This window comes from Flavobacterium sp. KACC 22763 (assembly GCF_028736155.1).
Taxonomy (GTDB): Bacteria; Bacteroidota; Bacteroidia; order Flavobacteriales; family Flavobacteriaceae; genus Flavobacterium.
The window spans coordinates 4037008-4094678 of record NZ_CP117879.1 but is presented as its reverse complement, the minus strand read 5'-3'; the positions used below and the strand labels follow the sequence as shown (position 1 = coordinate 4094678).

Annotated in this window: 36 protein-coding genes (2 of these 36 only partly in view); 20 read left to right on the top strand and 16 right to left on the bottom strand. The window is 34.7% G+C overall.

Annotated features, from left to right (window positions below; genetic code table 11):
• The 5 genes from PQ463_RS17145 to panC form a co-directional block, all read right to left on the bottom strand.
• Positions 1-1252: the 5' portion of a transglycosylase domain-containing protein gene (locus PQ463_RS17145; RefSeq protein WP_274254720.1), read on the bottom strand. Its footprint begins 713 nt before the window's first position; only the first 1252 of its 1965 coding nucleotides appear in the window; its start codon is at positions 1250-1252; its stop codon lies off the left edge, out of view.
• A 20-nt stretch (positions 1253-1272) separates the two neighbouring features.
• Entirely contained in the window at positions 1273-2634 is a 1362-nt protein-coding gene (radA, locus tag PQ463_RS17140) for a DNA repair protein RadA (protein WP_274254719.1), read from the bottom strand.
• Positions 2634-3788: an alpha/beta hydrolase gene (locus PQ463_RS17135; protein ID WP_274254718.1), complete on the bottom strand. Its 1155-nt coding sequence runs from the start codon at positions 3786-3788 to the stop codon at positions 2634-2636. Before PQ463_RS17135 ends, radA begins: the two co-directional genes overlap by 1 nt.
• Positions 3789-3991: 203 nt before the next feature.
• Positions 3992-4342, bottom strand: a complete 351-nt coding sequence (gene panD / locus PQ463_RS17130; protein WP_008465481.1) for an aspartate 1-decarboxylase — start codon at positions 4340-4342, stop codon at positions 3992-3994.
• 14 nt (positions 4343-4356) lie between these two features.
• Positions 4357-5235 (bottom strand): pantoate--beta-alanine ligase, encoded by an 879-nt coding sequence (panC, locus tag PQ463_RS17125; protein ID WP_274254717.1) that lies wholly within the window; start codon positions 5233-5235, stop codon positions 4357-4359.
• 77 nt (positions 5236-5312) lie between these two features.
• Here panC and PQ463_RS17120 point away from each other — a divergent pair, with 77 nt between their 5' ends.
• The 7 genes from PQ463_RS17120 (at position 5313) to PQ463_RS17090 (ending at position 16428) form a co-directional block, all read left to right on the top strand.
• Positions 5313-6119 (top strand): glycogen/starch synthase, encoded by an 807-nt coding sequence (locus PQ463_RS17120; protein ID WP_111377618.1) that lies wholly within the window; start codon positions 5313-5315, stop codon positions 6117-6119.
• 21 nt (positions 6120-6140) lie between these two features.
• Positions 6141-7808 carry a BamH family beta-barrel-assembly machinery protein gene (bamH, locus tag PQ463_RS17115; protein ID WP_274254716.1) on the top strand — a complete coding sequence of 556 codons (1668 nt, stop codon included), beginning with the start codon at positions 6141-6143 and terminating at the stop codon, positions 7806-7808.
• A gap of 9 nt (positions 7809-7817) precedes the next feature.
• Positions 7818-9668 carry a glutamine--fructose-6-phosphate transaminase (isomerizing) gene (gene glmS, locus PQ463_RS17110; protein ID WP_111425297.1) on the top strand — a complete coding sequence of 617 codons (1851 nt, stop codon included), beginning with the start codon at positions 7818-7820 and terminating at the stop codon, positions 9666-9668.
• Between the two features lie 308 nt (positions 9669-9976).
• Entirely contained in the window at positions 9977-12766 is a 2790-nt protein-coding gene (locus PQ463_RS17105; RefSeq protein WP_274254715.1) for a TonB-dependent receptor, read from the top strand.
• Positions 12767-12848: 82 nt separating this feature from the next.
• Entirely contained in the window at positions 12849-14318 is a 1470-nt protein-coding gene (locus tag PQ463_RS17100; protein WP_274254714.1) for an SGNH/GDSL hydrolase family protein, read from the top strand.
• A gap of 235 nt (positions 14319-14553) precedes the next feature.
• Entirely contained in the window at positions 14554-16065 is a 1512-nt protein-coding gene (gene atpD, locus PQ463_RS17095; protein ID WP_111425289.1) for a F0F1 ATP synthase subunit beta, read from the top strand.
• Between the two features lie 81 nt (positions 16066-16146).
• The gene (locus PQ463_RS17090; protein WP_111368086.1) at positions 16147-16428 is read left to right on the top strand and encodes a FoF1 ATP synthase subunit delta/epsilon; all 282 of its coding nucleotides are present in this window, start codon (positions 16147-16149) and stop codon (positions 16426-16428) included.
• A 76-nt stretch (positions 16429-16504) separates the two neighbouring features.
• Here PQ463_RS17090 and PQ463_RS17085 read toward each other — a convergent pair whose 3' ends face one another.
• Positions 16505-17311: a DUF3667 domain-containing protein gene (locus tag PQ463_RS17085; RefSeq protein WP_274254713.1), complete on the bottom strand. Its 807-nt coding sequence runs from the start codon at positions 17309-17311 to the stop codon at positions 16505-16507.
• A gap of 303 nt (positions 17312-17614) precedes the next feature.
• Between PQ463_RS17085 and PQ463_RS17080 the strand changes: the two genes are divergently transcribed.
• Both PQ463_RS17080 and PQ463_RS17075 read left to right on the top strand, forming a co-directional pair.
• Positions 17615-18253: an NAD(P)-dependent oxidoreductase gene (locus PQ463_RS17080; RefSeq protein ID WP_274254712.1), complete on the top strand. Its 639-nt coding sequence runs from the start codon at positions 17615-17617 to the stop codon at positions 18251-18253.
• Positions 18254-18328: 75 nt separating this feature from the next.
• Complete coding sequence (locus tag PQ463_RS17075; protein WP_274254711.1) at positions 18329-19465, top strand: aminotransferase class I/II-fold pyridoxal phosphate-dependent enzyme; 1137 nt, start codon at positions 18329-18331, stop codon at positions 19463-19465.
• 45 nt (positions 19466-19510) lie between these two features.
• Here PQ463_RS17075 and PQ463_RS17070 read toward each other — a convergent pair whose 3' ends face one another.
• Both PQ463_RS17070 and PQ463_RS17065 read right to left on the bottom strand, forming a co-directional pair.
• Entirely contained in the window at positions 19511-23776 is a 4266-nt protein-coding gene (locus tag PQ463_RS17070) for a RemA C-terminal-like gliding motility protein (RefSeq protein WP_274254709.1), read from the bottom strand.
• 407 nt (positions 23777-24183) lie between these two features.
• A complete protein-coding gene (locus PQ463_RS17065) occupies positions 24184-24666 on the bottom strand; it encodes a regulatory protein RecX (protein WP_274254707.1) in 483 nt (160 codons plus the stop codon).
• A gap of 284 nt (positions 24667-24950) precedes the next feature.
• Here PQ463_RS17065 and PQ463_RS17060 point away from each other — a divergent pair, with 284 nt between their 5' ends.
• The 3 genes from PQ463_RS17060 (at position 24951) to PQ463_RS17050 (ending at position 39288) form a co-directional block, all read left to right on the top strand.
• Positions 24951-30014: a RemA C-terminal-like gliding motility protein gene (locus PQ463_RS17060; RefSeq protein WP_274254706.1), complete on the top strand. Its 5064-nt coding sequence runs from the start codon at positions 24951-24953 to the stop codon at positions 30012-30014.
• A 190-nt stretch (positions 30015-30204) separates the two neighbouring features.
• On the top strand, positions 30205-34017 hold the full coding sequence (locus tag PQ463_RS17055) for a RemA C-terminal-like gliding motility protein (protein ID WP_274254705.1): 3813 nt from the start codon (positions 30205-30207) through the stop codon (positions 34015-34017).
• 429 nt (positions 34018-34446) lie between these two features.
• A complete protein-coding gene (locus PQ463_RS17050) occupies positions 34447-39288 on the top strand; it encodes a RemA C-terminal-like gliding motility protein (RefSeq protein WP_274254704.1) in 4842 nt (1613 codons plus the stop codon).
• A gap of 42 nt (positions 39289-39330) precedes the next feature.
• Here the strand turns inward: PQ463_RS17050 and PQ463_RS17045 are convergent, their stop codons facing one another.
• The 3 genes from PQ463_RS17045 to PQ463_RS17035 form a co-directional block, all read right to left on the bottom strand.
• A complete protein-coding gene (locus PQ463_RS17045; protein ID WP_274254703.1) occupies positions 39331-40197 on the bottom strand; it encodes a cupin-like domain-containing protein in 867 nt (288 codons plus the stop codon).
• Between the two features lie 110 nt (positions 40198-40307).
• Complete coding sequence (locus tag PQ463_RS17040) at positions 40308-40745, bottom strand: hypothetical protein (RefSeq protein ID WP_111365494.1); 438 nt, start codon at positions 40743-40745, stop codon at positions 40308-40310.
• 98 nt (positions 40746-40843) lie between these two features.
• Positions 40844-41791, bottom strand: a complete 948-nt coding sequence (locus PQ463_RS17035; RefSeq protein WP_274254701.1) for a bifunctional riboflavin kinase/FAD synthetase — start codon at positions 41789-41791, stop codon at positions 40844-40846.
• 193 nt (positions 41792-41984) lie between these two features.
• Between PQ463_RS17035 and PQ463_RS17030 the strand changes: the two genes are divergently transcribed.
• Positions 41985-44654 (top strand): zinc-dependent metalloprotease, encoded by a 2670-nt coding sequence (locus PQ463_RS17030; protein ID WP_274254700.1) that lies wholly within the window; start codon positions 41985-41987, stop codon positions 44652-44654.
• Positions 44655-44671: 17 nt separating this feature from the next.
• Here PQ463_RS17030 and PQ463_RS17025 read toward each other — a convergent pair whose 3' ends face one another.
• The gene (locus tag PQ463_RS17025) at positions 44672-45247 is read right to left on the bottom strand and encodes a ComF family protein (protein WP_274254699.1); all 576 of its coding nucleotides are present in this window, start codon (positions 45245-45247) and stop codon (positions 44672-44674) included.
• 203 nt (positions 45248-45450) lie between these two features.
• Between PQ463_RS17025 and PQ463_RS17020 the strand changes: the two genes are divergently transcribed.
• From PQ463_RS17020 to PQ463_RS17000, 5 genes are all read left to right on the top strand, one after another.
• Complete coding sequence (locus PQ463_RS17020; RefSeq protein WP_274254698.1) at positions 45451-46992, top strand: glycine--tRNA ligase; 1542 nt, start codon at positions 45451-45453, stop codon at positions 46990-46992.
• 270 nt (positions 46993-47262) lie between these two features.
• A complete protein-coding gene (locus tag PQ463_RS17015; protein ID WP_274254697.1) occupies positions 47263-48081 on the top strand; it encodes a LytR/AlgR family response regulator transcription factor in 819 nt (272 codons plus the stop codon).
• A 176-nt stretch (positions 48082-48257) separates the two neighbouring features.
• The gene (locus PQ463_RS17010; RefSeq protein WP_274254695.1) at positions 48258-48518 is read left to right on the top strand and encodes a hypothetical protein; all 261 of its coding nucleotides are present in this window, start codon (positions 48258-48260) and stop codon (positions 48516-48518) included.
• A gap of 98 nt (positions 48519-48616) precedes the next feature.
• Positions 48617-50665: an ATP-binding protein gene (locus PQ463_RS17005; RefSeq protein ID WP_274254694.1), complete on the top strand. Its 2049-nt coding sequence runs from the start codon at positions 48617-48619 to the stop codon at positions 50663-50665.
• Positions 50655-51353 (top strand): response regulator, encoded by a 699-nt coding sequence (locus PQ463_RS17000; protein WP_274254693.1) that lies wholly within the window; start codon positions 50655-50657, stop codon positions 51351-51353. The genes PQ463_RS17005 and PQ463_RS17000 overlap by 11 nt, the downstream gene beginning before the upstream one ends.
• Positions 51354-51475: 122 nt before the next feature.
• Here the strand turns inward: PQ463_RS17000 and thiL are convergent, their stop codons facing one another.
• A complete protein-coding gene (thiL, locus tag PQ463_RS16995) occupies positions 51476-52522 on the bottom strand; it encodes a thiamine-phosphate kinase (RefSeq protein WP_274254692.1) in 1047 nt (348 codons plus the stop codon).
• Between the two features lie 514 nt (positions 52523-53036).
• Between thiL and PQ463_RS16990 the strand changes: the two genes are divergently transcribed.
• A complete protein-coding gene (locus PQ463_RS16990) occupies positions 53037-53516 on the top strand; it encodes a DinB family protein (RefSeq protein ID WP_274254691.1) in 480 nt (159 codons plus the stop codon).
• A gap of 47 nt (positions 53517-53563) precedes the next feature.
• Positions 53564-54061: a DinB family protein gene (locus tag PQ463_RS16985; RefSeq protein WP_274254690.1), complete on the top strand. Its 498-nt coding sequence runs from the start codon at positions 53564-53566 to the stop codon at positions 54059-54061.
• 38 nt (positions 54062-54099) lie between these two features.
• Here the strand turns inward: PQ463_RS16985 and PQ463_RS16980 are convergent, their stop codons facing one another.
• From PQ463_RS16980 to lepA, 3 genes are all read right to left on the bottom strand, one after another.
• On the bottom strand, positions 54100-55059 hold the full coding sequence (locus PQ463_RS16980; protein WP_274254689.1) for a helix-turn-helix transcriptional regulator: 960 nt from the start codon (positions 55057-55059) through the stop codon (positions 54100-54102).
• 147 nt (positions 55060-55206) lie between these two features.
• Complete coding sequence (locus PQ463_RS16975; RefSeq protein ID WP_274254688.1) at positions 55207-55827, bottom strand: outer membrane beta-barrel protein; 621 nt, start codon at positions 55825-55827, stop codon at positions 55207-55209.
• Positions 55828-56069: 242 nt separating this feature from the next.
• A protein-coding gene (lepA, locus tag PQ463_RS16970; protein WP_274254687.1) for a translation elongation factor 4 crosses the window boundary here: on the bottom strand, positions 56070-57671 show its 3' portion. Its footprint extends 195 nt past the window's final position; 1602 of the gene's 1797 nt are visible here — the last part of the coding sequence; its start codon lies off the right edge, out of view; its stop codon occupies positions 56070-56072.

Below are 57671 nucleotides of genomic sequence, written 5' to 3'. Positions count from 1 at the left end.
TGGCGCGATATACAAATTCACCGTTTAGTTTGTTTAAATCGGCTTCTCCATATTTAGTGATTCGTAAATCTTCTTTGTTGAGTTTACTATCAAAAACAAGTGTATTTGGTTTGTTTTTGTTGAATTTGAAATCTAGTTTGTAATCAAAATTTCCAGTGGCCTGCATTCCTTGAAAATGAGTGAATAAACCATCAGGAAGCGAAACGATAAAATCCTGCGCTTTCATTTTCGGGATATCAACTTTCAAAGTGTAAACTGTATCTTTTTCAGTGTCGTAAGAAATGTAAGGACGAACTTTGATTTTATTCAACTGCATTGTCGAACTGCTGTCAATAGAAATAAAACTATCGCCCAATAAAAAACGGTAATCAAAACGAGCATTTTTTATAACCACATCTTTGCTCGCGATTTTTGGGTGATTGATTGTAAGATTGGTAATCGAAGTATAGCCATCAATATGCAGTTCGCTTCCACTTTTATCAATGTTTTGAACATTCAATCGAATGGAATCAAAACTTGCTTTTAAGTTATAACGTTCGTCTAAATACGGAACGCGAATCGCGCCAGTATCTAAATTGAAAAAACGAATATCTGCTTTTTTATTTCTAGGATCAGCAAATCCTTTAATGTTCCAGCGTTGATCAAAATCTTTTGCTTGGACATGAAGATTGGTCTCGAGCTGTTTGTTGCTTAAAACTAATTTATCTACCGCGATATTGGTTTGTTTTCCGTTGTCGTCGATTTTGAATTTGAAGTTTTTCAAATCCATATCGGTTGGAACCAAATTCAGGACCTTTGAAATGATTCTGTATGCAAAAGTAGCATACTTACGTTTTTCGTTCGATTCTGTTTCTTCTTTGTCTCTTTTTAAAAAGGCATCAAAATTTCGTTTTTTGCCTTTTTTGACTAATTGAATATAGCCGATATCAACTTTTAAAGTTCCAAGCTGAACGTCTCCAATAAGTAAATTACTTAAACTGATGCTAGTTTCTACATTCTTTATTTTGACAAGCGTGTCAGCATTTATTGGAGCTAAAACAACATCTGTCAATTTTATAGTCGATAAACCATCAAATGAAGCCGATTCTACTGAAAAATTACTGTTATACCGAACAGCCATTTTATGGGTAACTTTTGCAATGGCTTGGTTTAAAAGTGAATTACGAAAATAATACAGTCCGATGCAAAGCACTAAAATTACTATTCCTAGTATTTTTAATGCCTTGTATATTTTTTGTTTTGGAAAATTCATAGGAGGGATGGTATTTGAAATCAGCCAAAAAGGATGTTTGCAACATCTTCAATTTTTGCAACAAGCTCAATCTTAATTCCTGTGTTTTTTAAAGCAATTTTATTGTATTTGGAAACAAATATGGTATCGAAACCTAATTTTTCAGCTTCTTGAATACGCTGATCCACGCGATTAACAGGACGAATTTCGCCAGAAAGTCCGACTTCGCCAGCAAAACAGAATCCTTTTCCAACCGGAATATCTTCATTAGAAGATAAAATTGCCGCAACAACGGCCAAGTCAATGGCGGGATCATCTACAGAAATTCCACCAGTAACATTTAGGAAAACGTCTTTTGCGCCTAAGCGGAATCCAGCTCTTTTTTCTAAAACAGCCAAAATCATGTTTAGCCTTTTTGCATTATAACCTGTTGTGCTTCGTTGTGGTGTTCCGTAAACTGCGGTGCTGACCAAAGATTGAATTTCAATCATCAGCGGGCGCATGCCTTCTAAAGTTGTGGCAATTGCAGTTCCTGAAAGCTCTTCGTCTTTATGAGAAATCAGAATTTCAGAAGGATTGTTAACTTCTCGTAATCCGCTTCCGAGCATTTCATAAATACCAAGTTCAGAAGTTGAACCAAAACGGTTTTTTAGCGAACGTAAAATTCGGTAAATGTGGTTTCTGTCTCCCTCAAACTGAAGAACGGTATCTACCATATGTTCCAAGATTTTTGGTCCTGCAATATTTCCGTCTTTGGTAATATGCCCAATTAAGATTACTGGAATATTGCTTTCTTTGGCAAATTTGATCAGTTCGGCAGTGGTTTCACGAATTTGAGAAATACTTCCTGCGGTTGATTCGATATAATCGGTATGCAAAGTCTGAATGGAGTCTATAATGACAACTTCAGGCTGAATGGTTTCGATTTGTTTGAAAATGTTCTGCGTTTTAGTTTCAGTTAGAATATAGCAGTTATCGCTATTTGGCGTAATTCTTTCCGCACGCATTTTGATCTGTTTCTGACTTTCTTCTCCAGAAACATACAATGTTTTATAAGGTAATTTTAATGATACTTGAAGTAAAAGTGTACTTTTTCCGATGCCGGGTTCACCGCCTAAAAGCGTTAAAGATCCAGGTACAAGTCCGCCACCCAAAACACGATTCAATTCATTGTCAGTAGTATCCATTCGGATTTCCTGGGTAGAATCAATTTCGTTAATTTTTAAAGGCTTTGGTGCTTTGCTTGTTGGAGTAGGTTCACTTTTCCAAGCCACTTTATCCTGTTTCTGAATGATTTCTTCGGCAATCGTATTCCATTCTTTGCACGCGTTGCATTGCCCTTGCCATTTGGCATATTGGGTTCCGCAGTTTTGGCAGAAAAAGGAAGTTTTAACTTTTGACATTATTTACTTTTTTTAGCAAGTGTGTTCATTTCGTCAATTTTCTCATACATCAAGTCTTTGTTCAAATCACCAATTGGCTCCATTTGCGAAGCGTTTTGGTATTTTTTCGAAGCATGTTTAGGATCACCTTGTTTTTCATACATTAATCCTAATTCATATTCTCCCAACATGGCTTTTGGGTAATTTACATTTCCTATTTCAGCCATTTTTCCTAGTTCGCTATAGGCATTTCTTTTTAAAATAAGATTTTCTACTACTTTAAAATCGCTCATTCGAACAGGAATTTGAACTCCTAAAGCTTCAGACATTGTAGCATATTTTTTTTCTAAATATTCTGCATAACCTTCTTGAAGAACCGCAATTTTGTCGTTGTATTCGGCAGAATTTATAGGTCTATATACTTCAAAAATCTGGTACAATGCACTTGGTATAGAATGCAATACTTCTGTGTAATGTGTTGCACCTTTGAAAACATCATATTTATAATTCACTAACGGATTATTAGCGATTTTAATATTGCTGTTTAATTTATCTATTGGTTCTTTAATTTTTTTAATATCACCTTCTCCAGCAGAAAGGTAATAGAAAATAGGGCTTTTTATTTTTGCGAATTTCTCTGCAATACGAACTTCCATTTTTGGGGCAAGCTCTGGGCTTAAACAGATGTAGGCATTAAAAAGCGGAATTTCTTTGTATAAATAAAAATTGGCAAAACTCGCTGTTACATCATGACCTGCAATAAGTCTGAAAGGCGAGGTGCGATATTTTTTTTCGATATAAGGAATTAATTCTGCTCCAATAAATTCGAAAAATTTTGCTCCTTTTTCAAAAGGAAGCCCTTCATTCTGATCAATTGTTGTATCATCGTAGCGTTCTTCATCTTTGTTTTGATGAATTCCGATGATGATCATCTCTGGAATATCATCCCAATAAGTGCCATAACTTATGGCTCCAGAAAACGGATCAAATAAGTAATCGCCATCCAATAAATAAAGAACAGGGTATTTTTTGTCTTTGTTTGCTTCATAAGAAGCAGGAAGTCCGATCGTAATTCTACGCTCTTCTCCTAGTTTTTCTGATTTAATGTTATCGAACGTTTTTTGGGCAAACGACGAGATTGAAATCAAAAGTGTCAGTAGGTAAACTTTTTTCATGATTTGTGGCATTTCAGTAAATTAAAAAGTATTGAAAATAGTGTAGCAATATACTATTTTATTTGCTTCTTTGTTAATTGGAGTAAAGATTGAAGCACAATGTTTTAGCGTCAGAATCATTTTGGATTGAGACAAAAGAGGAATTCTTTGTTCAAAATTGGCTTTTGACAAAGAAAGTAAATTCTTAAAAAAGAAAGAATTGATTAGGTTAGCGAATTATCATTTTCGTTAGGGAAAATAATCCAAGGTTTGAAAGTTTTCGCTTCTTCAAAATCCAAGGTTGCATAAGAAATGATGATGATGATATCATCTTTCTGAACTTTTCTTGCAGCTGGACCATTCAAAGTGATTTCACCTGAGTTTTTTTCGCCTTTAATAGCATAAGTTTCAAAACGTTCGCCATTATTAATGTTCACAATAGATACTTTTTCGCCTTCAATAATGTTTGAAGCTTCTAGTAAAGTTTCATCAATAGTAATGCTGCCAATATAATTTAAATCGGCACCCGTTACTTTAACACGATGAATTTTTGATTTTATAACTTGAATTTGCATGATGCAAAGTTAGATTAATTTAATGAAATGGTGTCTATCAGTCTTATAGAATTAACAAATACGGCTATAAATGCTCGGTATTTTTTATCATTCTCTTTCTGATCGATAGATAAAAGTGTAGATTCGTCAGCAATAACAAAATACTCTAGTTCAAACTCTTTATTGTCTTTGAAAGAATTTTCTACAAATTCGATTGTTTCTTGCGGACTGTGATTTTGGAAAATCTCTTTTGCCTCAGTTAAAGTTTTGTAAATAATTGAAGCGTCCTTTCTTTCCTCTGCTGTCAAACGTTCATTTCTCGAACTCATTGCCAGTTGATTTTCTTCTCTAAAAATTGGGCATCCCACAATGTTTACAGGCAATTCTGTTTTTTCAACTAATTTTTTGACAATTTGAAGCTGCTGAAAATCTTTTTCTCCAAAATAAGCATTTGTTGGAGTTACGATTTCGAATAGCCTTTTGACAATTGTTCCAACGCCATTAAAATGACCAGGACGGAATTTTCCTTCCATCTGGTTTTCTAATCCGTCAAAATCAAAAGTCTGCGAAACGGTATTTCCTTCATAAATATCTTCAACAGAAGGTGCGTATAAAATAATTTTATCACTTAATGTACGCATTTTCTTAACATCTTCTTCTAGTGTCCTAGGATATTTTGCTAAATCTTCTGGGTTGTTAAATTGTGTTGGATTGACAAAAATGCTCACTACTGTGTCGTCGTTTTCTTTTAGCGAACGCTGCATTAAAGCCAAATGTCCTTGGTGTAAAGCGCCCATTGTTGGTACAAATCCGATAGTTGAATTTGCGGTTTTGATAGTTTTAAGATAGGCTATCAAAGCTGCTTTACTGTAGAAAATATGCATCGAGGTATTATTAAAATTTAGTGCAAACATAATATATTAGTTATAAACTGCATAAAATTTTGTAATTTTGCGACGTTTTTATTACCAAAATTAAGTAAAATACTATTATGAAAGATAAGAGGATATTATACGTATCATCTGAAGTCGTGCCTTATTTGGCTGAAAATGAGGTTTCTTTAATGTCTTATGACGTTCCGAAAATGATTAATGATCAAGGCGGTCAGATAAGAATTTTCATGCCAAGATATGGGAATATCAATGAGAGAAGACACCAATTGCATGAAGTGATTAGACTTTCAGGGATGAATTTGGTAGTGAATGACTTAGACATGCCGTTGATTATTAAGGTAGCATCTATTCCGAAAGAAAGAATCCAGGTTTATTTTATCGATAACGATGAATATTTTAAACGTAAAGCCACTTTTACGGATGAAGAGGGCGCTTTATATCCTGATAATGACGAAAGAGCAATTTTCTTTGCAAAAGGTGTTGTAGAGACTGTAAAAAAATTAAACTGGGTTCCAGATATTATACATGTTCACGGCTGGCTTGCAGCTATGCTTCCAATTTATATGAAGCATTATTATAAACATGAAGCATTGTTTTCTGAAACTAAAATTATTACTTCTGTTTACGGACAATCGTTTGATGAAAATCTAGATTTAGAGATGATCAATAAAGTTAAATTTGACGGTGTTCCTCATGAGGCTGTGTCAGATTTAGAAACTCCAAATTACGAGAATGTTTTAAAAGCTAGCATCTTACATTCAGATGGGGTAATTATTGCGTCAGAAAATGTTTCTCCAAGTTTAACAAAATTTATAGAATCTTCAGGAAAACCTTTTTTACCTTTCGCCACGAAAGATGCGTTTGCTGATGCTTATACAAATTTCTACAGAACATTTGGACTTTAAATTTTAATTTTATTATTAGACATGTATAAAACTTCTTTTTTTAAGAAATCTCTTTTAGCTGTACTGGCTGTTTTTTTATATTCTTGTGACAAAGATTTCAATGCGATTGGTGATGGTTTAGTTGGTGATGATCACTTTGGACTTGAGTCTGAAAAATATGATGTTATAGCTTTTAATCAAGAAGTTACTCCTATTCAGTCAAATAATATGACGCCAAATGCGCTAGGTATTTTTGATAATCCGCTTTTTGGGACTACAACTGCAAATTTTGTAACTCAGGTGGGATTGACCTCTTATGCTCCAACAATTGGGGCGTCTGCTGTAATTGATAGTGTAAAAATAGAAATTCCATATTTTAGTCATATTACGGCTACTGATAAAGACGGGAACAACACTTATGAGTTAGATTCTATTTACGGAGATAAAAACGGAAAACTAAAATTAAGTGTTTATGAATCTGGAATCCAGATGAGAAGTAGTTATTTTAGTGGTGGTAACCAGTTACCGCAGTTTTATTATACAGATCAAAACACAGAATTCTCTAATAAAAAAATTGGAGAAAGACTAAATAATGGTGGTGTTTTAGAGAATGATGAGTTTTATTTTAATGCAAAAGAGATTGTAATCAAAACGACTGATCCTACTACAAAAGCAGTAACAACGGAGAGAAAAAAGCCTCAGATGACTCTGCATCTTAATCCACAATTTTTTCAAGATAAAATATTGAATGCAGCAGCTTCTAAACTTTCATCTGAAGATGTTTTTCAAGAATATTTCAGAGGTCTGTATTTTAATGTTGAAAAATCTGGATCTAGTCCAAGTAATATGGCTCTGATGAATTTTAGTGAAGGTAAAATTACGATTTATTATAGAGCTAAAACGGAATCTACAGCAGATGCTGATGATGCTATAGAGGTTAAGAAGATCGAAATGAATTTAAAAGGTGCTTCTGCAACAACATCAAATACAGCTAATTTTCTAGATGATGCGCGAAATCCTGAGTATGTAAGTGCTATAACGACAAACGTTAATAAGACGGATGGAGATGAAAAGCTCTATTTAAAAGGGGGACAGGGATCTTTAGCTATTATAAAACTTTTTAATCAGACCGATGTATTGAGTTATAATTCTGCTGGTGAACCTGTAAGCGGCGGAAATGGTGTTCCTGATGAGCTGGATGGAATTAGGAGTAATGTTGTGCTTAAGAACTGGAAAGTTAATGAAGCGAACTTAGTATTCTATATTGATGCCGCTAAAATGGCAGGGACAGAAGAGCCAAATAGAGTGTATTTGTATAATTTGACAAATAATACTGTTTTAGCAGATTATTCTGCAGATGCCTCTTCTGCTTATGGAGGTTTGATTACTGTGGGTTCCGATAAAAGAGGAACAAGTTATAAAATTAGAATCACAAGCCATTTTCGTAATTTAATTAAGGATGCAACGGCTAAAAATGTTGATTTAGGACTGGTTGTTTCTCAAAGTGCTACAACGCTTACATTTAATGCGTTAAAGAACAAGATTCAAATTAATGATAATCCAATTGAATATTTTTCTGCGGCACCAAGAACATCAGTTATGAATCCTTTGGGTACAGTCTTATTTGGAGGGAAAAAAGGAGGTTCGCCTGATTCAGAACAAGAAAAGAAAAGACTGAAACTCGAAGTATACTACACGAAACCAAATTAATAAATATATATGTGTGGAATTGTTGGATATATCGGTCACCGAGAGGCTTATCCTATTGTGATAAAAGGATTAAAGCGTCTTGAGTACAGAGGATATGATAGTGCCGGCGTTATGTTGTATGACGAAGAGGCAGGTATTAAAGTTTGTAAAACAAAAGGTAAGGTTTCTGACCTTGAAGCTAAAGCCAATGAAGGTTTTACAACAAACGGAAATATTGGAATTGGACACACGCGTTGGGCAACTCACGGGGTTCCTAATGACGTGAATTCGCATCCTCATCTTTCTAATTCTGGAGATTTGGCAATCATCCATAACGGAATTATAGAGAATTATGCGCCTTTGAAAGAGGAGCTTATCAAAAGAGGTTATACTTTTAAGTCAGATACAGATACTGAAGTTTTAGTTAATTTAATAGAAGAAGTTCAAAAGAAAGAAAATATTAAATTAGGTAAAGCGGTTCAGATTGCGTTGAACCAAGTTGTTGGTGCGTATGCAATTGCTGTTTTTGATAAAAAAAATCCAAACGAACTTGTTGCGGCTAGATTAGGAAGTCCGTTGGCAATTGGAGTTGGAGAAGGAGAGTATTTTGTTGCTTCTGATGCTTCCCCATTTATAGAATATACTTCTAATGCGGTTTATTTGGAAGATGGCGAAATGGCTAATATCAGATTGCACAAGCCAATTAAAATTAGAAAAATCCAGGATGACTCTTTAGTTGATCCTTACATTCAAGAACTTCAAATGAACTTGGAGCAGATTGAAAAAGGAGGGTATGATCATTTCATGCTTAAAGAAATTTACGAACAGCCAAGTGTAATTAAAGATACTTACAGAGGAAGACTTCATGCAAATGAAGGAATTGTTCAGATGGCAGGTGTTGAAGATAACTTGGAGAAATTCTTAAATGCAAAACGTATTTTAATCGTAGCGTGCGGAACTTCTTGGCATGCAGGTTTAGTAGCAGAATACATCTTTGAAGAATTTACACGTATTCCTGTAGAGGTAGAATATGCTTCTGAGTTTAGATACAGAAACCCAATCATCAATAAAGATGACGTAGTTATTGCGATTTCACAATCTGGTGAAACTGCTGATACTATGGCGGCTATTAAATTGGCTAAAGAAAACGGAGCATTTGTATTTGGAGTTTGTAACGTAGTGGGTTCTTCTATTTCTAGAGAGAGCCATGCGGGTGCTTATACACATGCAGGACCAGAAATTGGAGTGGCTTCTACAAAAGCATTTACTACTCAGATTACAGTTTTAACGATGATTGCTTTACGTTTAGGAAAAGCAAAAGGAACGTTGTCAAATACAGATTTCCATACGTATCTTCAAGAATTAGAAATCATTCCTGAGAAAGTGTCTGAAGCTTTAGAAACAAATGATAAAGCTAAAGAAATTGCCGCTGCTTTTAAAGATTCGCCAAACTGTCTTTATTTAGGTAGAGGATACAATTTCCCAGTTGCTTTAGAAGGAGCGTTGAAATTAAAAGAGATTTCATATATCCACGCAGAAGGTTATCCAGCTGCTGAGATGAAGCATGGTCCGATTGCTTTAATTGACGAATTAATGCCAGTTATTGTGATTGCTCCAAAACAAGGACATTACGATAAAATTGTAAGTAATATTCAGGAAATTAAATCAAGAAGCGGTAAAATTATTGCTGTAGTTACAAAAGGGGATACTCAAGTTCGAGAATTAGCAGATTATGTAATCGAAATTCCAGAAACTTCAGATGCATTATCGCCATTAGTTACAACAATTCCGTTGCAATTACTTTCTTACTACATAGCAGTTATGAGAGGTTGCAATGTTGATCAGCCTCGTAACTTAGCGAAGTCAGTTACAGTAGAATAGATTTTATTTAAATATAAAATATGTTAAAAAAGCGAGATTTAGGTCTCGCTTTTTTTTATTGTCAAAAATTTTTTCAGGCACATGTATTTTTATGAATTTTTCAGTTTTTTGATAAAAATTTATATGTATGCATAGCAAACGGATTTTTCTTTAGGTTTTCTTTGTTTTTATTTTAATAAATTGAATTAGCAAATAGTTAAAATATTGTATAAAACAGTGATAAATATTAATTTTATTTAACATTTTTTTATGCATATTAAAATATTTATGTATTTTGGCTATATATACTAACAATAAAACTAACCCTAATGAGAGTCTACTTGCTAATTATGTTGTTATTCAGCGGAGTATCTTTTGCGCAGAATACAATTACAGGTTCGGTTACTGACAGTAACAAGCAATCTATTCCTGGTGCCAATGTTGTTGTGGTCGGTGAAAATAGTGGTGCATCCACTGATTTTGACGGGACATTTAAATTGACAACAAATGCCAAACTCCCTTTTTCTGTTAAAGTTTCAGCCATCGGGTTTGAGTCAAAAACGATTAATGTGACAGCGGCCAATCAAAAATTGGTTGTGCTGCTTAAAGACGAAGAAACGAAATTGGATGAAATTGTAGTTTCTGCTTCAAGGACACCAGAAAGAGTAATTGAATCTCCTGTTACAATTGAACGTATGGGGCTTCAGGAAATAAAGAATACAACTGCTCCAACTTTTTATGATGGTTTAGAAAATTTAAAAGAGGTAAACTTTAATACAAGTAGTATTTCTTTTAAATCGATAAATACTCGTGGTTTTGCTACAGTAGCCAATACTCGTTTTATGCAACTGGTAGATGGAATGGATAATTCGTCTCCGGCTTTGAACTTTGTTTTGGGGAATTTGATTGGGATTTCAGATATTGATGTTGCTAGTGTAGAGCTTTTGCCGGGTGCGTCTTCAGCGTTGTATGGTGCAAATGCTTTTAATGGAATCATGTTTATGAGCAGCAAAAGTCCTTTTACAAATGAAGGGATAAGCGTTTACTACAAATATGGGCAGACTAGTCAAGATGCAGCCGGAACAAATGATTATAATGATTTCGGAATTAGAGCAGCAAAAGCTTTTACGAAACATTTTGCAATGAAGGCTAATTTTACTTATATGGAAGCTTCTGAATGGATCGCTAACGACACGAGAAGTATGACGGGAGGTTCTGTTGGGCATGCTATGAATCAGAATTATGATGGTTTGAATATTTATGGTGACGAGGTGACTACTTTTATTCCAAATGTAGGGCAGGTTAGTAGAACGGGATACCGCGAACAAGATTTAACAGATAATAAGGTTCAAAGTATGAAGGCTGATTTGAGTGCTCATATTAGACCTTGGGCAGATGATACAGAATTTATACTTCAATATAAAATTGGTACAGGAAGTACAATTTACCAAGGAGCAAATAGATATGCTTTGAAAGGTTTCTTGATGGAGCAAGGTAAATTTGAGGTAAAAGGGAAAAACTTTTTTGGAAGAGTTTATTTTACAAGCGAATCGGCTGGAGATTCATATGATATGAGATTTGCGGCTTGGAATGTTAACCGAGCAGCCAAATCTGATCAAGAGTGGTTTACAAATTATGCTACTGCATATCAATATGCTGGGGCGGTAATGGGGACTAATGCAAATGAGTCTGCTCAGATTGCGAGAAACTTTGCGGATTACAATGTATTGCCTGCGCAAATATCGTTTATTCCAAAACCGACTGGTTCACCAAGATTCGAGCCAGGGAGCGCGCAATTTAATAGTGCTTTAGCAACTGTAGTGGCAAATCCAGATTTGACTCAGGGTGCTAAATTTATTGATCATTCGAAATTATATCATTCAGATGTTAATTATAATTTTAGAGATATTATTAAATGGGCTGAAGTTCAAGTTGGAGGTTCGTGGAGAAAATATGTGATGAATTCTGAAGGAACTATTTTTACAGATTATGATGGTCCGATCGAATATAAAGAATATGGAGCTTATGCGCAATTGCAGAAAAAATTCTTAGACGATAGATTGAAGTTTACAGGATCTTTGCGTTATGATAAGAGTCAGAACTTTGATGGAAACATTTCGCCAAGAATTTCATTTGTGTATTCTGCAGGGGCATCAAAAAAACATAATTTCAGACTATCTTATCAAACAGGTTTCCGTAACCCAACTACACAAGATCAATATATTGGTCTTGATTTAGGGCCTTTTGCATTAATTGGTTCTGCTCCAGAAAACTTAGATCGTTTTCAAGAAACTGTAAATGTAAGTGCGGCAGGGCAAGCCGCAGGACAGCCAGCTACGATTGGTATGTCTGGGCAAAATGCATATCATAATGCGTATACAGTGGCTTCGGTTCAGGCTTTCGCGGCTTCATCAAATCCTAACGATCTTCAAGTTGCTGATATTGGTTTAGTGAAGCCAGAGCAAGTTCAGGCTTTCGAAGCAGGATATCGTACAGTTGTACAAAATGATTTGTCTGTAGATTTGAATGCTTATTATAATATTTACAATGATTTCATGAATACTGCTAGGGTTATTTCTCCTTATTATGGAACTGTTGGAACAGATCCGACAAACCCTGCTGTTCAGCAAACTTACCAAGCTCTTGCTTTTGGTGATAGAAGAGTGTATCAGGTTTATACCAATACAACTGCTCGAGTTTCTTCTTTTGGTTTTGGAGCTGGATTATCTAAAAAAGTTTATAAAGATTTTGAAGTAGGTGTAAATTATAACTACTCTCAATTTGATTTCAATCAAGCGGATGATCCAGATTTCGTGGCTGGATTCAACACTCCAAAACATAGAATTAAAGCTTCTTTAGGGAATGCTAAAGTGATTAAAAACTTAGGCTTTAATGTAAATGTAAGATGGAATTCTGAGTACTTATGGGAGTCTTCTTTTGGAGATGGTATGATTCCTGAAAATACAGTTTTGGATGCTCAGGTAAATTATGCTATTCCAAAATGGAAATCGGTTATTAAAGTTGGAGCAACAAACCTTTTCGGCTCAGATTATCTTCAGGTTATTGGGGCAGGTATGATTGGTCAAATGTGGTTTGCTTCATGGACGATTAATCCATAAGGATAATTATTTATGTGAAATTGGTATGGCTTCTTTGAAGTTATTTGAAAAATGAAGAGGTAATAATTTAAAAAGTACTAACATGAAAAAAAATATAAAAATGCTGCTGCTGGTTTCTTTATTCTTTATGGCAGCTTGTAATAATGATGATAATAATGCTCCAGAAGAAGTTCCAGTAGTTCCAGGTTCTGCGGTTTTTACTAAATACGTGTCGCTTGGTGATTCTTTTGCTGCCGGATACAGTGATAATGCATTGTTTAAAAAAGGTCAAGAAAACTCATATGTAAATATCCTGTCGCAGCAATTTGTGGCAGCGGGCGGTGGAGCTTTTACACAGCCGCTTATGAATGATAATATCGGAGGTTTATTGTTGGGAGGTAATGTTGTTGCAGGAACAAGACTTTATTTTAATGGTCAAGCTCCAATAAATGTTTCGGGAAAACCGACAACTGAGATAACATCACACTTAACAGGGACATTTAATAATATGGGAGTTCCTGGTGCTAAAAGCTACCATCTGGTTGCGGCAGGTTATGGAAACGTAGCTGGTGTGGCTACAGGAGCTGCAAATCCATATTTCGCAAGATTTTCTAGTACGCCTACTACTACTGTTTTAGCAGATGCTGTGGCTCAGGCTCCGACATTCTTTTCTCTTTTTATTGGAGGAAATGATGTGTTGAGTTATGCTACTTCTGGAGGTATTGGTAAAGATCAGACTGGAAATATGAATCCAGCGACTTACGGAAGTAATGACATTACAGATCCAACAGTGTTTAAAACTATTTATTCTAATTTAGTTACAGCTCTAACGGCTAATGGTGCAAAAGGAGTTGTGGCAAATTTACCTTATATTACAACTTTGCCATATTTTACAACTGTTCCTTACAACCCTGCTCCTCTTAGTGCGGCTTTGGCGACTCAGTTAAATGCTGGTTATGCGGCTTATAATGGAGGTTTGCAACAAATGGTTGCCAATAAGCTTTTGGCGGCAGACGAGGCGGCTCGCAGGACTATAAATTTTAAAGCAGGAAATAATGCAGTTGTTGTTGTAGATAGTTATCTTACTAATCTTTCAGCGTATGGTATTCCATCTTATAGACAAGCAACAAAAGAAGATTTGGTGGTATTGTCTGCAAGAACATTTATTGGAACAACTGTGGGTGGAGATCCAACAAAAGTTAATGGTCTTTCTGTGCCTTTGGCGGATAATTGGGTTTTGACAAAAGATGAAGTTAATGAAGTGAAGAAGGCAACTGACGCTTATAACTTAGCCATAAAAGCCATTGCGGACGAAAAAGGACTTGCATTTGTAAACACAGTTAGTACTATGACGCAATTATCAAGCGGCGGTGTTCGATTTGGGAATTTCGTAATGTCATCTACTTATGTAACTGGAGGCGCATTTTCTTTAGATGGAGTTCATCCAAGTGCAAGAGGATACGGATTGATAGCGAATATATTTATTGATGCAATTAATGAAAAGTATGGTTCAACGCTTCGTCATGTTGATTTGGCTCAATATCCAATTCAATATCCGGCAACACTTCCATAAATACCATTTTTTTTAGTTTAAAAAACCGCTCATTTATACCAATGAAGCGGTTTTTTTCTTTTATTAAAAAAATGCTGTTTTTGTTGTTTTTTAGGCAAGTTTTATGAATCAAACAAAATCATGCTATTTTTTATGAAAAAAAAATTGATTTTATATTTTAAAAAATTATCTTTGCGCTCTGAAAAAAGAGGTATTTTCGATAAACCTAAATAGCTATTTAATAAATACATAAGTAATGTCAAAAGTAATAGGAAAAGTTGCTCAAATCATTGGACCAGTAGTAGACGTAGTTTTCAACGGTAAAGATGTTGAACTTCCAAAAATTTATGATTCACTAGAAGTCACTAAAAAAGACGGAACTATCTTAGTTCTAGAAGTACAATCTCACATTGGTGAAAACACTGTTCGTACCATTTCTATGGATTCAACAGACGGTTTAAGCAGAGGATATGAAGTAGTTGGAACTGGAAGCCCAATCCAAATGCCAATCGGTCCAGACGTATATGGAAGATTATTTAATGTTGTTGGAGATGCCATTGACGGTTTAGGTGATTTGCCAAAATCTGGAGAGAACGGTTTGCCAATCCACAGACCAGCACCAAAATTTGAAGATTTATCAACTTCATCTGAAGTTTTATTTACAGGTATCAAAGTAATCGATTTGATTGAGCCTTACGCAAAAGGAGGTAAAATTGGATTGTTTGGTGGTGCTGGAGTAGGTAAAACGGTATTGATTCAGGAGTTGATCAACAATATCGCAAAAGGTCACGGTGGACTTTCAGTATTCGCTGGAGTAGGTGAAAGAACACGTGAAGGAAATGACTTGCTTCGTGAGATGTTAGAGTCAGGAATTATTAAATACGGTGATGATTTCATGCACTCTATGGAAAATGGAGGATGGGATTTATCTAAAGTAGATATGCCAGGAATGAGAGAGTCTAAAGCTACTTTCGTTTTCGGACAAATGAATGAGCCACCTGGAGCTCGTGCACGTGTGGCACTTTCAGGATTATCTATCGCTGAGTATTTCCGTGATGGAGCTGGATCAGATCAAGGTAAAGACGTATTGTTCTTCGTTGATAACATCTTCCGTTTTACACAAGCGGGTTCTGAGGTATCAGCACTTTTAGGACGTATGCCTTCTGCGGTAGGTTACCAACCAACATTAGCAACTGAGATGGGTGCAATGCAAGAGCGTATTACATCTACAAACAAAGGATCTATTACATCTGTACAAGCGGTTTACGTTCCTGCGGATGACTTAACTGACCCGGCGCCGGCTACAACTTTCGCGCACTTAGATGCTACAACTGTATTGTCTCGTAAAATTGCTGAGTTAGGTATCTATCCTGCGGTTGACCCGTTAGATTCTACTTCTAGAATCTTAACTCCTCAAATTTTAGGAAACGAGCACTACGACTGTGCACAAAGAGTAAAAGAAATTCTTCAAAAATACAAACAATTACAAGATATCATCGCGATCCTTGGTATGGAGGAGTTATCTGAAGAAGATAAACTTGCAGTAGCAAGAGCACGTCGTGTACAACGTTTCTTGTCTCAGCCATTCCACGTAGCAGAGCAATTTACAGGTATCCCAGGTGTATTAGTTGATATTAAAGATACTATCAAAGGATTTAACATGATTATCGATGGTGAGTTAGATCACCTTCCAGAAGCAGCTTTCAACTTGAAAGGTTCTATTCAAGATGCAATCGAAGCTGGAGAGAAAATGTTAGCTGAAGCTTAATATAATTATGAATTATGAGTTATAAATTATGAGTTTCTGCTCACTTATAACTCATAACTTATAACTCATAACTCAAAAAAAATGATTTTAGAAATAGTATCACCAGAAGCGAAATTATTTTCAGGAGAGGTAACATCAGTTACTTTGCCAGGAGTTAACGGAAGCTTTCAGATTTTAAATCATCACGCCCCAATTGTTTCAATCTTAGAAGAAGGAACAATTAAAATTGCAGCTCCAAGCTTCAGTTTTTCTAAAGAGGCTGCTGATAAGTTTACGAGAGTTAATGACCAAACTTATACTTTAGGGATTAAGTCAGGAACAATCGAAATGAAAAACAATAAGATAATTGTATTAGTTGACTAAAACAATTTCAAAATAAGCTGAAAAGGCCAGACAGTATTGTCTGGCTTTTTTGTTTTTTTAGGTTGAGAATTTTCAATTATTTTATGATCCCCCAAAATCCACTGGATACATATGCGTTTACAGTAAATCCTGAAATAATTCCCCAAGAGATAATTCCGAAAGCACTTATAGAAAATGCTTTTACTAATTGAAGTTTGGTGCTTTTATTTAAAAAATTGTAATAAAAGAGCGTAAAATAAAAAAGCTGAAACAATAGAAAAAACAAAGTCTGATAATTGGGTGATAGGTGGAATAATAGTGAAATCGGCAAGATTAGTAGCGTATTGACTAATATGCAAAAACCGAGCATATACATACCTGCTACCAGATGTTCTGTATAGTTGTAGTTCTCTTTTTTGTAAAACAGCCAGAAAAAGAACGCTGTAAGAGGTAAAGCCATCATTGCCATTAAATTGGAGTATTTTCTCATGAAATGAGTCATTTTTTCTTTTCTCTCATAAAGATGCACGATTTTTTCTTTTTGAATGGGGTCTGAAATAGTGCTAAGTTCCTGATTTTCTTTTTGAATGTCGACCGGAGGTGTTTCTTTTGGTATATTGGAAATGAAAACAAAGATCGCAGCAACTAACAAGAAAAAATTTAGTGGAGGAAAGTATTTTTTTCTTTTGCCATTGATGTATTCCTTAGCAACAACTCCACTTTTTAAAGTCAAATTTTTGATGAGCTGAAAAATGCCTTTGTCAGCATGTGTAAAATAATGAATTGCTTCATGAAAAATCTCGTGCGGACTTATACGATGCAAATTAACTTTTTGACTGCACTCAGGACAATAATTAAAATTTGGGTAATTGTGTGTCTCACAATTTTTACAAATGATCTTCATTTTTTTCTTTTTTAACGCAATATACAAATTAGTAGGAATCAGTTTATAATTTGAAAATTAGAGATATTAATGTTTTAATTAACAATATTATTCATGCTAAGATGACATAGTTCAGAAGAATTTCAAAATAAGCTGAAAAGTCAGAGAATATTGTCTGGCTTTTTTTATTTTCTTACTTTTGAATTATCAAAATCTCTTTATAAAATATTTGATCAATTGTAAAGGCTCAGTAAGCTTTTGCATTTTGTTTCATCTTGAATGATGGAACATAACTTTTTATGTCAAATTTTATAAAGAATATATATGAAAAATATATCAAAAGTTGCTGTTCTTGGCGGTGGCGGAAGAACAGGAAAATATTTAGTAAATCAATTACTAGAAAGCGGATTTAGTATAAAACTTTTACTAAGAAATCCAGACAATTTTACTATTCAAAATCCAAAAATAGAAATTATTAAAGGAGATGCTATTGATGATGAATCAATAAGTTTATTGCTTAGAGATTGTCAAGCTGTGATCAGTACTGTTGGGCAGAGGCCTGGAGAACCTATGGTGGCAAGTCAGGCAACAAAGAATGTTTTAATGGCTATGAATGAGTATGGAATTCAAAGATATGTTCTTCTTGCGGGACTAAATATCGATACTCCGTTTGATAAAAAAAGCGCTAAAACAATTATGGCAACAGACTGGATGAAAACTCATTTTCCTGAAATCCAGAAAGACCGACAATTCACTTACGATCTTCTACATGATAGTAAGACTGATTGGACGCAAGTTCGTGTTCCGTTAATTATTTTTTCTGATGATAGTAATGAAATCTCTGTAAATCTTGAAGATTGTTTGGGAGAAAAAATTACAGCGTTGGATATATCAAAGTTTCTCGTAAAAGTGATGGTCGAGTCAAATTACATTAGACAATCACCTTTTATAAGTGCTATTTAAAATTTAGAATAACGGCGGATTGCTTATAATCCGCTGTTTGTTTTATTCTAATAGGAATTGCCTAACTTTGTTTTTATGAAGTTTCCAGAAAATCTTAATCGAAAAATAGAAAGCTGTAAACAGGAAAATCTGTTTAGAAAATTACCCGTGTTTAATAATCTGGTGGATTTCTCCTCAAACGATTATATCGGATTTTCTAAATCAGAAACTATTTACAAGCATACTCATGCTTATTTATTAGAAAATGAGATTTTTCAAAATGGAGCTACGGGTTCGAGATTGACTACTGGAAACCATTCGCTTTATCAAATTGCAGAAAGTTCTATAGCGCAATTTCACGAGGCAGAATCAGCTTTAATTTTTAATTCGGGCTACAATGCCAATTTGGGTTTTTTTAGCGCTGTGCTGCAAGAAAATGATGTTGTTTTGTATGATGAATTGTGTCATGCTTCTATAAAAGATGGAATTGCAATGTCTAAGACAAAATCATCTTCGTTTATCCATAATGATTTTGAAGATTTGGAAAAGCATATTCTTAAATTTTCAGATGCAACAATTTATATTGTAACAGAAACTGTCTTTTCTATGGATGGCGATAGTCCGAATTTGGAAGAGTTAGTACAGCTTTCAGAAAAATACAATTGTTATTTGGTCGTTGATGAAGCCCACGCTTTAGGAGTCTTTGGTGAAAAAGGAGAAGGATTGATTCAGTACTTGCATTTGCATAATAGAATTTTTGCTCGAATTGTAACTTTTGGAAAAGCTTTAGGATGTCAAGGTGCGGCAGTTTTAGGAAGTACCGAACTCAGAGATTATTTAATCAATTTTGCTCGAAGTTTTATCTATACTACTGCTTTGTCTCCTCATGCTGTTGCGACAATCTTTACAGCGTACCATCAATTAGAAATTGAAAAAGAAGCTATTGAAAAGCTTCGGAAAAATATTGTGTTTTTTAATCAGCAGAAAAAAATGTTAGGATTAAAACCAATGTTTGTTCACAGTAAATCTTCGATACATTCCGCTATTATTCCGGGAAATAAGAATGTAAGCGAGTTATCACAGCAGCTTCAGGACAAAGGGTTTGATGTTCAGTGCATTCTTTCTACTATTGTTCCAGAAGGTCAGGAACGTGTTCGTTTTTGCATTCACAGTTATAATTCGCAAGAAGAAATTAATCAAGTTTTAGAATGGGTTAGAGATTTTGTTTTTTGATTATAAAAAAAAATAAAAAACCCATCTTTATGATGGGTTTTGGTATTAATTGAATATAATTTTCTTTGTGACCGTATGATCATTTTCTAGCATTACTTTTACCAGTAAAACTTGATTACTAAAATGCAAGTTTGTAATATTTAATTCTTTTGCTTCAATTTTATTTTTGCTATAAAGCGCTTGACCACCGATCGTATAGATTTGTACTTCTTTAATGTTTTCAGCTCCGCTAGTAACATTTATTGCTTTTGATTTTACAGCAACCAAAATTCCATCTTTTACATTTTCGAAATCATCTGTTCCTAAGGTTTTATTTGTATAACGCAATACAAAACGATCTATAAAGGTTCCGACGGCTGTTTTAAAAGTATAATTGGAAGTACGTAAATCGGTTATACTACCTGTTGTTTTGTCTTCTAGATAAACTGCCTGAGTATCAAAGAAACCGTCAGCATGATCAATAGAAATTGTAAGATTGCCTTCAACAGTGCTTTTGTAACCAATAGGAACAATATCAGAATTGTCAAAAGGTAGGGCGCGACCTTGAACAGTTAGTTTTTTAGTTTCGTTAATACTATAAAAATCAATGTAGGAGTTGCTTCCCATTGTTGTGGCATCATAATTATAATCTAAACTATTGGTTGCCCCAGTTGCATATCCAATAAGCATTTGCTTGAATGCCCCATCTGAATTGGTCAGATTTAGCCATAAACAATTTCTTTCGATTTGACTTGTTTTTTCAGTAGTCTTAAAGAATGTGGTATTTTTGGCTTTAACTCTTTGATCATTTGTAAATAAAATAGTGCTTACATTTGGCTGAGTAAAAAATCCTTGTCCAACAGCAATATAACCGTTAGGAACTTGTCCTTTTGGCGATGGTTGTGTTTGTCCCGTTAATGTGAAAACAGCAAAATCGGCACTATCATAAGTAAATGTATTGGTTCCCTCAATTCTTTTAGGAGGCGTATTATGTGACCAGAAATATAAAGGTCCAACATCTCCATTGTCTGTAATGAACTTTTCAGCATCAATAGCAGATGGGTAAGGGTTGCCTAACAAATTTAATTTTCCGCTTACCGTTGGGACTGGAATGTTTCCATTATTTGGTACCCCTGTAAATTTCGCAGTAAAGTTGCTTGGAGTTGTAAGATCATATGTTTGTGGTGCTCTAATACTGTATCCGTACCCCGCTTCCATTATTTTTATACCATAGTTGCTAGGAACCCACTTTGTGGTAGTCGCATTCCAGTAATGATATTTGTCAAACAAAGTTTGCGGAGACAAATCATGCATAGATAAACCGATTACAGGTGATGACCAGTATGTTACGTCGTAACGAACTACGCTGGTTGTTCTTTGTATTTCAAAAGCTTTTGCACTTCCAGTAAGCATGTTTTTGGCTGTTGAAGTTTGAAGCAACGATCCTCCGTCTAAAATCAGCAGTTTTCCTTCTCCTAGAACATTTATATCTTCATCAACAGTTAAAGTTATGTCTTTTGGAACCGTCAAAGTAACTTTGTCGTTTATTGTACAAGAGCAAACTGTAAGGTCCGCAGTTAATGCTGTATTTGAACTGATCAATAAGGAACTTCCATTTGGAGTAGCTACACCATTATAGTCTGTTTGGGTTTTAATAAAATTTAAATTCAGTCTTGCACTTTGTTTGTAGTCTTTTAATCGAATTTCGACTTTAGAATTTTTGCCTAAAACTCTAGGAGTGGTTAATACATTGTTTACAGGTGCATTATCATTAATGTTTCCTGGCGAAGTGTAAACTGGAGTTGTAGCATTTTCATCATCAATGAAAATTTGCACTTGGTCATCGCAGTTTGTAATTTGTATTTGGTAAGTTCCGCAAGGAAACCCTTGTCTTTTGTAAACCAGAGTAAAATAATCTTGAGGCATGGGAGCTCCTTGCCAGCCAGATTTAGCCGGATCAAAAGAAGGTGATTCTGCAAGAGCAAATGAATCTGTTGTATTAATATTTACAGGATTTACACTATAATATCCAGCATAACTTCCTTGTGGAATTGTAAAATTATTACCACTATCTGCAGTCGTAAATCCGTAAACTTTCCATAAATTATCTCCAAATGAATAAGGCGCAGTATTGCTTCCTGCTATTAATCCCATAGAGAACTGTATTCTTGAATCGGTTGTTTTTTCGTAATATTCTAGGTCAAAAGTATATTCTACACCTGCTGTCAATTGCATATTTACTGCCTTTTGAGAATAATTGACACCAGACCATTGATCAATTATTTTTGTAGTTCCGGAAGCTGTAGTTAAATATAAACGATAATAATCATCACCTCCAACAGTAATATTGTAAGTGCCCGTTACATCAACTTTGGCTTTCATTTTATAACGAACAAAGAAATAGTCTGAAGGAGTTTCGCACAATTGCGCATTTAATCCAGTAACAGTTCCTTGTACAATATCGCGATTAAATAGTTTGTTTTCTTCAACTTGTCCAATATAGGTCATGTTTGAAATCGGAATGGTAGTAGGCGTTGCAGGATTTGGGTCTGCAGGAGTGCCAGTTGGTGGCAAAGTTGTTGTTTTATACACATATCCTATCCATTTATTATCTCCGTATTTAATTTGGTCACCTGGATTACAAACAGGAGCTGTAGCATTAACAGTTACAGTAGCAGAAGAATAATTAGAATTAGTGTTTTTAAGAGTGTATGTAAATGTTGCAGATCCAGAAAAATTTGCTGCAGGTGTAAAGGTTACATTGTTAAGGCCGTTTACAGTTACAGTACCATTACTAGGTTGTGTTACTGTTATGGCTTCTAGAGGGTAGCCACCAATAACATCATTATCTAAAATAGGAATGGTTACGGCCTGATTTGATGGAGTTGAAACAATATCATTCTTTGCTGTTAAGGTAAAAACATCTTCTATTGTTCCTGTGATTACTGGGCCTTCTGGGCTTCCATTACCATTTTTAATTTCAAAAGTATTGTAGCTAGCATAAACATAAAATCTAATGTACAGGGTTTCTCCAGGCAATAAAGTGTTTAGACCTGATGCGATATTATTAGTTAATGGCGTCCATGATGAGGCAGCATTACTCTCTGGAATTAAAATCTGAGCACCATTTGTAAAATCTGGATTCTTAGAATATTTTACAAGAAACTTTTGATTCTTTCCTCTATAAGTAAAATTAAATTGTTTAAGATTTAATTTGTGTTTAGAATCGGGTGCGATTTTAAATTCAATGTACTTAGTTTCGTCTGCTGTATTTACAACATTAGGGTTATTAGAAGGAGTAGGCCAACCGTTAGTTTCAAAAAAAGCATTATTTATGTTATGAAATGTATAATTTAAACTTATGTTAGTGCCTGCCTTTGTAATTGGAGAGTTTGGGTCTACATATTGTTTGGTTACGGGATTAAAAGTGTCATCGGCTCCATCCCAAAGCGATAGAAAGTCTGTTGTGTCTTGATTTACGGTTACTTTTATGGTTCCTGTAGATGTTTCCGTTGCATTTGAGATGGTGTAGTTGAAAACAGAAGTACCAATAAATCCTGCAGCAGGGTTAAAAGTTATAGTTTTATCAGGATTAAGTATCGCAGTTCCTTCGGCAGCAGATGGAGGTGTAGAAATAACCAAAGTGTTTACGTTGGCTTTGTTTACGTCATTGCTTAGCGGATTTATATTAACTGCTACATCTTTTGTAGTGGTAACGTAATCGTTGATAGCTAATATTTTAGTAGCATCAAAGCTTAATACTTCACCATTGATGGTAGGTACAACATTATTGATTCCAGTTCTAATTTGGAATTCGTTATTAGTGTAATAAGCATAAATTCTAACATAAACTTTTTCAGTAGGTAAAACAGGGTTTATTTCTTCAGAAAAATTTAATGTGTATTGTATCCAATCACTTGTAACTGATGTTGCGGTAAGAAGATTATAAACACCGGATGAGAAATCAGATTGTTTAGAGTATTTAATTGTATATTTTTGAGAACCTGGAGATTTACATTCAAAAACGAATGTGCTTAAATTTACCTTGCTTCCTGTTTTAGGCCCCAGAGCAAATTGTACATATTTTGTAAGATCATATTGGCCACCTTTGCTTTGAGGTGTTGGCCAGCCACTACTCTTAAAAAAAGTATTAGCAGCATTGTTAGAGTCGTATAAATTACTTACAGTTGCTGATAAATCAGAACCGTTAATTGTTCCTATTGGAACAGGAGCAAATCTATTGCCAGAATTTGCTGCGTCCCATTTTACTAAAGCAGTTTGAGCAAATCCAAAAAAAGGCAATAATAAGAATAAAAGTAGAGTTTTTTTCATGTTAAATGTTTTTTATCAATTTGTTATGCTGGTATAGGACTTCCGAACCAAACAAAGGTAAATACATTTACGAGCCCAATCATGGCGCGGTTTTGAGAACCCCGATATAATCGATGAACTAAAAAAATACTCGATGAAGCACATTAAAAATTTTAATGTTAGACAAATATTCTTATAAAAGGCCTAGTTTTTTTGAAGGAATAATTGTGTTAAATTGATTTTTTCAAGACTGTTTTTTGAAGTTTTATACTGAAAAACGTCTAGGTTGCTATAAATTCTGAAAAAATGGAATATTTTATAACCAAAAGTTGTTTGATTTATGGAGTAATTTTTCGATGATTTTTGGACAAAAATCGAAATGGTTTGCAAAGGATAAAAAAGGGCTCTTTTTTAAGATAAAAGGGGATTTAGTTTTCTTCTAGTTCTTTAACTTTTTCGTAAACTAAATTACTTTCATAACCTCTTCGCAACATATAGTCGCAGAACTTTTTGCGTTTTTTAAGTTGGTTAGTTTCAGAGATGCTATTCCAACATCTTTCGGCTAAGTTTTCGAAAGTTTCGAAATATTCTTCAGAAGAAATTTCTTTTAAAGCCAAAGTGATATTTGTTGATGAAATGTTTCTTGCTTTAAGTTCGTTTGTGATTCTAATTTTTCCCCAATGCTTGATTCTGTGTTTGCCTCTGGCAAAGCTGCAGGCAAAACGAGTTTCGTTTAGAAAATTCCCTTCAATGAGCTGTACGACAATACTGTCAATCTCATCACGAGTCATTTTTAGGTCATACAATTTTGAAACTACTTCATCGTGACAGCGTTCTTGATAAGCACAAAAATGTTCTAATTTTTGTAAAGCTTCTTTGATAGTAAAAGTGCTGTTCGTCGGCTTTTTCATGCATTTTAACGTTTAAATCAAGTTATGGTCAATTGGTTCTAAAATAATTCTAAAATTTGTTAATATTTTATAAAAAGAAATAAATTATAACCTTGTGTATTAGGCTAATTTAAATATTTTTGCACAGAATTTTTACAGTTTTCGTATTCTGGTAAAAGTCAAGAATTTAACATTTAGTTTCCATTAAAATACCCAAATGAATATTTATTTTTTTTGAAAATAGATTGCCATTTTTTGCTTTTTAGCAAACCAAAAACAAATTTAAAATAAATACCTACTAACATATGATGAGAAAATTACTTTACTCGTTTTTATTTTTTATTTTTCTACATTCTGCTGGTTTTGGGCAGACTTCCACAACAATTACATTAAATGCCGGTCAAACCTCTTTTACAGTGCCTTGCAGTGTTACTTCGATCACTGTAGAGTGTTGGGGAGCTGGAGGAGCTGGAGGGGGAACTACAGCTAATAACGCAGGTGGAGGTGGAGGAGGAGCTGGAGGAGCGTATGCAAAATCTACATTTTCAGTCTCTCCTAATCAAGTTTTTAATTGTAGTATCGCCGCTGCAACAGCTGGTTCAACAAATCCTTCACGAGGGGCATCTGGTGATGATACATGGTTTTCATCTGCTACTGTTTTGATCGCTAAAGGAGGTCAAGGAGGATTAAATCCAAATGGGGGAACTGTTTTAGGTGGTGTAGGTACAGCTGTAGGGAGTATGGGTGATTCTACTAGTCAAGGGGCTAATGGAAATGTTGGGAATACTTCACAAGGAGGTGCAGGTGGAAATGGTGGAGGTACTGGCGGTGGAACAGGTGGAGCGTCGAGAAGCAACGCAGGTAATGGAGGTGATGGAAATTCTGGTAATGCGCCAGGAGGAGGTGGAGGAGGATCCTACGTAGGAAACAATTCAAATAGAGCAGGAGGTTCTGGAGGAGCAGGTCAAATAAAGATAACATATAATATACCAGCTACAATAGTTCCTACTAATTCAGTTGGTGGACCATACACTTTTTGTACAGGAAGTACAACTACTTATACAACAGGAAATGTAATAGCTGGGCAATATGCTTTGGTGAATGTAATAAAAGGCTTTAAATATACTTTTTCAGTACAGAATGCTTTTGCTAGTTTAGATGAAAATCTAACAATACTTGATGCGGCAACAGATGCAAATGTATCACCAGCTACTTCAGCCTCGGGAGTTAGTGGAGCTACTATAACTGATTGGATTCCGTCAGTTTCAGGACAAGTGAAGGTTGTCTTGTCTGCAGCGGGATGTGCAGCAAATGGAACGGTTGGAAGTAGAGGAATCACTGTTACTCAAACAGCAATAGGAAATTCACAAGATAACCAAAATGATTATGGAACAAATAACTGGGTGGCTCATGTCTACACTGCTGGTGGGAAGGAACCGATTACTTTTACAAGTGATAAGTATTTGGGGTATTATAATGTTAGTTCAGAGTCTATAAATGAAAATTTCGGTGCAGGCTATACTTGTTTTTCATTTATGTCAGGAGGAGCAACACGTGGGCAGGTATATACGCAGGGTTTTGCAGTAAGACATAGAATGAAAACAACAAAGAGTGGTTGTTATATGATTACTGTAAGTGGAGATGACGGAGTTCGACTATATTTAAATGGAACAAATATTTTGGATCGATGGGTAGAACAAGCTTCAACAACATATACCAATGTAGTTGTAAATTTAGATGGCGATGACGATTTAGTATTTGATTACTATGAAAATGATGATGCGAATTCAGTTACGTTTACAATGGCACCATTTGATACAAATAGTAATACTATAACAGCTCCAGCAACAGTTGATTATTGTGGAACAGGTACTTATACACCTGGACAAATTGTAGGATCGCTTCAATATAGTTCAGGTGATCCTAATTTGCAAAATCCTCAATTAAGTTTTCAGTGGCAGTCATCAACAGATGGAGTTGCTTTTAATAACATCAATACAGCTGGAACTTCAAGAAATTATTCACCACCATCAATAACAGCAAATAATGTAGTATACTATAGACGATTGGTAAGTATTAGTGGAAGTTCAGGATGTTCGTATGCGCCAAGTAACATTGTTAGGATAAGTGCAAGTTCAGCGACGCCACCACAGCCTGGAGTGATTACCCAGCCTGCTAATATATGTGCTGGATCAACAACTAGTACATTTAGCGTTGCACCAGTTGCAAGGGCAGTTTTTTATACATGGTCAGTGACAGGAACAGGCTGGTCAGTGGCATCAGGTGGAAATACAGCATCAGCAACCATTGCAATTGGAAGCGGTCAAGGAACTGTTTCAGTAACGGCTACAAACGCGTGCGGAACCAGCCCAGCTCGTACTACTTCAGCACTCAATCCGACTACAGCACCATCTCAGCCAGGAGCGATTACCCAGCCGACCAATTTATGCGCAGGATCAACAAATAATGCATTCAGCATTTCACCAGTTTCTGGCGCAACATCATATGCATGGTCAGTAACAGGAACAGGCTGGTCGGTAACAGGTGGAGCCAATACGGCATCGGCAAGCATTACAATTGGAAGTGGACAAGGGACAGTTTCAGTAATAGCTATAAATGGCTGTGGAAACAGTATAGCTCGTACTACTTCAGCACTCAATCCGACTACAGCACCATTTCAGCCAGGAGCGATTACCCCGCCGACTAATTTATGCGCAGGATCGACAAATAATACATTCAGCATTGCAACAGTTTCTGGTGCAACGTCATACACATGGTCAGTAACGGGAACAGGCTGGTTAGTAACAGCGGGAGGTAATACAGCATCAGCAAGTATTACAATTGGAAGCGGTCAAGGAACGGTTTCAGTAACGGCAACAAATGCGTGCGGAACCAGTATAGCCCAAACAACAGGTACGCTTACTCCGACCACAGTTCCGCCACAGCCAGGAGCGATTACTCCTCCAGTCAATTTATGCGCAGGATCATCAAATAACACATTCAGCATTTCACCTATTTCTGGCGCAACATCATATGCATGGTCAGTAACGGGAACAGGCTGGTCAGTAACAGGTGGAGCCAATACAGCATCGTCAACTATTACAGTTGGAAGCGGGCAAGGAACAGTTTCAGTAACCGCAACAAACGCGTGCGGAACCAGCACGGCTCAAACGACAGGTACGCTTACTCCTACTACAAACACAATTACACTCAGTTCAGTAGTAGGAACAGACTCGCAAACTATTTGTGCCAATACTGCAATCTCAGATATTAAATATACTACAACAGGGGCGACAGGAGCAACATTTTCAGGTCTGCCTAACGGAGTTACTGGAGGCTGGTCAGGAAATGTAGTTACAATTAGCGGTACTCCTACAACAGAAGTGGGTAGCCCATTTAATTATACAGTAACTTTAACTAATGGTTGTGGAAATATTTCAACAACAGGTACAATAGCAGTAAAACAAGCACCTACAGCGCCATCAATTACAAAAAACAACGATGTATCTTGCGGAAGTTTTGGAAGCATAACACTAACAGGTTTATCTGGAAATTGGACAATTAATCAGACAGGAACGACTACGTTGGCGAGATCATTTTCTGGAACAAGTTCTACTCTTCCTATTCAAGATTTAATAGTAGGAACGTATTACTTTACAGTTACAAATGATTTAAATTGTACTTCAAGTTCAGCTACTGTTACTATAAACGACATTAGTTCAAACACAACATGGAATGGTTCAGGATGGTCTAATGGTGAACCAGACGGAAGTAAGAGTGTAACGATTTCGTCAGTTGTGCCAAATCAGCCATTTTCCGCTGCTAAACCAAATATAACAGCATGTTCTTTAAATATTAATGTTCCAAATGGCGCAACAGATCCTAACGTAATTATTCCGTCTGAAATGACTTTGACTATTACAAACGGAATATCAAGTAATGGTAAATTGATATTTGAAAGTGGATCAAGTTTATTACAGGGAGCAAACGCTGTTAACACGGGTAGTATTTCTTATAAAAGAAAAGTTAGCATGCGCCGTTATGATGTTGTTTATTGGTCTTCACCAGTAAACGGTTTGTCTATGCATGACTTTTCTCCAAATACTTTGTTTGATAAATACCATTATTGGAATTCTGCTACTTCGAAATGGGTTCTTAACAAGAATGGTACAAGAATTATGGAGGAGGGACAAGGTTATAGTATTAGAGCTCCACAATATTTTGATTTAGTATCTCCTTCGGTATTTGATGGTACATTTGTTGGTACTCCAAACAATGGGGATTGGTCAGTTCCAGTAGAGCATGATAAGTTAAATTTAGTAGGAAATCCATATCCTTCTCCAATAAATGCAGCTAAGTTAATGCTCGAAAATAAAGATCATATAGGATCATTATATTTTTGGACGCATAATCAGCCTCCACAACTTGAACAAGGAACTAATACTTTTAAATACCTAAGTTCAGATTTTGTTATTTATAACGGGACAGGTTCGGTAAGAGTAAGTGGGGAGATTGTTTCAGGTGCAGATGAATTTGATGGATTCATCGGGGCAGGACAAGCCTTTTTTACAAATGCACCTCCAACTGCAACTGTAATTAAATTTAATAATGGCCTTCGTGAGGGAAGCTCAAAGAATACGCAGTTTTATAAAACGGATAAAACTAGTGAAGTTGAAAAAAATCGTCTTTGGTTAAATATTGCCAATTCACAAGGAGCTTTCAAACAGATATTAATTGGTTATATTGAAGGAGCAACAAATAGTAATGATGCACTTTATGATGCAACGACTATGGGAAGCAACTCTTACATCGATTTTTATAGTATTAACGAATCTAAAAACCTGATAGTTCAAGGTCGAGCACTTCCTTTTGATAATACAGAAGTGATTCCTTTAGGATACAGGAGCGGTGTTGATGATAAGGGAGATCGTAACTTTACCATTTCTATTGATCACGCAGATGGGTTTTTTGCTACTCAGGATGTATATCTAGAAGACAAAACGACAGGTAAAATTATAGATTTACGAAAAGAAAATTATACTTTCTTTAGTGCCGGAGAAACAAATACAACTCGTTTTTCACTTCGTTATACAAACAAAACTTTAGGAACAGGTGAATTTGAGAATCTTGAAAATACAGTTTTAGTTTCTGTTAAAGACAAAACGGTAAATATTGCTTCATCTAAAGAAACAATAAAAGAAGTAAATGTTTATAACATTGGAGCGCAGTTATTATACACTAATAGTAAAGTAAATGCCTCAGAATTACAAATTAAAAACTTGCATTCTACAGATCAAGTATTATTGGTAAAAATAACCTTAGAAAATGGTCATACTTTTACTAAGAAAGCTATTTTTTCTAATTTGTAAGTGATTACCAAAATATTTATAAGCCCATTCCTTGAAAGAATGGGCTTTTTTATGCACAAAAATATCCCTAAATCTTGGTATTGTGCACCTTACTTCAACTTTGTAATTTTAGCTTAATTCTTACAATATTAACTTTAATTGCATTATTTTGATTAGAAATTTATTCTATTGCCTAATTCTATTTTTATTCTTGCCAAATTCAAACCTTCTAGCACAGCAAGGGAAAGTTGATCATTTGTTTAATACACTTGATGACGGGCAAAACGGCGATGGTTTTGATGGGGTTGTACGAACTCTCCTTTTACAAAATAATGGCAGCTTGATTGTTGGTGGCGATTATCTCAGCCTAAACGGATCTCCAGTTTCTTATCTTACTCGTTTAAATTCCAATGGTTCCATTGATGAGAGTTTTAATACAGGCACTGGTTTTAATGGAAAAATTTACGCATCGTATTTACAGCCAGATGGAAAAATTATTTTGGGTGGAAATTTTACGATGTACAACGGAATTAGTGCAGGAAGACTGATTCGCTTAAACTCTGACGGATCTTATGATGCTACTTTTAATACTACGATAGGGGCAACAACTGGAATTGTTTATGATATTGCAACGCAGTCAGATGGAAAAATAATAATTGTTGGAAGTTTTACAAAATATGCAAATTCTACCGTAAATCGAGTGGTGCGTTTGTTTCCAAACGGAACGCTCGATTCTTCTTTTTTGACGGGCTCTGGTTCGGCATTAAATATAACTCATGCGAAAATAACTGATGATGAAAAAATAATTCTTACTGGAAATTTTATCACATTTAATGGAATTCCTGCAAATAGAATTGTGCGTCTAAATAGTAACGGAAGTTTCGACTCGACTTTTAATAGCGGTACCGGCTTCAATGATGATATTAATGCGATTGTATTGCAACCAGATGGAAAAATTGTATTAGGAGGAAATTTTACTGCCTTTAATGATATTGCATCCAATCGTCTTATTCGTTTGAATGCTGACGGAACGAAAGATGAAAGTTTTCAAACAGGATTTGGTTTTAGTAAGGAAGGTGTGCAAACGCTCAAAATGGATCCATACGGAAATTTAATGGTGGGCGGATCTTTTACAGGGTTTTATAATAATAGTGAAGTTAATAGATTAGTTTTTCTTAATCCAGATGGAACCCTAAAATCAGATTTTGATATTGGTTCAGGGCCTGCTTCTGCATCTGTCTTAAGTTTAGAATTTGATGAAGAAGGTTCTTGGTTTGTTGGCGGTTCTTTTTCTGTTTTTAATGGACAAAATCAAGGAAGATTAGCTAAAATTAGCAGTGATGGGGAACATGATATTGGGTATTTGTCTTCGGGTATTGGTTTTGATAATTCTGTTTTGAGTATTTTGCCTCTTCCAAATCAGAAAACAATTGTTGCGGGTAATTTCAGTAAATTTAATGGAGTATCGGTTTCAAAAATAACTTGTCTTTTAGGAGATGGTTCTACTGATGCTTCTTTTAATGCAGGAAAATCTGGAGCAAATAGTGTGGTGAAAACAACAGCATTGCAGTCAGATGGAAAAGTAATTATTGGAGGAAACTTTACAAGATATAATGATGTACTCAATAATAGGCTAGTTAGGATTTTTTCAAATGGAGAAATAGATAATTCTTTTAATAATGGAGATGGTTTTAATGCTCAAGTTTATGCACTGGCCATTCAGTCTGATCAAAAAATAATTGTTGCGGGCGCTTTCACAAAATATAATGGATCAAATGTAAATACTAGTAGGATTGTTAGACTTCTGCCAGATGGATCAAAAGACAACAGCTTCAATATTGGTTTGGGCGCAGATGGTACTATTGAAACGATACTTATACAACCTGATGGGAAAATTCTTCTTGGAGGACATTTTAAAACATTTAATGAACAGTCTTTTTCAGGCTTGGTTCGTTTAAATTCTGATGGAAGTATTGATTCTAGTTTTAATATTCGAAGTGGTTTTGATAAATATGTCTACGCATTGGCACTTCAGTCGGATCAAAAGATTATTGTTGGAGGTTCATTTTTAATTTTTGATGGAAATCCTCAGAAAAGAATAGTTAGACTGAACAGTGATGGAAGTCTTGACTCAACATTTGAGTCAGGAACAGGTTTTAGTAAAGGAGATGTTCGCTCTATTTTAGTGCAGCCTGATGATCGAATTTTGGTCGGAGGTTCTTTCTCAGGAACATATAAAAATAGCGTTTCTTCCAGACTTATTAGATTATTGTCTACAGGAGCTATTGATAATTCCTTTACCTCGCCTCTAAATAATACACTCTTTGACATGAAATTTACTGACGAATATAAATTACTCATTGGAGGTAATTTTAATTCGGTTTCAGGTATTTCAAAGCATAGAATTGCGCGTTTAAAACTTTGTGTAAACACTACGGTTTGGAATGGAATCTCTTGGTCAAATGGTCCGCCTTCAGCAGGAAAAGATGTGTTTTTTAAAGAAAATTTTCCACAATTAACTACTACTGCTGTTTGTGGCTGCCATATTGATCAGGGCAAAATTGTAACCTTGCTAGAGAAAAATGCCCTTTCGATAGAGTTTGGATATACAGGATTTGGAACTTTGGTCTTAGAAGACTCAGCAAGTTTATATCAGTCAGATGATGAGATAGTAAATACTGGGATTATTCATTTAATAAGAAAAACAAAACCAGTAATTCGTTACGATATGACATATTGGTCTTCACCTGTTGATAGACAGACAATGGTAGATTTTTCGCCTAATACTCTTGCAGATAAATACTATTGGCATGACCCAACTTCTCGTTGGATCGTAAATTATAACGGGACAATGACCATGATTCCGGGGCAAGGTTACTGTATTAGGGCGCCACAAAATTATTCTATTACAGAACGGGAAGTGTTTGAAGGAACTTTTAAAGGGATTCCGAATAATGGTAAAATAGAAGCGGAATTTAAAGTTGCGGATGGTTATTATCTGATAGGAAATCCGTATCCTTCTGCGATAAATGCAGATCTTTTTATAAAATCAAATGCCTCAAAAATATATGGAGCTCTTTATTTTTGGACACATAGCACGCCGCCTTCTAATGGCAAATATTCAGCAGATGATTGTGTTGTATATAATCTTTTAGGGGGCGTTGGAATAAGCTCTTCTTTAAATTCGGAAAACTATACTACAACACCAGATGGCACAATAGCTTCTGGGCAAGGCTTTTTTATACAAAGCAAAGAAGAAGGCTTTATTCAATTTAACAATAGTATGAGAATTAAAGCTCACAACAGTTCCTTTTTTAGACCAAGTAATAGCTCTCAAGCTGAAAAAGAAAATGATAGACTTCGATTTTGGCTGAATCTTCATAATGGGAAAAATGCCTTGAAGCAAATTTTATTGGGTTACGCTAAAGAAGCTTCAAACGCATTAGATTATTATGATGCTTTATCTTTCGGTTCAAGTCAAGAGATTGATTTTTATAGTATTTTGGAAGATAAAAAACTAGTAATTCAAGGAAAAGCAATGCCTTGGATAGAAAGTGATTCTTTTAATTTAGGATATAAAACGACTGCTAAAACTACTTTGAAATTAGAGATAGATAATCAGGATCCATTGTTTAATGAAATTGATATTTTTTTAGTGGATCAAACTTTAAATAAAATTCATAATCTTTCGGAAGGAGCATATCAATTTGATTCTGAAGTAGGAACTTTTAATAATCGTTTTTCAATAGTTTATTCTAATAAAACTTTAGGGGAAACAACTTTTAAGGAAGATTCTCAAACTACTCTGATATATGTCAAAAATCAAATTATAAATATTGAGTCATTTAAGGAAAACATTAAAAAGGTGGGAATATTTGATATTTCTGGAAATGAATTGTACAAAAAAGATAAACTTGAAACTAGAAAAGTTAGCGTTCAAAATTTGTTTTCTCCGCATCAGGTTTTATTAGTGAAAGTCATTTTTGAGAATGGCAAATCAACTTCAAAAAAGGTGATTTTTTAAAAAATGAAATAAAATGCGCTTGCAATCCTTTTGTAAAAATTACAAAAGGATTTTTTTATTAAACTAATTTGTAATTGCTTGTATTTATTGGCTTTATTTGCGTTTTAACAGTTTTTTCCTGTTTTTTGTGTTTTCTAATGTAAACATGTTAAAATTACGGTTTAGTATTTCAACTTCAATTTCAATGTAAATAAAATCGTACCTTGTAGTAAAGTTTAATCGATTAAAAGCATATTAATTCGATTAAATGCCTTCTATAAGCCTAGCAGTTAAATTTTTTTCTTCAAAAATACAGTTTCAATAACTGTCATTTTATCTGCCTTACATTGATTGTAAAATTGAAGTGCTTCTTTTTACTCTGTGTTACTTGATTTTGCAATTAATCTTGTTGAGTTTGAATTTATTTTTCAATTATTAAAATGCCACAAGATGAAAAAAAAAATACTTACTGTGCTGAATCTTTTCAGTTTTTCAACTTTAGTAATTTATATTGGTAAACCATTAAATTTCAATTTGAGATTTAAATTTCTACTAATTTTATTTTTCTCAATTTTTTGTACAACTTCCAAAGCGCAAACTTTAGTGCATGCAATTCCATCGAGTAATCCTTCTTTCCCTCTTCCAGCAGGTATTGATGAAGTTACTGTTGAAGCTTGGGGAGGCGGAGGCGGAGGCGGAGCAGCTTTGGGTGGTAACGGATGGGGAAGAGGCGCTGCTGGTGGAGCTGGTGGTGCTTATGCTTTAGGAAAAATTACAGGAATAATAACATCGACTTTAAATGTTGTTGTGGCGAAAGCTACAGCGTCAAGCTCAAGCAATGGGGCTAATGGAGAACCTTCTTATGTGGCTAATTTCACGGATGTTTTTTATGCGCCAGGTGGCGCTGGGGGCAGTGCCAATCTTCCAGCTACAGGTAATACTCCACCAAATGGGGCGTCTGCAACTACTGGTTCTATAGGAAATCTTACAACGGCAAATGGATCGGCTTCGGGAGGAGGATATGTTAGTTTGCTGAATGTAGCTCTTTCCTCTGGAAATGGTGGAGGTGCAGGAAATCCTGGGCCACAAAAGGGGGGAGCAGGAGGGCTTGGTTATGCTAGCCTAATAGGAGCAAATGGTGCAGGAAATCCTGGGCAGGAATATGGAGGAGGTGGTGCGGGAGCAGCTAGTTCCTTAGTTCTATTGAGTTCATCAACTTTATATAATGGCGGAATTGGAGCAAGAGGCCACGTTAACATTACTTATACTTGTAAAACGTACAGTTTTACCGGAATATCGGCAGCAAATGTTTGCACGGCGATAGGGACAACTTCACAAGTACAGCTGACAGGGACATCAACGACATTACCTGCAGGTACATACACAGTAACTTATAATAGAAGCAGTCCATCTTTTACAGGTTTAACAGCAACAATGACGGTAGGATCCAATGGATCTGGAAGTTTTACTGCGGTTGGATTGAATGTTTCAGGAACTAGTACAATAACAGTTACTTCTTTAACTTCTGTAGACTGTACTTCTGCAATTTCTACAAATAATTCTGTAAATGTTATAGTGGGGGCCCAACCAACATTAACATTAGGTGCCACGACAGCAGTATGTGCAAGTTCTAATCTGCAGAGTACCACGCTGCCGTATAGTAATATCACTAATTTACCTTCTACTTATAGCATAACTTGGAATGCAAGTCCGACAAATAGTTTTTTGCCAGTTGCAAATGCAGCTTTAACGGCAAGCCCAATTAATATTCAAATACCTGCCAATACTCCAGGCGGTACTTATACTGGAAATTTAACAGTAGCAAACACGGCAGGATGTATATCTCCTACATATAGTTTTACAGTTACAGTAAATTCATTACCAGCAATTTCGTTAGGAAGTATTGCTGGAGTATGTACAAGCGCAAGTCTGCAAAATGTAACATTGCCTTACACAGCGCCAGCTAATTCTCCGACTTCATATAGCATTGTCTGGAACGCGAGTCCGACGAATAATTTTGGAACTATTACTGATGCAAGCTTACCTGCTAATTCAATTAATATTACAGTTCCAGCGGGAACAGCTGCGGGGACATATACAGGAACTTTAACAGTAAAAAATGCGAATGGATGTATTTCTACGCCCAGCAATTTTACAGTAACTGTCAATCCATTGCCATCAATAACGCTTGGAACTGCCAATGAAGTTTGTTTTAGTGCTTCAGCCCAAACTTCGAGTTTAAGCTATAGCGCTTCAACAAACTCACCGACACTATACAGCATTGTTTGGAATGCGAGTCCGACCAATAATTTTTTAGCGGTTACAGATGCAACTTTAACTGCTAGTCCTATAAGCATCTCAGTTCCTGCGGGAACAGCTATGGGCATATATACAGGAACTTTAACCGTAAAAAATGCGAATGGATGTATTTCTGCCCCTAGTAATTTTACAGTAACTGTCAATCCATTGCCATCAATAACGCTTGGAACTGCGAATGCCGTCTGTTTTAACGCTTCAGCTCAAACTTCGAGTTTAAGCTATAGTGCTCCAACCAACTCGCCGACTTCTTATAGCATTGTCTGGAATGCGAGTCCGACCAATAATTTTTTAGCGGTTACAGATGCAACTTTAAATGCCAGTCCAATAAACATTGCCGTTCCAGCGGGAACAGCTGCAGGAACTTATACAGGAACTTTAACAGTAAAAAATGCTAATGGGTGCATTTCGACACCAAGCAATTTTACAGTAACGGTTAATCAAGCCCCAACAATTACTACATCAGGGAATCTAACCTCCGTTTGTCAAAATGTATTGGCGCAAACAGCTTCTTTGCCATATTCTGCAACAACAGGTACTCCGATCAGTTATTCAATTGATTGGGCTGTATTAAATGATCAAGGAGCTACTGCTTTTTCTTTTGATTCTGCAGGAGGAATTATCAATAATATTACTATTCCTGCAAACGCAGCCGTTGGAACTTATAGCGGTGTAATGACAATTTTTACATCAAATAACTGCCAAACAACACAAGCAATTTCTTTGACCATTAACAGTCTTCCCACTATAAACACAGCAGGAGTCTTTACTCCAGTTTGCCAAAGTTTATCAGCTCAAACAACTACTTTGAGTTATTCATCAACTACAGGATCTCCAATTAATTACGCTATTGATTGGGTTGCCTTGACAGATCAAGGAACTACACCATTTCCTTTTAGTTCAGGATCTGGAGACATTATAAATGTGAATGTTCCAGCAAATACCACTGCAGGAACTTACAATGGAATAATGACCATTACAACTTCAGGAGGTTGCCAAGCAAGTCAAAATGTTTCTTTGACAGTAAATGCAGTTGCAGCTGCGCCAACAGCTTTTGTGACTCAATTGCCAACCTGTGTAAATAATACAGGTGTTATAACAGTCACTTCTCCAGCTTCAGGAACTGGATATACTTACAGTATAGACGGGGTAGATTTTAGTAATACTTCTGGCGTATTTGCTGGACTCTCTTCTGGAGGTTACAATGTACAAGTAAGAAATAGTACATCGGGCTGTGTATCACAAGCTACACCGATCATGATAAATGCTTTTGTTACCAAAGCATGGAATGGAAGTGCTGATGGCAATTGGGAAAATCCTGCAAATTGGACACCAACAGGAGTGCCCATTTCTTCTGATTGTGTAGATATTCCAAAAGTAGGGTTTGATCCGATTATCTCTGGAACAAATGCCAGTTTTTTAGTCAGCAGATTAACGGTTCAGAACAATGGATCTCTCGTCGTGCAGGGTACAAATACAATCACTGTAACAAATGAAGTAAATGTACTTGGTAATGGAACTTTAATTTTTGAAAACAATTCAAGCTTAGTTCAAATTAATGATGTAGATAATACAGGAAATATTACGTACAAAAGAAATACAACGCCAGTAAGACGTTATGATGTTACATATTGGTCTTCGCCAGTAACTCGTGTGCCAGCTTTCACATTACATGATTTATCGCCAAATACTCTTTGGGACAAGTATCATAAGTTCAATTCTGTAACGGAAAAATGGATACTAATTAGTAATGGAGCAGAAGAAATGGTGAAAGGAAATGGATATAGTATTAGATCTCCTCAATTTTATGACTTGAATTCGACTCAAATTTTTGGTGGACAATTTAAAGGAGTGCCAAATAATGGAACAATTTTGGGACCATCAGGCGCAGCTGAAAAATTAATATTTCTAGGAAATCCATATCCTTCAGCAATTTATGCAGATCAATTTATTCATGACAATGCAGATCGACTTTACGGGACACTGTATTTTTGGACACATAATAGTCCGCCTACTTTAATTCCAGGTACCAATACCTATACTTATACTGGTAGTGATTTTGCTTATTATAACTTATCGGGACTCACAGAGGTAGGAACAATGGAGGGAACTGGAGCAACGTCTCCAGGAAATCAAAGTGAACCAAAGGGATATATTGCTGCAGGACAAGGCTTTTTTGCTAAATCCCGAACAGGACAGAATCCCGTATATACAAATTCAATGCGAGTGGCTAATAATAATAGCCAGTTTTATAAATCTGCAAATACAACTCTAATTGAAAAACATCGTGTATGGTTGAATTTAACAAATACAGAAGGAGCTTTTAAACAATTACTAATTGGGTATGTAACCGGAGCCACAAATTCTTTTGATTATAATTATGATGCAGTCACACTGAATGCAAATCCTTATGTTGATTTTTATAGTATTAATGAAGATAAAAAATTAGTTATTCAGGGGAGAGCAGTGCCTTTTGTTGTGACCGATACAATTCCTATAGGATATAAGTCGACTATTCCAGAAGGTAATTTTACAATTGCTATAGATCACACAGACGGAAGTTTGAGCACTCAGAATATTTATTTGCAAGACAATGTAACAAATACTATTCATAATCTTAAAACAGGAGGTTATACATTTAGGTCGGCGCCGGGAACTTTTCTTAACCGTTTTGTCTTGCGTTACACAAATAATGATGATGGTAAATCGCTTGGTAATGAAGATTTTGAAAATCAAGATCAGAACATTGTTGTTTCTGTTAAAGATAAAAACATCAGACTGCAATCTGTTTCTGAGCAGGAAAATCTTCAAGAGGCCGCTATTTATGACATGGGAGGAAAACAGCTGTATCTTAAAAAGCGAATAGGAAATAAGGAATGGATTATAAACAATTTTCAGTCGGGTCCTCAAATCTTACTAGTAAAAATGACTTTAGATAACGGAAAAACAGTCACTAGAAAAATAGTATTCAGATAAAATAAAAAAGCGGTTGAGGGAAATTCTCAACCGCTTTTTTTATTAAAGTGCACGCTGTAGATTTTGATGTGTATCTTTAAGAGCTTTTTCGTTTTTATAGTCAATCCATTTTTGACCTTGAATTTTCCGCATCATAATATCAAAATGTCGCATAATAAATACATTATATGCTGCTTTAGATAAGTTGACTATGTTTTTTGGAAAAGAGCGAAGACTCATCGAAAAACCTGGGGTTAAATATTTCATATAGTGCCAGTAGCCTTCAGGCATGTATAGCATTTCTCCATGCTTTAGATTAGTGATATAACCTTCAACATTTTTAAGTGCTGGAAATTTTTCATAATCTGGATTGTCAAAATCAATGTCTTCTCTCGAAATTAAGGCATGAGGCACTTTATACATAAATTTTGATTGGCTTGGAGGAAAAATCATACATTGTTTTTCGCCATGAAAATGAAAATGAAGAATGTTTGAATAATCAATGTCATAGTGCATAAAAACCTTCGAATTTTCTCCGCCAAAAAATAACATCGGCATTTGCTTGACTAATTTTAAGCCAATATCGGGCCATAAAAAGTCGTTTTTTAAAGAAGGAACCTCTTTTATTAGATTATAAAGGAAAATACGGTAATTAGTAGGCTTTTCTTCCAATAAGTCAATGTAATCACTCATTTTCATTGTGGTATGCGCCTCGTTAAATCCGTCTTCGTGGTTTACAGGTCTATCGTCGTACAAAGGAACGATTGAATTTCCTGCGATTTCTTTTATATAAGATAATTTCCATTTGTTATAAGCCGGCCAGTCTTCGGTCAATTCTTCAATAACAACTGGAATCTGTTTTTTTACATATTGGGAAATAAAATCTGCTTTAGAGATTTTTTTAACCCTCTCTATTTGTTTTAATTTCATTCTATTCAATAAAAAAATTGCTTATGGCTCTGAGCTACAAGCAATTTAAATAATTTTGTTGAAATTTGTGAACTCTTTAGACTAATTTTTTAATCTAATCGATTTCAAAATTAATCCGCTGCATATTTGTTATTCCAATACAGCATCATCATTAAAGTAACTATTACAGAAGATGCAATTCCTTCAAATAATAGACAGATACAATAAGTTGGCACCGATGGATTTCCTCCGAACATAAATGTTTCAGATAAAGTTCTTACGTAAGCATCTCCGCCTCGAGCGTAACTATATACTAGTAAGCCAAACACACTCATGCAGACACCAACTACAGAAGTTGTCATTGCAGAAATGGCATTAGATAAAAAATTGGTTTCTCCTTCATGAAGATTCATCTGCATTGTCCTGTTAACACCATAGAATATAAAGAAAACATTGAGTGTTCTCAAATAAAACAAATCTGCCAAACCTAGTACATTCATTAATAAAAAATAAATGCCAATTCCGAGGAAAATCAAAAACCCGTTGGTAATTTCTTTAGGTAATTTCATAGTGGTTATTTTTTAGAAGTTAATAGTAAATATTTGAAAAACAGTGTTCTATCAAATTTACTAAAAAAATAACTACGATGATTTAAAAACGGTAAAAACTATGCAGTCTGATTTTTTAAAGAAGAGCCTATAAAAGCTAAAGAATCTACCTGATCTTGATGAAGCTGGGCCTTTAAGGCATCTAGCGAACCAAATTTTTGTTCTTCACGGATATAATGCAGTAAAGAAACTTCAATCTTCTGGTCGTAAATGTCTTTGTCAAAATTGAACAAGTGAACTTCAATAGTCTGCTTTTCGCCATTGACCGTCGGATTGAAACCAATATTCATCATTCCAAAAACAGTTTCCTCGTTTACAATAGCTTTTACAACATAAACGCCAATTTTTGGAATAAGTTTGTAATCTTCTTCAATCTGAATATTTGCAGTAGGAAAGCCAATAGTTCGTCCTAGTTGTTTTCCTTTTGCTACCGTTCCGTTCAAGAAATAGCTGTAGCCTAAATATTCATTGGCCAAAGCCATGTTTCCTTCATTTAAAGCTTTTCTGATTTTGGTCGAACTCACCGAAACGTCCTGAATTTCTTCAGCAGAAATTTGTTCCACTTCAAATCCGTATTCGATTCCAAAAGCAATCAAGTCATCAATATTTGCAGTTCTATTGCGGCCAAAACGATGATCGTGACCAATAATAATTTTTTGAATCTGGAATTTTTCTACTAAAATCGTTCGAACAAATTCTTCAGCAGTTAATCTTGAAAAACTTTCATTAAAAGGATGTACAACAAGATTTTCTATTCCCGTTGCCTCCAGAAGTTTTATTTTTTCCTCAATGGTATTCAGCAATCTTATTTCAGATTTTTCCTGAAGAACCATTCTAGGATGCGGAAAAAAGGTTAAGACCAGACTTTCATATTTTCCATTTTCAGTATTCTGAGTAATTCGTTCCAGAATTTTTTTATGACCAATATGTACGCCATCAAAGGTGCCAAGAGTTAAAATTGTTTTCTTGGTTGACTGAAAATCGTTTATAGAATGAAAGAGCTTCAAAACAAATTATTTAAGATGCTGCAAATTTATACTATTCTCTTTTAAATTTAATACTATGATAAATCGAATTTTAACGCATACTGGATATTTTTGTAGAAATAAGAAGACTTGTCGATTAAAAAACAATAATTGTTGTGTAGATAATATAATTTCAAATTAATTGAAGTAATTTTGATTATTATATTTTAAGAGTATGAAAAAACAACTACTTTATATATTTTTAATTTTCTGTTCTGCAACTATTAACGCACAAGATGCTTTATGGCAGAAAGTAGCTTCTTCATCGCTTTCGCGAAAAGCTGATGGGGGAAGTTCCAATAAATTATATTATAAGTTAAATGCAAGCCTTTTGAGTTCGAAGCTCGCTTCAGCATCAAATAAAACAGCAAAAAATACTACATCGGAAATTACTATTCCAAATACGGATGGAATTTTAGAACGTTTTTCGGTTTGGGAATCTTCAAATTTTGATCCAGAATTACAGGCAAAATATCCAGAAATCAGATCTTATGAAGGTCGAGGAATAGACGATAAAAATGCTAAAATACATTTTAGCGTTGCTCCAATCGGAATGCAGACTATGGTTTTTAGAACAGCAAAACCAACGGAATTTATTGAGCAGAACCCAAACAATAAATCGGAATACGTTTTATTTAAATCGACAGACAATGCAGAGTCAAGAGCGCTTTTGGATTGTAAAACGATTAATTTGATTTCTGAAAATAAATCTACAACTACTGCGAGAACAACTTCTAATGCCAAACAATTTAAAACACTTAGATTGGCATTATCTTGTACAGGAGAATATACCGCTTTTTTTGGCGGAACAAAAGCAGGAGCTTTAGCAGGAATGAATGCTACTTTAACAAGAGTAAATGGTATTTTTAATAGAGACCTTGCAGTACAGTTAATTTTAGTTGCAAATAATGACGCTGTTATTTATACAGACGCTTCTACAGATCCTTATTCTATTCCTAGTATAGGTGCCGCTGATACTAATCCTACTTGGCCAAAAGAAGTGCAGACAACGTTAACTAGTGTTATTGGCGAAGCCAATTACGATATCGGTCATTTGTTTGGAGGTTCTGGCGGAGGAGGGCTTGCAAGTTGTATCGGCTGTGTATGCGATAGTCCGACTCCTAGCAATTCTGTTGGAAAGGGTAGTGCCTATACATCTCCTGCAGATGCGAAACCTCTGGGTGATAACTTTGATATTGATTTTGTTGCTCATGAAATGGGACACCAACTTGGTGCAACGCATACTTTTTCGCATGCAAATGAAGGATTTGGAGCGTGTTACGAACCAGGAAGCGGTTCAACCATTATGGGATATGCTGGAATAACAAATTATGATGTTCAGAGCCATTCAGACGATTATTTTGCTTATGCAAGTATTAGTCAGATACAGAGTATTCTGGCGGGGAAAACTTGTCCAGTATCTATACCTATAACGGATAATAATCCGCCTGTAATAAATGCGGGTTCAGACTATACAATTCCAATCAGTACACCATTTATTTTAACAGGAACAGGTTCTGATCCTGAAGGGAATTCTATAACTTATACTTGGGAACAATTTGATAGTGCTACAACAACTTTTGGCAGTAATAGTTTAACGTATCCTACAAAACTAGATGGGCCGATGTTCAGATCTTTACCGCCAACAACATCACCAGTTCGCTATATGCCTGCTTTAAGTTCGGTATTAAATAATCAATTGACCACAAGTTGGGAATCTGTTTCTTCTATTGCAAAAACAATGAATTTTACGCTTACAGGAAGGGACAATGCCGCTTTAGGAAAGGGGCAAACCAATACAGATGCTATGGTCGTAACTGTAACTGCCGCAGCTGGACCGTTTGCAGTAACTTCACAAGCAGACGATAATCTGGGGTGGGCAAAAGGATCGGTACAAACGATTACGTGGAGCGTAAATAATACGAATACACTACCAGGATCATCAAACGTAAATATTAAATTGTCTGTAGATGGCGGATTAACATATCCAGTAGTTTTAGCAGCCAATACTCCAAATGACGGTTCTGAAACGATATTAGTTCCAGAAATTGATGCTTCAACCAACTGCAGACTTTTGATAGAACCAGTTAATAATATTTACTATGCTATAAATAGCAAACCATTTGCAGTAGGATATACAGTTTCAACATCTTGTTCATCTTATAATTTTGGTGGTGGATATTCAACTGACGTCAATGTCAATGTAAACAAAAATGTTGCTGTGCCTGCTTCTTCAGGATTAGTTTCTGATGTCAATGTTTCGGTAAATGTAACGCATGCGAGATTTTCAGATCTGACCATGCAGATCATAAGTCCAAGCGGAACAGTGGTTACTTTATTTAATAAAAACTGTGGAAGTACAAATTCAACTTTTGCTTTACAGTTTGATGATAGCGGAACCGCCTTAAATTGTAATACAACGACTAGCCAGATTGTTATTCCTTCAACTGCTCTAAGTGCTTTTAATGGAGAAAATCAGCAAGGAAATTGGACTTTTAGAGTTTTTGATGATAAGGTAGGTTCTTTGGGAACAATAAATTCTGCATCTGTAAATATTTGCACTAAAACCTATACATTAGGAAATGATGATTTTGAAAATGTTGATTTTGTTGCGTATCCAAATCCAAACAAAGGAACTTTTACAGTGCAATTTGAAAGAGATTCAGTAAGCGAGATTAAAGTTTACGTTAATGATATTAATGGAAAATATGTTTACGATAGAACTTTCCAGGGTTCAGGATATTTTATTCAAGATATTCAATTGCCAAATGTGCCTTCAGGCCTTTATTTTGTAACGGTTACTGATGGTAACAGAAAAGAAGTGAAAAAAATATTGGTGAATTAATTTTTGAGTTTCAAAGCTTAATGCGCCATCGCCATACAGATTATACTAATCTTAGCACCAGGTATTTTTAGCAAAGCTTTTGAACATGCTTCAAGTGTTGCACCTGTTGTAAGTACGTCGTCAACAATTAGGAAATGTTTATTGTGATCAGATTTGCTGAATTTGACATCAAAAATGTTTTCAATATTTTCAGATCTTCCCAAAAGGTTTTTCTTGGATTGTGTTTTGGTATATAATTTCCTAACAAGGATATTTTCTACAAAAGGAAGTTCAAAACCCGATGCGATTGCTTTTCCAAAAGTAGTAACTTGATTATATCCCCGTTCCTTAAATTTTCTTTTATGGAGCGGAACGGGAATAACAGCATCAAAAGGAATTTCAAGCTGAAGTTCTTTTAAGTCTTCAGCGTACCAATCTCCCAGAACGGTTCCGATTTCTTGATGACCTTTGTATTTTAAATTATGGATTAATTCCTGAACCATTCCTTTTTTATTGAAATACAAAAAAGCAGATGCAAATTGAACGTCAATTTTACCATAAAACTTTTTGACAGCTTCATTTTTAGGATTTAAATGATATTGGGTTAGAGGCATTTCGTGTCGGCAGACGGTGCAAAAAACTGTTTCATTCTGAAGTAAAAGTGAGCGGCATCCGCTACAGACTTTAGGGAAAAATAGATTTATTAGATAATTAATCACAAAAAGAGAGATTTTATTTACAAAAGTAACAAAAACAGAGCTTCAATCTTTATAATTTTTCTTTTTTATAAAGCTAGTTTTTATATTTTTGCATCACTATGGCAAAACAAGAAGATATATTTAAGAATGTGGTTTCGCACGCAAAAGAGTACGGATTTATTTTTCCGTCAAGCGAAGTTTACGATGGTTTAAGTGCTGTATATGATTACGCACAAAACGGTGTCGAATTAAAAAAGAATATCCGTGAATATTGGTGGAAATCAATGGTTCAGATGAATGAAAATATTGTCGGCCTTGATGCTGCAATATTGATGCATCCAACAACTTGGAAAGCTTCTGGTCACGTTGATGCTTTCAATGATCCATTAATTGATAATAAAGATTCTAAAAAAAGATATAGAGCTGATGTTTTGGTTGAAGACTTTGCTGAAAAAATTCACCAAAAAGCGCAAAAAGAAATTGACAAAGCAAAAGCTCGTTTTGGTGATGCATTCAACGAACAAGAGTTTATAACTACAAATGCTCGTGTAATTGAATACTTGGCTAAAGAAAAAGAAATTAGAGAGCGTTTAGGACGTTCTTTGGGAGCAGGTGATTTGGCCGATGTGAAAGCATTGATTGAAGAACTTGAAATTGCAGATCCTGAAACGGGTTCTAAAAACTGGACTGAGGTAAAACAATTTAACTTGATGTTTGGAACAAAATTGGGTGCATCTGCAGAAAATGCGATGGATTTATATTTACGTCCAGAAACGGCACAAGGTATTTTTGTGAACTTCTTAAACGTTCAGAAATCTGGCCGTATGAAAGTTCCTTTTGGAATTGCTCAAACAGGTAAAGCGTTCAGAAATGAGATTGTGGCAAGACAATTTATTTTCCGTATGCGTGAGTTCGAACAAATGGAAATGCAATTTTTTGTGCGTCCAGGAGAAGAAATGAAATCATACGAGTACTGGAAAGAAACTCGTCTAAAATGGCACTTGTCTTTAGGATTAGGAAAAGAAAATTACCGTTTTCACGATCACGAAAAATTAGCACACTACGCAAACGCAGCAGCTGATATCGAATTTAATTTCCCATTCGGATTTAAAGAATTGGAAGGAATTCACTCTCGTACAGATTTCGATTTGAAAGCGCACGAAGAATATTCTGGAAGAAAATTACAATATTTTGATCCAGAATTAAACGAAAACTATGTTCCTTATGTAGTTGAAACTTCAGTAGGTTTAGATCGTATGTTCTTGGCAGTTTTTGCTACTTCATTAAAAGAAGAAACATTAGAAGACGGTTCTACAAGAACAGTTTTAAAATTGCCAGCAGTTTTAGCGCCAACTAAAGCAGCAGTATTGCCATTGGTTAAAAAAGATGGCTTACCAGAAGTTTCAAGAAAAATCATTGAAGATTTGAAATGGGATTTCAATGTGGCTTATGATGAAAAAGATGCTGTAGGACGTCGTTACAGAAGACAAGATGCTTTAGGAACGCCTTTCTGTATTACAGTAGATCACCAAACGCTTGAAGACGAAACAGTAACAATTCGTCACAGAGATACAATGAAACAAGATCGTGTAAAAATTGCTGAATTAAGAGGTATTATCGAAAACGAAGTTTCGATGAAAAACTGGTTAATGAAAATGTAATCTTTACAGTCTATTATAGAAATCCCAAATTCCGTAAAGGAGTTTGGGATTTTTGATTTTAAAAAGCTGGTATTTTATCGGCTTTTTGTGCATTTCATCCTTATGTATTAACATTTGCCTGTAATATGTTAACAATGAATCGCTTAGATTTTTTAATTGCGTAATTTTAAATTTGTATTACGATAAAGACCAATTTTTTTTCTTTACATAGCAATTAAGAATATTTTTTTGATTATGATTGCGCCGTGAGAAAACCAATAAAACCTGAAATTGAAAAAGTATTCGTATATTATAATTGATGATGATGCTGAGAGTATTTTGAAAACCCAAACAGCCGCTTCAGGTTTTTCAGAATTATCTTTTACGGCTTCGGCTTCAAATTTTCAGGAAGGTTTAGAATTGGTTTTAGAACACAAACCAGATTTGATTTTTCTAGAAATCGAATCCAAAAACCCGTCAAGTCATTTGTCTTTGACTTTTATAAGCGAATTGCACCGTTTCTTTCAGGAAATTCCCAAAATTATAATTACTACAAATACAAAAGAGAAAGCTTTCGATGCTATTCAATATGGCGTATTTGATTATCTTTTAAAGCCCATTGCACATATTTATCTGCTGAAAACTGTTTTGAAGCTTAAAAAAGCCAATTTAGCCCCAAAAACAGCAAATGCAATAGATGAGCAGACTTCAATTGTAATTGACAATGTCAATAATGTTACAATACCCCAAAATATTGAAAAACCATTAACGATCTGTATAAAATCGTATGGAGATTATCGGTATTTAAATGCTGCGGATATCTGTTACTTTCAAGCCGATAATAACTCTACAGATATTTATTTGAATACTGGCGAAATGATTACTGCGTTTAAAACATTAAAGCATTTTGAAAGTGTTTTGACGTATCCTTTTATCCGTATTCATAATAGTTATGTGATAAATCGAAATTATATTTCGAGGATTCATAGCGGAAACTCAATCTGTTACATAAAAAATTCCACAAAAAAAATTCCTTTTTCTAAAACTTATAGAGCAAATGTTGAGCAGATAATTGCCGATTTTGCAGCAGGAAATTACCTAGAAGTCTAAAAATTAGACAATTACATGAATTTGCTATCCATTGACTATCAATTGGGTACGATCTACCACAAACCTAATTTTTCATATAAATTTTTTTTCAACCTGGTGTTAGTTTTACACTCTGATTCGCAAGCAAACGGCGGATCTTCTCCAAAAAAATTAAACAAACATTAAAACCTCAGGTCATGAAAAAAACAGCTTTAACAATCGGATTATTTTCTTTAGTAGTAGTAGCAACTTCTTTTGTAGCTCCAGAAGTTTCTAATAAATTATCAGCTTCAATGGCGGAGATTAATCCTCCTGTTTTAGGTGGCGGTGCTACAAATGGGGGAAGACAAAAAGTTGATTTTGCCTCATTAGAAAATAAATCAAAAATAAATTCTAAGCATTTAAGCAGCTTTGCAGCAGATAGCCAATTTAAAAGAGTAATTGTAAAATTAGATTAAGAAAAATAGATATAAGCAAAAAAAAGGCTGTCCATTATTGGACAGCCTTTTTTTTGTGTCTATAGTTTTACTATTTTTGGTAAAACTCTTAAGCGATATTGAAAAAAAATTGTATAATATTATTCCTCTTTTGCTTTGTTTTGAGTTGTGTCAATAACAAAGATTCTAAAAATATAGACTTGCAAAAAGATAGTCTTGCTATTTACCTGTCTAAGGCTAAGGATGTGAATCTTTCCTTGGAATATAAAAAAAACTACAATAAGAAAGCTCTTGAAATAATTTTAGATCAAAAAGATGACTCTATCAATAAAGTAAATCTTTTTAAAGTTGCTAACAGATATTATAACATGAGTGGTTGGAAGGAATATTTTCTAACTACCAAACTAATTTTGGAAAGATCTATAGATTCTAAGGACTCTGTTAATATGGCAAAAGCTTATAGTTATTTGGGAGACTACTATGTCTCTAAATCAATATCTGACAGTGCTTTTTTGAACTATTTCAAAGCAGAAAAAATATATTTAAAAATAAACGACAAAATTAATTTAGCGAAGATATTTTTGAATAAAGGAAATCTTCAGTTTAACGGAGGAGATTATTTTGAAAGTGAAATTAGTGTTTTTAAAGCATTACGAATTTTAAAACAGGAGAAAAATGTAAATGATCTGCTTTACGATTGTTATAATTTATTAGGACTTTTATATAATGAGCGTGAAGAATATCAAAAGGCCTTTGAGTTTCATTATAATGCTTTAAATATATTAGATGATAAATCCATTCCTACAGAATTTCAATTGAAAGCAACATCTCTAAATAATATTGGTTATGTTAACTTAAAAAAAGGGGATTATAGGAATGCAAAAATTTATTTTCAAAAAGCATTAGATGAAGAGAATTTATATAGACAGAATAAGGAGTTGTACGCCATTATTTTAGATAATTTGGCCTATTCTAAATTTAGATTAAGAGAAACAGGAAATCTATTTGTTCAGTTTGATAATGCACTAAAAATACGAGATACACTTGAGCTTAAATCGGGAGTCGTGTTAAGTAAATTACATTTGTCTGAATATTTTGCTTACAAAAAAGATACTCTTGTTGCTATTGAATATTGTAATCAGGCTTTGGTTTTGTCAAGAAAATCTAATCAAATAGCTAATACATTAGATGTACTTAAACAAATAGCGCTTATTGATCCAGAAAATGCATCAAAATATTCTCGAGAGTATATTAAGCTTAATGACCAAATGCTAAAAGCAGAACGCAAAATGGGAGAAAAATTCTCTCGTATCGAGTACGAAACCAACGAAATTAAAGATCAGAACTCCAATCTTGAGGAAAAAAATAAAACCTTGATTTATGTATTTAGTATTTGTACATTGCTAGGGTTGTTTTTTTATGTTTATAAAACACAGCAAGCCAAAAACCGTGAGCTTCTTTTTAAACAGCAGCAGCAGATTGCAAACGAAGATATTTACAATTTGATGATTTCACAACAGAACGAAATTGAACTTACGCGAATAAAAGAAAAGAAGAAAGTTGCTCAGGAATTGCATGATGGTGTTTTAGGGCGTATGTTTGGTATTCGGATAAGTTTGGACAGCTTGGATAAGTTAAATGAATCTGAAGCTATTGCTAAGAGAAAAAAATATCTTGACGAATTGAAAAATGTTGAGCAGGATATTCGAGAAATTTCGCATGACTTAAATAGAGAAAAATCGGAATTAATTAATAATTTTGTTTCGATTTTGAATAAACTATTTGAAGATCAGAGAAATACGTATAGCTCGAAATTGATTACTGTTTTTGATCCTGAAATTAAATGGGATTTGATAAGTAATATTGAAAAAATCAATTTGTATAGAATTGTTCAGGAAGGACTCCAAAATTGTAACAAATATGCCAAGGCCGACATTATTAAAGTGGAGTTTAAAAATGAAAATGATAGTCTAGTCTTAATCATCGAAGACGATGGAATTGGATTTAAGACCAATAAAACTAAAAACGGAATTGGTCTTAATAATATAGAATATAGAGCAACAGAATGTAAGGGAACAGTTACCATAAAATCTGCCAAAGGAGAAGGAACAATTCTCACCATAAAAGTCCCAATAGAGCCAAATAATAACCTGCATAATGACATTTGATTTAACAGCCTCGGTTCCACAATTAGTTAAAAAGAATATTTTAATAGTAGATGACCATCCATTTATTATTGAAGGATATAAAAATGCTATAACTCGTTATAATCCAAAACAATATGAGTTTTTTATTTCTCAAGCGCATGATTGCAGATCAGGTTATGATATAATTGAAAACAATAACGCATTAGATTTTGATATTGCTTTTTTGGATATCAGTATGCCTCCTTATGAGGAAAAAGAGATTTTTTCGGGTGAAGATCTGGCAAAATTGCTTTTGAAAAAAATGCCTTCTTGTAAGATCATTCTTTTGACAATGTATACCGAATTGCTGAAAATTAAAACCATTATGAGGACAATTCAGCCTAATGGATTAATCATTAAAAATGACCTTACTTTTGACGAATTGCTCTTGGCTTTTGATATGGTAATGAAAAATGAAAAGTATTATAGTCAATCGGTCGTAAAAATGCTCAATCAATCGACGCATAATGCAATTGAAATAGATCAGTACGATAAACAGATTTTAATTCATTTAGATAGGGGAACTCCAATTCATGAAATGCTGGAGAATATCCCGATTTCCTTAAATGCGATAGTGAAACGAAAAAAGCATTTAATGGAATTGCTAAAAATAAAAAGTGGTTCTGATCGCGATTTAATTAAAGAAGCAAAAAGTAAAGGACTTTTTTAGGGAAAAAATCCCAATGTTGAAATTCTAAATTCCAATAAAAAAAGCGAAATAAAAAATTCCAAATTCCAATAATAACCTAGCATTGGAATTTGGAATTTTTTATTATTGGAATTTTCTAAAATTTATTCGCTAAGGGCATCCCATCCGCGGGCTTTTAAGGCAATTTTTGTGTTGGCACGGGTTACAAGATGGATTCCTTCATTTTCTTCCGCCATATGTCCAATAACAGAGAAATTCGGATTTCCTTTTATTTTGTCGAAATCATTAATGTCAATTGTAAATAAAAGCTCGTAATCTTCACCGCCATTTATAGCAACCGTCGTGCTGTCGATATTAAATTCTTCGCAAGTAGAAATAAATTGCGGATCTAATGGCAATTTATCTTCATACAAATTACAGCCTACTTTTGATTGCTTACAGATATGAATAATTTCAGAAGACAATCCGTCTGAAATATCGATCATTGCGGTTGGTTTTATGTCTAAAGCATGAAGTAGGGTGCGAATATCTTTTCGTGCTTCAGGTTTCAATTGGCGTTCTACCAAATAAGTATAAGGATCTAAATCTGGCTGATTGTTTGGGTTAACCTGAAAAACTTGTTTTTCGCGTTCCAAAACCTGCAATCCCATATAAGCTGCACCAAGATCTCCCGTTACAACTAATAAATCGGTTTGTTTGGCTCCGTTTCTGTAAACCAATTCATTTTCGTCAGCTTCTCCAATGGCAGTGATGCTGATAATTAATCCTTTTTGAGATGAGGTTGTGTCTCCGCCAATAACATCCACTTTATATTCTTTTGCAGCATGTGTAATTCCTGCAAACAATTCTTCTAAAGCTTCAAGTGGAAAACGATTAGAAACGGCAACCGAAACTGTAATTTGAGTCGGTTTTGCATTCATTGCGCAAATGTCAGAAACGTTTACTACAACGGCTTTGTATCCTAAATGTTTTAAAGGCATGTAAGCCAAATCAAAATGAACGCCTTCAATTAATAAATCGGTTGAAACTACTACTTTTTTGTCTTTAAAATCAAGAACAGCAGCATCATCGCCAATACTTTTTAAAGTCGATTCCTGAGTAACATCAAAATTTTTGGTTAAATGGTCAATTAAGCCGAATTCGCCCAATTGAGCTATACTAGTTCTCTGCTGATTTTTATCTTCAATCATTTCTGTTAAGTTCCAAAGTTATTAAGGTGCAAAGGTACAAAGGATTTTTTTAAAGATGCTAAGATTCTGAGATACTAAGGTTCTAAGTTTTTTTGTAGCAGATTTATATTGCTGTCTAAAAAATCAATTGCCTCCTGCTTTAGCTGGAGGTCAGCTTAATTCGAATATAAAAGGCTTTAGCCGAACATTAAAGTTTTGGCTAAAGCCTCTTTTGATAATCATTTATTTCCCCCAGCTAAAGCTGGAGGCAATTCAAAAAAATAAATTAGCGCAGTATCTCTATGGCGGTGTGTTTTTACTAAGGTTCTAAGTTTTTTTATTCTGTAGAGACGAACTGCAGTGCGTTTCACTCGTGTATACAATTGCGTGTAGATTTCCGATGTTTTAGACGCACTGCAGTGCGTCTAAAACGTGTTGAAGAATATTTTTTAAAAATTATTTTTTGCTGCTGACAAACTGTTGTCACCAGCCCATTTTACTTTTGAAGTATTAAAAATATTTAAACTTTAAAACCATGAAAACATTAGAAGCACAAGTTATTACTTCAGAAGATTTATTGAAACACTGGCAAGGACACAGAGCACTTACACGTCGTTTAATTGAGGTTTTCCCAGAGAAAGATTTCTTCGAATTTTCAATTGGCGGCATGAGAACTTTTTCAAAATTAGTAGATGAGCTTTTGGCTATTGCAGTTCCAGGCCTAAAAGGAATTGTAACAAAAGAAACTGCACCATTCTCAGAAGGAACTGAAAAACTAATTTTTAAAGCGCAATATCTTGAAAAATGGGATGAAGCTACTGTAGAAATTGATAAATATTGGCAGCAATTATCGGTTGAAGATTTTAGTGAGACCTTTAACCTTTTTGGACAATATGAATTTCCTGTAATTCAGAATATCTTATATTTTATCGACAATGAAGTACACCATCGCGGACAAGCTTATGTGTATTTAAGAGCATTAAATATCGAACCACCATTTTTCTGGGAAAGATAATTGATAATTTTTTACTAACTTAATATCAGAAATCTAAAACTAAGACTATGAGTTTAAAAAAGATAATGTCCAATTTTGCAGATTATAATTTATGGGTAAACCAGCAATTTGTAAACTGGCTTTCGCCAAAAGCTGATGAATTGCTTTATGCAGAAGTTCAATCGAGTTTTTCTACTATTATAAAAACGTTAGACCACATTTGGTCTACAGAAGAATATTGGTTTTCTGTAATTTCTGAAAATGAAATGACAGTAAAGAAGCCAGAAAGCGAATTGTCAAAAGAAGAAATATTTGAAGGATTGCTTAATTCATCTACAAGATTGAAACACCTTATCAACTCGTTGTCAGAAGAAGATTTGATGAAAGAAGTTAAAATTACGAATCCGTGGTTTGAATGCGAACTGCCAATTTCAGAATATTTAATTCAAGTTATCAATCATGGCACTTATCATAGAGGACAGATTGTAACCATGGGACGAAATATCGGAATTACAGATGCTTCCAACACCGATTACAATTTTTATAATGTTATAAAACAGAAATAAATGAAAAAACTCCTGAGATACTGCTCTCAGGAGTTTTTTTATAAAAGTCTTTTTCTATTGATTTCCAATAATTGGAGGACATTGGTTTTTAATATTTCAGGTTCGAGAATTTCTGCATAATCTCCAAACATCAAAAACCATCTCGGAAAAGCGTTATTAATATCTCTAGACATAAAAGTCATTTCGATTTTTTCACCAACCTCTTTCTGCGAAATAAAACCATGATATTTTCTTTCGGTTGCTAAATATCTCGCTATTTTTCGGTCAATTAAAATGCGAACTTTTGTTGTTGGATGAGTTTCTGTTTTAGTTAAATAGGTTTCCAGAGCATCATGTTCGATTGTGAAATCAACATCTGTTTTTTTAATTCCCTGAATTCTGTCGGTTCTAAACTGGCGGTAATCTTTTCTAAGATGGCAATAACCCAGAAAATACCAATTATTATTGTCATGAAAAACTCCTACAGGTTCAAGATTACGTTCAGTGATTTCGTCTTTTTCAAAAGTTTTATAGGTTAGAAGAATTTGTTTTTTCTCTGCAATTCCTTCAAAAAGAACGGCCAAAGTATTTGGCGAATTATCATTAAACATCGGTTCTGCATCTTGCATGACAATTCTAGATTCGATGTTCGAAAGATAATCTTTGTCGTTGCTTCTCAAAACCGCTTTCAGTTTGTACATCGCCGAGGCATAATGTGTTCCCAAAGAAGGGTCAGTAAACTTCTGCATTAATTTTTCGGCCGCAATAAAACTGCTTACTTCTTCGCGCGTAAACATAACAGGCGGAAGACGATAACCATCCATTAGTGCGTAGCCAACACCAGCTTCACTATAAATAGGAACTCCTGAAGCTTCCAAAGTTCGAATGTCTCGATAAATTGTTCTTAAACTGCATTCAAAACGATCGGCCAATTCTTGTGCTTTTACAATTTTTTTAGATTGCAATTGGATAAGAATAGCTACAATTCGGTCAAATCGTTTTGGGGTTTCGTCGAGCATTTTTTTAAGATTCTAAGGTTCTGAGTTGCTAAGTTTCTATGCTTTTTTGCAGGTGCAAAGATTCAAAGATACAAATGAAAAAAGTAAAGAGAATAAAAAAAGCTGTTCTAAACTAGAACAGCTTTTATGTATAATCGTGGGAACGAATTAAAATCTAAACAATAATCCGAATTTTGGTTGATCGAAGATGTTTTCAAATAAATTGATGTTTAATTGGAAAGTATCTGAAGACGGACCGTTTTCTGGAGAAACGCTATTGTAGGATAGGATGTTTGCTAAAGTAAAAGTCACCGCTATGTTTTTAGTTATAAAATAGTTCAAACCAACATTAATATTTGCAGTAAGACTATTGCTATTATCTGTACCAGTAATTGGACTTTCGTATTTATTTCTGCCATATCCTAAACCTGCTTCTCCATAAGCTTTGAATCGTTTTTTATCGAGTTCCAATACATAATATCTTGCGAAACCACCGATTCCAAAAATATTAGTTTTTTCATCGGTTGCTTCAACTTTATTGCTAGAATAGCTCAATTGTCCTCCAACGGCAAATTTATCATTAAGAAAATATCCAAATTTGGGATTAAAAGCATAATAGTCGCGATCGCCTCCCGTACTAATTTGTATTGCACCTTCAATAAACATATCGCCATGTGCAAAGGTGATTCCTTTTGCAGAATTCATTTCAGAATTAACCTGATCTTCTTGTTGCGCATTTGCAAAGTAAAAACTAAATAAAGCTAAAATAATTGAAAATTTGGTTTTCATAATCTTACAGTTTTAAAGTTGTAAGATTAAAAATACAATTTTATCTTAAAATTAACTTTAAGTTTTTGTAAAAGCGTTAAAAAACAAGCGATTAAGTTAATAATTTTATAAATTATAGGTTTTGACTTACAAATTTTAAAAGATAAGAAATGGATTATATTCAAATAAAAAACCCAACAACTTTCGTTATCGGGTTTAATCTATATTCTTGTTTCTTTCTTCTATTCTCTAAAAAACAAAGCTTAGTCATTCAATTTCAAAACAGCCATAAATGCTTCTTGAGGAATTTCAACGTTTCCTACTTGACGCATACGTTTTTTACCTTTTTTCTGTTTTTCAAGAAGTTTACGCTTACGCGAAATATCTCCACCGTAACATTTTGCGGTAACGTCTTTACGAAGTGCTTTAATGGTTTCACGAGCGATAATCTTAGCTCCAATTGCAGCTTGAATCGGAATATCGAATTGCTGTCTTGGAATTAATTCACGCAATTTCTCGGTCATTTTTTTTCCGATGTTGTAAGCGTTGTCTTCGTGGATCAATGCAGAAAGTGCATCAACTGTTTGAGCATTCAAAAGAACGTCAAGTTTAACTAATTTTGAAGTTCTCATTCCGATAGGAGAGTAATCAAAAGAAGCATAACCTTTAGAAACAGTTTTTAAACGATCGTAAAAATCAAATACAATTTCCGCCAAAGGCATGTCAAAGTTTAACTCAACACGTTCTGTAGTTAAATAGGTTTGGTTGGTAATTAAACCACGTTTTTCGATACATAAACTCATTACGTTTCCGACAAAGTCAGATTTTGTAATGATTGTAGCTTTAATAAATGGCTCTTCAACTCTGTCCAATTTTGAAGGCTCTGGTAAATCTGAAGGATTGTTTACAACAATAGCTTTTTCTGGCTCTTTTTTAGTATAAGCCAAATACGAAACGTTAGGAACCGTAGTAATTACAGTCATATCAAACTCACGCTCTAAACGTTCTTGGATAATTTCCATGTGAAGCATTCCTAAGAATCCGCAACGGAAACCAAATCCTAATGCCGCAGAACTTTCAGGAGTAAATACTAATGAAGCATCGTTCAATTGTAATTTTTCCATCGAAGAACGCAAATCTTCATAATCTTCTGTATCAACAGGATAAATTCCTGCAAATACCATTGGTTTTACATCCTCAAAACCAGCAACCATATTCGTTGTCGGAACTTTTGCATCTGTAATTGTATCACCAACTTTTACTTCGCGAGCTTCTTTAATACCAGAAATCAAATAACCAACATCTCCTGCCGAAACTACATTTTTAGGAACCTGATTTAATTTTAAAGTTCCAATTTCGTCAGCAAAATATTCGTTGTCAGTAGCCATAAATTTAATTTTCTGGCCTTTTTTGATTTCACCGTTTACAACTCTAAAGATTACCTCAATTCCACGGAACGGATTGTAAACCGAGTCAAAAATCAAAGCTTGCAATGGCTCTTCTGGATCTCCTTTTGGAGCGGGAATTTTTTCGATAATAGCAGCAAGAATGTTCTCAACACCAAAACCAGTTTTTCCCGATGCGTGAATAATATCTTCTAATTTACAACCAAGTAAATCGATAATATCATCACTAACTTCTTCTGGATTAGCACTTGGTAAATCGACTTTATTTAAAACTGGAATAATTTCCAAGTCGTTTTCAAGAGCTAAGTATAAGTTTGAAATCGTTTGTGCTTGAATACTTTGAGCAGCATCAACAATCAAAAGTGCACCTTCGCAGGCAGCGATAGATCTTGAAACCTCGTATGAAAAGTCAACGTGCCCAGGAGTATCAATTAAGTTTAAGATATATTCTTCACCCTT

Bases quoted from the DNA above. Each gene is read 5' to 3' on its own strand.
- PQ463_RS17000 (WP_274254693.1), top strand. From the start codon at position 50,655: ATGACATTTGATTTAACAGCCTCGGTTCCACAATTAGTTAAAAAGAAT.
- panD (WP_008465481.1), bottom strand. From the start codon at position 4,342: ATGCAAATTCAAGTTATAAAATCAAAAATTCATCGTGTTAAAGTAACG.
- PQ463_RS17120 (WP_111377618.1), top strand. From the start codon at position 5,313: ATGAAAGATAAGAGGATATTATACGTATCATCTGAAGTCGTGCCTTAT.
- PQ463_RS17065 (WP_274254707.1), bottom strand. From the start codon at position 24,666: ATGAAAAAGCCGACGAACAGCACTTTTACTATCAAAGAAGCTTTACAA.
- glmS (WP_111425297.1), top strand. From the start codon at position 7,818: ATGTGTGGAATTGTTGGATATATCGGTCACCGAGAGGCTTATCCTATT.
- PQ463_RS17010 (WP_274254695.1), top strand. From the start codon at position 48,258: ATGAAAAAAACAGCTTTAACAATCGGATTATTTTCTTTAGTAGTAGTA.
- thiL (WP_274254692.1), bottom strand. From the start codon at position 52,522: ATGATTGAAGATAAAAATCAGCAGAGAACTAGTATAGCTCAATTGGGC.
- PQ463_RS16975 (WP_274254688.1), bottom strand. From the start codon at position 55,827: ATGAAAACCAAATTTTCAATTATTTTAGCTTTATTTAGTTTTTACTTT.
- PQ463_RS17020 (WP_274254698.1), top strand. From the start codon at position 45,451: ATGGCAAAACAAGAAGATATATTTAAGAATGTGGTTTCGCACGCAAAA.
- PQ463_RS17040 (WP_111365494.1), bottom strand. From the start codon at position 40,745: ATGAAATTACCTAAAGAAATTACCAACGGGTTTTTGATTTTCCTCGGA.
- bamH (WP_274254716.1), top strand. From the start codon at position 6,141: ATGTATAAAACTTCTTTTTTTAAGAAATCTCTTTTAGCTGTACTGGCT.
- PQ463_RS16985 (WP_274254690.1), top strand. From the start codon at position 53,564: ATGAGTTTAAAAAAGATAATGTCCAATTTTGCAGATTATAATTTATGG.
- panC (WP_274254717.1), bottom strand. From the start codon at position 5,235: ATGTTTGCACTAAATTTTAATAATACCTCGATGCATATTTTCTACAGT.
- radA (WP_274254719.1), bottom strand. From the start codon at position 2,634: ATGTCAAAAGTTAAAACTTCCTTTTTCTGCCAAAACTGCGGAACCCAA.
- PQ463_RS17045 (WP_274254703.1), bottom strand. From the start codon at position 40,197: ATGAAATTAAAACAAATAGAGAGGGTTAAAAAAATCTCTAAAGCAGAT.
- PQ463_RS17030 (WP_274254700.1), top strand. From the start codon at position 41,985: ATGAAAAAACAACTACTTTATATATTTTTAATTTTCTGTTCTGCAACT.
- PQ463_RS17070 (WP_274254709.1), bottom strand. From the start codon at position 23,776: ATGAAAAAAACTCTACTTTTATTCTTATTATTGCCTTTTTTTGGATTT.
- PQ463_RS17025 (WP_274254699.1), bottom strand. From the start codon at position 45,247: ATGCCTCTAACCCAATATCATTTAAATCCTAAAAATGAAGCTGTCAAA.
- PQ463_RS17090 (WP_111368086.1), top strand. From the start codon at position 16,147: ATGATTTTAGAAATAGTATCACCAGAAGCGAAATTATTTTCAGGAGAG.
- PQ463_RS17080 (WP_274254712.1), top strand. From the start codon at position 17,615: ATGAAAAATATATCAAAAGTTGCTGTTCTTGGCGGTGGCGGAAGAACA.
- PQ463_RS17100 (WP_274254714.1), top strand. From the start codon at position 12,849: ATGAAAAAAAATATAAAAATGCTGCTGCTGGTTTCTTTATTCTTTATG.
- PQ463_RS17085 (WP_274254713.1), bottom strand. From the start codon at position 17,311: ATGAAGATCATTTGTAAAAATTGTGAGACACACAATTACCCAAATTTT.
- PQ463_RS17075 (WP_274254711.1), top strand. From the start codon at position 18,329: ATGAAGTTTCCAGAAAATCTTAATCGAAAAATAGAAAGCTGTAAACAG.
- PQ463_RS17050 (WP_274254704.1), top strand. From the start codon at position 34,447: ATGAAAAAAAAAATACTTACTGTGCTGAATCTTTTCAGTTTTTCAACT.
- PQ463_RS16980 (WP_274254689.1), bottom strand. From the start codon at position 55,059: ATGCTCGACGAAACCCCAAAACGATTTGACCGAATTGTAGCTATTCTT.
- PQ463_RS17060 (WP_274254706.1), top strand. From the start codon at position 24,951: ATGATGAGAAAATTACTTTACTCGTTTTTATTTTTTATTTTTCTACAT.
- PQ463_RS16990 (WP_274254691.1), top strand. From the start codon at position 53,037: ATGAAAACATTAGAAGCACAAGTTATTACTTCAGAAGATTTATTGAAA.
- PQ463_RS17135 (WP_274254718.1), bottom strand. From the start codon at position 3,788: ATGAAAAAAGTTTACCTACTGACACTTTTGATTTCAATCTCGTCGTTT.
- atpD (WP_111425289.1), top strand. From the start codon at position 14,554: ATGTCAAAAGTAATAGGAAAAGTTGCTCAAATCATTGGACCAGTAGTA.
- PQ463_RS17105 (WP_274254715.1), top strand. From the start codon at position 9,977: ATGAGAGTCTACTTGCTAATTATGTTGTTATTCAGCGGAGTATCTTTT.